The sequence below is a fragment of the Streptomyces toxytricini genome (genome assembly GCF_014649915.1).
GTDB lineage: Bacteria > Actinomycetota > Actinomycetes > Streptomycetales > Streptomycetaceae > Streptomyces > Streptomyces toxytricini.
This window is the reverse complement of sequence record NZ_BMTY01000020.1, coordinates 80,068-135,615: the sequence shown is the minus strand read 5'-3', so window position 1 is coordinate 135,615 and position 55,548 is coordinate 80,068. Positions and strand designations below refer to the sequence as shown.

The window sequence follows — 55,548 nt, the reverse complement described above, 5'->3', positions numbered from 1 at the left end:
TTGCGCTCCAGGACGATTTCCAGGCCCGGCAGCAGCACCACGGGCAGCAGGTGGGGGCCGACGTGGCGCTTCCAGCCGCCGAGTCCGACGACGGGCCGGTCGGGGAAGACGGCGTCGTCGAGGATGCAGGAGATCCCGTTGGCCAGGAAGTTGCGGGCGGCGAAGCCGCAGGTGCGGCGGGCGAGGCGGTACTGGGCCTCGGAGTGGTCGTTCCATCCGGCCTGGGGGTCGGCGAAGCCTGAGCAGACCCATTCGCGGACGTCGTCGAGGCTGATGTGCGCGGTGGGCACGGGGCGGCTGCCCGCCCAGTGCCGGGCCACGGTGGTCTTGCCGGCTCCGGCCGGGCCGATGAGGAGCACGGCGATGGTGGCCGTGCCGGTGCCCGTGCCGTTGCCGGTCCCGCTGCCGGCGGCCGGCGCGGCGGCGGCGGGCGGCAGCGGGATGTGCCCGGTGGCCTCGGGCCCGGCGGGCGGGCCCGAGGGCGGGCCGGGCTGCGGGCCCGGCGGGGGCATGTGCGGGGGCTGCGGGGAGCCCGGCCAGCCCTGGGCGGGCGGTATCGGCGGCTGCGGCGGCAGCGCCGGCCGGTGTCCCTGCGGACCCCAGCCGCCGCTGCCGCCCCCGACTCCCTGGTGCATTCCGCTGCCACTCCGTCTCGTTCCACCGACTGATGCGAGAACGTTATATGACTGCGGGCGCGGCGCCGCCCACCGGCGCCCTCCTCAGCGGGCGACTTCCTCCGCGAGGGCGCGCAGGGCGAGCCGGTAGGAGCCGATGCCGAAGCCCGCCACGGTACCGCTGGCGACCGCCGCGATGACCGAGGTGTGCCGGAACTCCTCGCGGGCGTACGGGTTCGAGATGTGCACCTCGATGAGCGGGGCGGTGCGCTGCGCGGCCGCGTCCCGCATGCCGTACGAGTAGTGCGTGAACGCGCCGGGGTTGATGACCACGGGGATCTTCCCGTCGGCGGCCTCGTGGAGCCAGCGGATCAGCTCGCCCTCGTCGTTGGTCTCGCGGACCTCGACGTCGAAGCCGAGTTCCCCGCCGAGCTCCCGGCAGGTCTCGACGAGCCCGGCGTACGAGGTGGCCCCGTACACGTCGGGCTCGCGGGAGCCGAGGCGGCCGAGGTTGGGGCCGTTGAGCACCAGCACCCGGCGGCTCATGCCGAGACCTCGCCGTAGGCGGCGATCAGGTGGGCCGGGTCGGGGCCCTCCAGGACGGTCGGCTTGGCCAGCCCGTCCAGGACGATGAACCGCAGCAGGCTGCCACGGGACTTCTTGTCGACCTGCATGGTCTGGAGCAGCTTGGGCCACTGGTCGCCGCGGTAGGTGAGCGGCAGGCCGACGGAGGCGAGGATCTCCTTGTGCCGGTCGGCGGTGGCGTCGTCGAGGCGGCCCGCGAGCCGGCCGAGCTCGGCGGCGAAGACCATGCCGACGGAGACGGCGGCGCCGTGGCGCCACTTGTAGCGCTCGTTCTTCTCGATCGCGTGGGCCAGGGTGTGGCCGTAGTTGAGGATCTCCCTCAGGCCCGACTCCTTCAGGTCGCTGGAGACGACGTCCGCCTTGACCCGGATGGAGCGGACGATGAGCTCGGCGGTGTGCGGTCCGTCCGGGGTGCGGGCGGCGGCCGGGTCGGCCTCGATCAGGTCGAGGATGGCGGGGTCGGCGATGAAGCCGGCCTTGATGACCTCGGCGAGGCCGCTGACGTAGTCGTGGACCGGCAGCGAGTCGAGGGCGGCCAGGTCGCACAGGACGCCGGCGGGCGGGTGGAAGGCGCCGACGAGGTTCTTGCCCTCGGCCGTGTTGATGCCGGTCTTGCCGCCGACGGCCGCGTCGACCATCGCGAGGACGGTGGTCGGGACGGCGATCCAGCGCACCCCGCGTAGCCAGGTGGCCGCGACGAAGCCCGCCAGGTCGGTGGTGGCGCCGCCGCCGACGCCGACGATGGCGTCGGTGCGGGTGAACCCGGACTGGCCGAGCGCCTTCCAGCAGTAGGCGGCGACCTCGGCGGTCTTGGCCTCCTCGGCGTTCGGCACCTGGATGGCGATGGCCTCGTAGCCCTGCTCGGCCAGGTCGTCGCGCAGCGCCTCGCCGGTGGAGGCGAGGGCCTCGGGGTGGATCACGGCGACCCGCTGGGCCTTCGTGCCGATCAGAGCGCCGAACTCGCCGAGCAGCTGCCGGCCGACCAGCACGTCGTACGGCTCGTGGCCGGCGCTGCCGCCGACGTGGATCCGCGTCACCTGGTCTGTCATACGTCCTTCAACTCCAGTGCGTCGAGGACCGCCTGGGCGACCTCTTCGGGGGTGCGCGCGTCGGTGGCGACCTCGATGCGCGCGACTTCGGTGTACAGGGGGCGGCGCGCCTCCATCAGCTCGCGCCACTGCCGGCGCGGGTTGACGGCGAGCAGCGGCCGGGCGGCGCCGAGGCCGACGCGCCGGACGGCCTCCTCGACGTCCATCGACAGGTAGGCGACGGGCAGGCCGGCCAGCAGGGCGCGCGTGCCCGCGTCGAGGACGGCGCCGCCGCCGAGGGCGAGCACTCCGGTGTGCTCGGCTACGGCGGCGGCGACCGCCCGCCGTTCCAGCTCGCGGAAGTGCGGCTCGCCCTCGTCGACGAAGATGTCGGCGATCGCCCGGCCCTCGGCGGCGACGATGTCGGCGTCGGTGTCCCGGTAGGGGACGCCGAGCCGGCCGGCGAGGAGCTGGCCGACGGTGGACTTGCCGGAGCCCATGGGGCCGACGAGGACGACCAGGGGTCCGCCGGTCACCGGATGTGCAGGTTGTCGAGGTACGACTGCACGTTGCGGCGGGTCTCGGCGACCGAGTCGCCGCCGAACTTCTCCACGACGGCGTCGGCCAGGACCAGGGCGACCATGGCCTCGGCCACGATGCCGGCCGCGGGGACGGCGCACACGTCGGAGCGCTGGTGGTGCGCGGCGGCCGCCTCGCCGGTGGCGACGTCGACGGTCGCGAGGGCCCGCGGGACGGTCGCGATCGGCTTCATCGCGGCGCGGACGCGGAGCAGCTCGCCGGTGGTCAGGCCGCCCTCGGTGCCGCCGGAGCGGCCGGAGGTGCGCTTGATGCCCTCGGGGGTGGCGACGATCTCGTCGTGCGCCTTGGAGCCGGGGACGCGGGCCAGGTCGAAGCCGTCACCGACCTCGACGCCCTTGATGGCCTGGATGCCCATCAGCGCGGCCGCGAGGCGGGCGTCCAGGCGGCGGTCCCAGTGGACGTGCGAGCCGAGGCCGACGGGGACGCCGTAGGCGAGGACCTCGACGACGCCGCCGAGGGTGTCGCCGTCCTTGTGGGCCTGGTCGATCTCGGCGACCATCGCCTTCGAGGCGTCCGCGTCGAGGCAGCGCACGGGGTCGGCGTCCAGCTTCTCGGTGTCGGCCGGGGTGGGGTAGACGCCGTACGGGGCCTTGGCGGCAGCGAGTTCGACGACGTGGCTGACGATCTCGATGCCGGCGGCCTCCTTCAGGAAGGAGCGGGCGACGGCGCCGAGGGCGACGCGGGCGGCGGTCTCACGGGCGCTGGCGCGCTCCAGGATCGGCCGGGCCTCCTCGAAGCCGTACTTCTGCATGCCGGCCAGGTCGGCGTGGCCCGGGCGGGGCCGGGTGAGCGGCGCGTTGCGGCCGGTCTCCTTCAGCTCCGAGGGGTCGACGGGGTCGGCCGACATGACCTTCTCCCACTTGGGCCACTCGGTGTTGCCGACCATGACGGCGACCGGGGAGCCCAGCGACAGGCCGTGGCGCACGCCGCCGAGGAAGGTGACCTCGTCCTGCTCGAACTTCATCCGCGCGCCGCGCCCGTACCCGAGCCGGCGCCGCGCCAGGTGGTCGGCGACCAGCTCCGTGGTCACCGGGACGCCGGCGGGAAGCCCCTCCAGCGTCGCCACCAGCGCCGGACCGTGCGATTCCCCGGCGGTCAGCCAACGCAACCTGCTCAACGATGCTCCTCATGCTCGCGCCTGGTACAGCGGCGGCGCGGCCGGGTGCGCGGCCCGGACCCGCCTTTACCCGATCCTCCCACGTCCGGGCCGGTGCACCGCCCCCCGGTCCAGCTGGCGGGACGGGCGGTCCACCCGGCCCACCCTGGCCGCAGCGCCCGGCGGGAGCAACACCGGGCGGCACAGTGCATCAGGTAGGGCGGGTGCGGCGGCGCGGATGCCTCAGTGGCGGGCCCGCAGGGCCGCCTCGCCGGCGGCCCGCATCGCGGCGAGCGGGCCGGGGGTGCGGCCGGTCATCTGCTCCACCTGGAGGACGGCCTGGTGGACGAGGAGGTCCAGGCCGCCCAGCAGGCGGCCGCCGCGGGCCGACCAGGCGGCGGCGAGGGCGGTCGGCCAGGGGTCGTACAGGACGTCGAAGAGGGTGCCGGGCGCGTCGGGGACGTCGGCGGCGAGCGGGTCGGCGGCGCCGGCGGGGGTGGTGGCGATGACCAGGGGGGCGGTGAGGGCGCGGGAGGCGTCCGCCCAGTCGGCGGTGCGGACGTCGACGCCGAGCCGCTCGCCCCAGCGGAGCATTTCGTCGGCGCGGGCGCGGGAGCGGACGTACGCGGTGACCTCGCCGGTGCATATCCGCCCGAGGGCGGCCAGCGCGGAGGAGGCGGTGGCTCCGGCGCCGAGGATCGCGGCGCTGTCGACCTTGTCGACGCCGCGCTCGTGGAGGGCGGCGATGATTCCGGGGATGTCGGTGTTGTCGCCGAGGCGGCGGCCGTCCGCGGTGAGGACGACGGTGTTGACGGCCTCGACGGAGGCGGCGGTGTCGCTGATCTCGTCGAGCAGCGGGATGACCGCACGCTTGAGCGGCATGGTCAGGGACAGCCCGGCCCACTCGGGTCCGAGGCCGGCCATGAAGTCCGCGAGCGCGGCCTCGCCGAGGTCGAAGCGGTCGTACGACCAGTCGGCGAGGCCGAGCTCCCGGTAGGCGGCGCGGTGCAGCACCGGCGAGAGGGAGTGCTCGATGGGGGAACCCAGCACCGCGGCCCGTATGCGTGACATCTGCTACCTACCTACCCGCCCGACTTCTTCTTCTGACGTTCGTTGAACTCCGTCACCAGTTTGTCGTGTTCCGCGAACGTCTTGGTGAAGGTCGTGGTGTTGCCGTCGATGGACACGAAGAACATCCAGCCGCCCTTGTCCGGGTCGAGCGCGGCGTTGACGGCTTCGTCGCCCGGGTTGCTGATGGGGCCGGGCGGGAGTCCGGCGTAGCGGTAGGTGTTGTACGGGTCGTCGATCTTCCGCGTCTCCTCGCGGCTGACGTTGATGTTGCTGGTGCCCTTGATGTAGTTGATCGTCGAGTCGAACTCGATCTTCTGGTTCGTGGCGGTGTTCGACGGCTTCAGGCGGTTGTAGATGACCTCGGACATCTTGCGGAAGTCGTCGTGCTTGTTGCCCTCGACCTGCACCAGGCTCGCGACGATGACGAGCTCGTACGGGTTCGCCAGGCCCAGCTCCTTGGCCTTGCCCTCCAGGCCGAGCGCCGCGTACTTGTCGTTCGCGTTCTTGACCATCTGCTTGAGCAGGGACTCGGGCGTGGTCTCCTTCGACAGGTCGTAGCGCGTCGGGTAGAGGAAGCCCTCCAGCGGGTCGCGCACCTTCCTGGTGCTCACGGCCCACGCGGGCAGGCCGAGGTTCTTCGCCTGCTGCTGCGCGACCTGGGCGGTGGTGCCCTCGGGCTTGCCGAGCTTCTTGTCGATCATCTTGTAGACCTCGACCGCGCGCTTGCCCTCGGGGATGGTGAGGACGTTGAGCTTGGAGGGGTCGATGAGGACCGCGATGGCGGACGCGCTCGACATCTTCTTCTGCAGCGTGTACGTGCCCGGCTGGATGCCGGTGCTCCGCTTGTCGGCGGTGGCGGCGTCGACGAAGGCCTGCGTGCTGGCGACGACTCCGGCCTCCTTGAGGATCGACCCCATCTGGGCGACGGTCGCGCCGTTCGGGATCTCGACCTCGACGCTCTCGCCGTTGCCGGAGCCGGCGTAGTCCTCGGCGCTGCCGAAGCGGGCCTTGAGGTAGGTGTAGCCGTAGTACCCGCCGCCGCCGACGACGCCGGCGATGACCAGGGCCGCGACGAGGCAGGCGGCGCCGCTCCGCTTCGGCTTCCCCTTGCCCTTCCCCTTGGAGCGGCCGGCGCGGCGTCCGCCGCCGGATCCGGCCTCGCGGCTGTCGTCGTCGCCGTCGCGGCCGCTGTCGGCCAGGGGCGAGTCCTCGTCCGGCTCGCCGTCCTCCGCTTCCGCATCGGGTTCCGGATCGCGGCGGCCGGGGGGCTTCGGGGGCGGGTAGGCCTCGGGGGTGCCGTAGAGGTCCGGGGCCTCCCCCGGGTAGCCGCCGACCGGCTGCTGGGCGTACGGGTCCGCGCCCGCGTAGGGGTCCGGCGCCGGGTACGGGTCGCCGGCCGGGTAGGCGTCGGTCCCGGGGTAGCCCTCGGCCGCCCCCGGGTACTGCCCGGTGTCCGGGTAGCCCTGGGCGGCCTGCGGGGCCCCGGTGTAGCCGCCGTGGGCCGTGTCCCAGGGCTGCCCGCCGCCGTCGTAGGCGGGCTGCTGCACCGGCATCTGCTGGTGGGACTGCTGCGGGTAGCCCTGCATCTGCCCCGGGTACTGCTCCTGCTGGAGGTACTGCTGGTGGTGCGGCTCCTGTGGGTACTGCTGCTGCGGGCCCCCGCCGAACGGCATCCGGCCCTGCTGGGCCTCGTGCCCGCTCCACCCGGAGTCCCCGTACAGGGGGTCCTCCGGGTGCCACGGTTCGGGGCCGGAGCCCCGGCCATATTCAGTCATGGATCCCCTAGAGCCGCGAGACGGAGTGCCCGGCAACGGCCGCCAGGCACCCGGTTCCGCCTCTGAAGTGGTGGGCGACGACTGTTCGAATGCCGCCGCATCTCGCGGAACGTTACCGTACCGCGATCAGACAACCACTTCGACGCACTCGCCGGGCGGATTACCCGATACCCGTTCGGTCTCAAGAGCGTTCTGGAGGATCACCACGGCGGCGGCCTGGTCGATCACCGACCGCCCCTTCTTGGCGTTCCGCCCGGAGGCCCGCAGCCCCTGGGCGGCGGTGACCGTGGTCATCCGCTCGTCCACGAGGCGGACGGGAACGGGCTTGACGCCCTTGGCCAGTTCGGCGGCGAAGGCGCGCACCTTGGCCGCGGCCGGCCCCTCCCGCCCGCTGAGCGAGCGGGGCAGGCCGACCACGACCTCCAGGGGTTCGTACTCCTCCACGAGCTGCCGCAGCCGCCGGTGGGCGAAGGGGATGTCCCGGCCGGGCACGGTTTCCACCGGTGTGGCCAGCACCCCGTCGGGGTCGCAGGTCGCGACCCCGATCCGGGCGTCCCCGACGTCGACGGCGAGACGGCGTCCGCGGCGCAGTGCCATCGTCAGACCGTCTCGACGACGAGGCGCTCGACCGCGGCGATGGCCTCCGGCACGGCGTCCGGGTTCTGGCCGCCGCCCTGGGCGACGTCGGGCTTGCCGCCACCGCCGCCGCCGAGGGTCTTGGCGGCCGTGCGGACCAGGTCGCCGGCCTTCAGGCCGCGCTCGCGGGCGGCCTCGTTGGTGGCGACCACGGTCAGCGGGCGGCCGCCCGCGACGGTGAACAGGGCGACGACGGCCGGGCGGTCGCCCTGGATGCGGCCGCGGACGTCGAGGACCAGCTTGCGCAGGTCGTCGGCGCCGGTGCCGTCCTGGACCTGCCCCACCACGAGCGCGACACCGCGGATGTCCTGGGCGTTCTCCGCGAGGCCGGCGGCGGCCTGGAGGACCTTCTCCGCGCGGAACTTCTCGATCTCCTTCTCGGCGTCCTTCAGCTTGCCGAGCATGGAGGCGATCTTCTCCGGCAGCTCCTCCGGGCGGCCCTTCACCAGCTCCTGGAGCTGGGCGACGACCGTGTGCTCCTTGGCGAGGAAGTTGTAGGCGTCCACACCCACGAGCGCCTCGACTCGGCGCACGCCGGAGCCGATGGAGGACTCGCCGAGCAGCTTCACCAGGCCCAGCTGGGCGGTGTTGCCGACGTGCGTGCCGCCGCACAGCTCCTTGGAGAAGTCGCCGATGGTCACGACGCGGACCCGCTCGCCGTACTTCTCGCCGAACTCGGCGATGGCGCCCTGCTTCTTCGCCTCGTCGATGCTCATGATCTCGGCGGTGACGTCCAGCTCGCGCGAGAGCACGTCGTTGATCTTCTGCTCGACGTCGGTGAGGACGGTGCCGGGGACGGCGTTCGGCGAGCCGAAGTCGAAGCGGAAGCGGCCCGGGCTGTTCTCCGAGCCGGCCTGCGCGGCCGTCGGGCCCAGGGCGTCGCGCAGCGCCTGGTGGGTCAGGTGGGTGGCCGAGTGGGCGCGGGCGATGGCCCGGCGGCGGCGGACGTCGATCGCGGCGTACGCGGAGGCGCCGACGGTCACCTCGCCGACCTGGACGGAGCCCTTGTGCACGGAGACGCCGGGCACCGGCTGCTGGACGTCGCGGACCTCGATGACCGCGCCCGAGTCGAGCTTGATGCGGCCCTGGTCGGCGAGCTGGCCGCCGCCCTCGGCGTAGAAGGGGGTGCGGTCCAGGACGACCTCGACCTCGTCGCCCTCGGAGGCCGCCGGGGAGGACACGCCGTTGACGAGGAGGCCCACGATGGTGGCCTCGCCCTGGTTGGTGGCGTAGCCGGTGAACTCCGTGCCGCCCGCCGAGTCGGCGATCTCGCGGTAGGCGGCGACGTCGGCGTGGCCCGTCTTCTTGGCCTTCGCGTCCGCCTTGGCCTTGTCCTTCTGCTCCTGCATCAGGCGGCGGAAGCCGGGCTCGTCGACGCTCAGGCCCTGCTCGGCGGCGATCTCCAGGGTCAGGTCGATCGGGAAGCCCCAGGTGTCGTGGAGCAGGAACGCCTTGTCGCCGGCCAGGACCGTGCCGCCGCCGGCCTTGGTCTCGGTGATGGCGCCTTCGAGGACGTTGGTGCCGGCGTTGAGGGTCTTCAGGAAGCGGGCCTCCTCGGCGAGCGCGACGGTCTCGATGCGCTGCCGGTCGGTGATCAGCTCCGGGTACTGCTGCCCCATCGTGTCGATGACGGTGTCCAGCAGCTCCTGGACGACCGGGCCCGTGGCGCCCATGAGGCGCATGTTGCGGATGGCGCGGCGCATGATGCGGCGCAGCACGTAGCCGCGGCCCTCGTTGCCGGGGGTGACGCCGTCGCCGATGAGCATGACGGAGGTGCGCATGTGGTCGGCGACCACGCGCATCGACACGTCGGTCTCCTGGGAGGCGCCGTAGCGGACCCCGGTCAGCTCGGTCGCCTTGTCCATGACGACGCGCAGGGTGTCGGTCTCGTACATGTTCCGGACACCCTGGAGGATCATCGCCAGGCGTTCGAGGCCGAGACCGGTGTCGATGTTCTTCGACGGCAGGTCGCCGAGGATCGGGAAGTCCTCCTTGCCGTCGCCGACACCCCGCTCGTACTGCATGAAGACGAGGTTCCAGATCTCCACGTACCGCTCGTCGTTGACGGCGGGGCCGCCCTCGACGCCGAACTCGGGGCCGCGGTCGTAGTTGATCTCGGAGCAGGGGCCGCAGGGGCCGGGGACGCCCATGGACCAGAAGTTGTCCTTCTTGCCCAGGCGCTGGATGCGCTCGGCGGGGACGCCGATCACGTCGCGCCAGATCTGCTCGGCCTCGTCGTCGTCCTGGTAGACGGTGATCCAGAGCTTCTCCGGCTCCAGCCCGTAGCCGCCGTCCGCCACCGGGGTGGTCAGCAGCTCCCAGGCCAGCTTGATGGCGCCTTCCTTGAAGTAGTCGCCGAAGGAGAAGTTGCCGCACATCTGGAAGAACGTGCCGTGGCGGGTCGTCTTGCCGACCTCTTCGATGTCCGGGGTGCGGACGCACTTCTGCACGCTGGTGGCCCGCGGGGCCGGCGGCTTGGTCTCACCGAGGAAGTACGGCTTGAACGGGACCATGCCCGCGTTGACCAGCAGCAGAGTCGGGTCGTCCGCGATGAGCGACGCCGAAGGGACAACGGCATGACCGCGCTCCTCGAAGAAGCTCAGCCAGCGGCGGCGGATTTCAGCCGACTCCATCAGTGGTCCTCATTCCGGTTGATGTGGGAGAAGTTCGGTCGGTGGGTGGTGCGTTGCGGGTTCTCGATGGCCTGCAGCCGCCGCGGCCCCGGGAGGGCGGTGACGTTGTCGGGCCGGGCTGCGCCTTCTTCGGACCGGCACAACCCCAGTGCGTCGTTCAGCTCGTCCTCGCGCTGCGACATTCCCGCTTTGACGTCGAGGGCGAAGTGCTTGAGCCGGTGGCCGGCCTCGACGGCCTTGTCGGCGGCCTGGGCGGCGAGGCTCTCCGGCGTCAGCTGCTTCAGCCGGCGGTTGACCTTGGTGGTGGCCCACACGCCGGCGGCTGCGCCTGCGGTGAACCAGAAGGCTCGGCGGAACATCGGCTCTCTCAGCCCTTCTGCTTACGGCGCCGCGCGGCCGGCACCGTGCGGCCAACGATCACGGTACGCCGTTCGGCGGTGCGCGGCGCCCCGTCCTGCGTCCTGCCCAGGGCCTTGCGGACCCCGTAGCCGAAGGCGGCGACCTTGACGAGCGGGCCTCCGAAGGTGGAGGCCACGGTCGAGGACAGGGCGGAGGCGTTGGACGTGACCTCCTGGACGTCGCTCGCGATGGCGTCGACCCGGTCGAGCTGGGTGCGCGCGGAGCGGACGGTGGTGGAGGCGTCGGCGAGCAGGGGGACTGCCTGCTCGGTCACGTCGGCCACCAGCTTGGTGGTCGCCTTGAGCACCTGCGCCAGCCTCGCCAGCGCCACGGCGAGGAAGGAGACGAGGATGGCCCAGAAGACGGCCACGAGGATCCCGGCCACCTCTCCACCGGACACGTTGCACCGCTCTCTGCATGTTGGTCGCTACGTCGAAAAGTCGTCCTCCGACCCTATCGCGCCGGAGATCCGCCGCCGTACCGGAATACCGGGTCGGCGGGGCCGCGCCCGGGCGGCAGGGGCCGGCAAGCAGGAAGCCCGCCGGCTCCCCCGAGGGGGAGCCGGCGGGCTGACCGGCTGTGAGCCTGCGTCCGCTGGATCAGCGGGCGTAGTACTCGACGACGAGCTGCTCGTCGCAGATGACCGGGATCTCCTTGCGGTTCGGGTCGCGGTCCAGGCGGAAGGCCAGGGCCTTCAGGTTGACCTGCAGGTAGCGCGGGGTCTCGCCCTCGCCTGCGTAGCCGCCCTCGCGGGCGATCTGGAACGGGACCTTCTCGCGGCTGCGCTCGCGCACGGTGATGACGTCGTCCGGGCGGACACGGAACGACGGCTTGTCGACCTTGGCGCCGTTGACCTCGATGTGGCCGTGGACGACCATCTGGCGGGCCTGGTAGATGGTGCGGGCGATGCCCGAACGCAGGACCAGGGCGTCGAGGCGACGCTCGAGCTCGACGACCAGCGCCTCGCCCGTCTTGCCCTCGGCCTTCTTGGCGCGGTCGTAGGCGCGGGCCATCTGGCGCTCGGAGATGTCGTACTGGGCGCGCAGACGCTGCTTCTCGAGCAGACGGACCTTGTAGTCCGAGTTCTGCTTGCGGCCACGGCCGTGCTCGCCCGGCGGGTAGGGGCGGGCCTCGAAGTACTTGACGGCCTTCGGCGTCAGGGCGATGCCGAGAGCACGCGACTTCTTGACCTTGGGTCGCTTCTGGTTCACGGGGAACCTACCTCCATGTAAGTTAGGTGAGGCTTACCTTATCGAGGAGGACGTAATGTCTCGACCGCATGGGATCCCCCTGCCCAGAGCGCATCGGAGTTCGGATTCCCATCAACCGGAATCCGCTTTCGACGACGATGAACAAGGTCAGCCGCGTCCCAGGGAAGGCGTTCGGCAGCTCACCGGAGCCGAACGCGTACGAACCCTCGTAGAGTCCAACGCCTCAGTATCCCTCACGCTGCCGGGTGCTCACGACCAGGGAGAGTGGTGGACAGGGGTGCCGGCCGCGCGGACCGTCACCCCGGACGGGGACGTGCTTCTCCTGGTACCAGGGGAATCCGCGGCTGCCAGGGCAGCCGCTCACGCCCAGGACGACGACCTCACCGCCGTGATCGAGATCACGGATGTGGCGCCGGTGTCCGTGCCCCATCGTATCCGAGGCCGCGCGTGGCTCGCGGGGTGGCTGACGCGGGTCCCGGCGGCCGAGCGCGCCGCCTGCGCCGCCCTCCTCGCCGAGCGCCGCCCCGTCGGCGGACTCCTCGGCCTGGACTCCCGCCCCGGATGGGTGCTGCTGCGCCTGGAGGTCGGCGAGATCTCCCTCGACGACCTGTGGGGCGCCGAGCACGTCGACCCCGACGACCTCGCCTCCGCCGAACCCGACCCCCTCCTGGACCACGAGACCGAGCTCCTCCAGCACCTCGCCGCCGCACACCGCGACCGGGTCGCCGACCTCGGCTCCCTGCTGGGCCCCCGCCGCGACGGCGCCCTCACCGCCGTCCCCCTGGCCCTGGACCGCCTCGGCCTGCGCGTCCGCTTCAGCCGACCCGGCGCCGCGGTGTCCTCCTCCTTCGACGCCCGCTTCGACTTCCCCGCCCCGGTGCGCGACGTGTGCGGCCTGCGCCGCGCGATGCACCACCTCTTCGCCGCGGCCGGCCGCTAGGAACCCCTCCGCCGGGTTCACCGGCGGCCGGTCAGGCGCCGCCCGCGCCGCGGAGCCGCTCGCGGACCTTCTCCACCACGTCCGCGTAGCGCGCCTCCGCGCCGTACCGCGTCGGCTCGTAGTACCGCTTGCCGTGCACCGCGTCCGGCGCGTACTGCTGCGCCGCGATCGCCCCCGGAACGTCGTGCGGGTACACGTACCCCACCGCGTGCCCGAGCTTCGCCGCGCCCTTGTAGTGCCCGTCCCGCAGGTGTGCGGGCACCGTCCCGGCCAGACCCGCCCGCACGTCCGCGAGGGCCGCGCCGATCGCCGTCGTCGCCGTGTTCGACTTCGGGGCGAGCGCCAGCGCGATCGTCGCGTGCGACAGGGTCAGCGCCGCCTCCGGGAAGCCGATCATCGCCACCGCCTGCGCGGCGGCCACCGCCAGCGGCAGCGCGTTCGGATCGGCCAGCCCGATGTCCTCGCTCGCCGAGATCATCAGGCGCCGCGCGATGAACCGCGGGTCCTCCCCCGCCTCGATCATCCGCGCCAGGTAGTGCAGGGCCGCGTCCACGTCGGAGCCGCGGATCGACTTGATCAGGGCGCTCGCCACGTCGTAGTGCTGGTCGCCGTCCCGGTCGTACTTCACGGCCGCCCGGTCGACGGTCTCCTCCACCGTCCCCAGCGTGATCTCGTCCTCGCCCTTGGCGAGGGCCGCCCCCGCGGCCGCCTCCAGCGCCGTCAGCGCCCGCCGGGCGTCCCCGCCCGCGATCCGCAGCAGGTGCGCCTCCGCGTCCTCCGGCAGCGACACCGCCCCGCCCAGCCCCCGCTCCTCGGCCAGCGCCCGGTGCAGCAGGCCGCTCAGGTCCCCGTCGGACAGCGGCTCCAGCGTCAGCAGAAGCGAGCGCGACAGCAGCGGGGAGATCACCGAGAAGTACGGGTTCTCGGTCGTCGCCGCGATCAGGGTCACCCAGCGGTTCTCGACGGCCGGGAGCAGGGAGTCCTGCTGCGCCTTGCTGAAGCGGTGGATCTCGTCGAGGAAGAGGACGGTCTCCTTGCCGTAGCCGCCGGCGGCGCGCCGGGCGCCCTCGATGACGGCCCGGACCTCCTTGACGCCGGCGGTGATCGCGGACAGCTCCACGAAGCGCTTCTGCGTCGCCTGGCTCACCACGTACGCCAGGGTCGTCTTGCCGGTGCCCGGCGGGCCCCACAGGATCACCGACGAGGAACCGGCCGGGCCGCCCGCGCCCTCGCCGACCAGCCGCCGCAGCGGCGAGCCCGGCTTCAGCAGGTGCTGCTGCCCGACGACCTCGTCCAGGGTGCGCGGGCGCATCCGGACGGCGAGCGGGGAGCTCGCCGGATCCTTCTCCGCGCGGTCTTCGGCTGCGGCGGTGAACAGGTCTGGTTCCACACGGGAAGCCTAAGCGCTCCCGCCGACAGGCCGGGCGGGCTCAGGAGGTCCAGAAGTCCCACCAGCGGGTCAGGATCAGCATGCCGATGATCCCGATGTGCAGCACGGGCAGCACCCAGGTGAACTCGTCGAGGAAGTTCCGCAGCCAGGCCGGTGCGGGCAGCAGCCCCTCGCGGACGTTGTGCGCGGTGACGTACCAGAACATCAGGATGGTGGCGGCCCAGGCCAGGCAGCACCACAGGCAGAGCGCGCTGATGCTGTACAGCGACTGGTACGTCAGCCAGGCGCAGAAGACGACGCCGAAGAGGGTGCCGGCGTTGAAGGTGAGCCAGTACCAGCGCCGGAAGCGGGCCCCGGCCAGGATGCTCATGCCGACGCAGACCACGATGCCGTAGGCGACGAGGCCGAGCATGGGGTTCGGGAAGCCGAACACCGCCGCCTGCTCGCTCTTCATGATGTTGCCGCAGGAGACGATGGGGTTCAGGCTGCACCCGGGCGTGAAGTTCGGGTCCTCCAGCAGCTTGAACTTGTCGATCGTGATCACCCAGGCCGCCAGCAGCCCGGCCGCGCCGGTGATCACCAGCAGCCAGGCCAGGGCCCTGCTCGCGCCGACGGTCCGCACGGTCGTGTCGCCTGTAGTCGTCGTCATGCGCTGCATTCTGCCGCACGGTCCTGTGGGGCCTGCCGGGCGGTAACCGCGTGCGGCCGCCGGTCGTTGTCCGGTCAGCTGCTCCCCGACGGTGCGGGGATGACCCGGAGATGTACGCCTTCGAGACGAACGGCGGCGCCTGCTCCCCGCACTCGCGGGGTTCGAGGCCGGACGGTGTCCGCCGTCCGGCCTCGACACATCACGCGAGCTTCGCGCGCACGCTCTCGACCAGGGCGTCCAGCGGCACGGCCGTCTGCTCGCCGGACTCCATGTCCTTGAGCTGGACGACGCCCTCGGCGAGGTCGCGGTCCCCCGCGACGACGGCGAAGCGGGCGCCCGAGCGGTTGGCGTCCTTCATGGCGCCCTTGAGGCCCTTGCCGCCGTACGACATGTCCGCGGACACACCGGCCCGGCGCAGCTCGGTGACCAGGCCGAACACGGTCGGCTTCGCGTCGCCCAGCGCGACGGCGAAGACGTCGGTGCTCCGTGCGATGTCCAGCTCGACGCCCTCGGCCTCCAGGGCCAGGACGGTGCGGTCGACGCCGAGCGCCCAGCCCACCGACGGCAGTGCCGGGCCGCCGATCATCTCGGACAGGCCGTCGTAGCGGCCGCCGCCGCCGACCGCGGACTGCGAGCCCAGGCCGCCGTGGACGAACTCGAAGGTGGTGCGGGTGTAGTAGTCCAGGCCGCGGACCAGCTTCGGGTCGTCCTCGAAGACGACGCCCGCCGCGGTGACCAGCGCGCGCACCTCCTCGTGGTACGCCTTGCACCCGTCGCAGAGGTAGTCGCGCAGCAGGGGTGCGTCGGCGAGCTGCTTCTGGACCTCGGGCCGCTTGTCGTCGAGGACCCGCAGAGGGTTGATCTCGGCGCGGCGGAGGGTCTCCTCGTCCAGGTCGAGCCCGCGCAGGAACGCCTGGAGGGTCTCGCGGTACGCGGGACGGCACTCCTTGTCGCCCAGGGAGTTCAGCAGGATCCGGAAGTTCTTAAGCCCCAGCGAGCGGTAGGCCTGGTCGGCCAGGATGATCAGCTCGGCGTCCAGGGCGGGGTCCTCGGCGCCGATCGCCTCGGCGCCGACCTGCGAGAAGTGGCGGTAGCGGCCGGCCTGGGCGCGCTCGTAGCGGTAGTACGAGCCGGAGTAGTAGAGCTTGACCGGCAGGTTGCCCTGCTTGTGGAGGTTGGCCTCCAGGGCCGCGCGCAGCACGGACGCGGTGCCCTCGGGGCGCAGCGCGAGCTTGTCGCCCCCGCGGGTCGTGAGGGTGTACATCTCCTTGGACACGATGTCCGTGGACTCGCCGACGCCACGGGAGAACAGCTCGACGTTCTCGAAGCCGGGGGTCTCCACGTACCCGTAGCCGGAGTTGCGCAGGGGCGCGGCGATGGCCTCGCGGACCGCCAGGAACTTGGCCGAGCGGGGCGGAATCAGGTCGTACGTGCCCTTGGGGGCCTTGAAGGTGCTCACGAAAGTCTCGTCACATTCCTCGTCGTGGAGCGGCCGTGGGGTCCGCTGCCAGGCCGGCGGCGACCTCCCGCAGGTACGGGTTGGTCGCGCGCTCGCGGCCGATGGTGGTCTGGGGACCGTGGCCGGACAGCACCACGGTCGAGTCGTCGAGGGGCAGGCACACGCGGGCCAGCGACTCGAGCATCTCGGCGTGGGAGCCGCCGGGCAGGTCGGTGCGTCCGATGGAGCCGGCGAAGAGGAGGTCGCCCGAGAAGAACACCGGCGGGATGTCCGCCTGCTCGGGCATCCGGAAGGTCACCGACCCCTTGGTATGGCCGGGCGCGTGCGCCACCGTGAAGTCGAGGCCGGCCAGTTTCAGCCCGGCGCCGTCGGTGAGCTCGCGGACGTCGTCCGGCTCGCCGATGGTCAGCTCGCCCATGAGCGGCATCCCGATGGAGCGGCCGAGGGCCTTCTCCGGGTCGCTCATCATGTAGCGGTCCTCGGGGTGGATCCAGGCCGGCACGTCGTGCGCTCCGCACACCGGGACGACGGAGGCCACGTGGTCGATGTGGCCGTGGGTGAGGACGACGGCCACGGGCTTGAGCCGGTGCTTGCGGAGGGTCTCCTCGACGCCCTGGGCCGCCTGGTGGCCCGGGTCGATGATCACGCACTCCTCACCGGCGGCGGGGGCGACCACGTAGCAGTTGGTCCCCCAGGCCCCGGCGGGGAACCCGGCAATCAGCACGTTCGTCCTCATTCTTCGTCCGGCGGGAGCTGCAGCTGCGGTGGTTGTCCGCCAATGCTGCTGCTCAGAGCCTACCGGCGCGGCTCGTTCCACAGCGAACCCATATACGGTACGGCCATACCGTGCCCGGACAGCGGTACCAGACACGCACAAGGAGACGACCCGGTGGTCACGAGCGATCAGCGGCGGCGACAGCTCGCCAGGGAGAAGTTCGAGCGTCAGCAGAAGCGGCGCGCCGAGGCCCGTCGCAAGGCGCGGCAGCGGGCGGTCATCGCGGGCGCGGCGGCGGCCGTGGTGGCCGCGACGCTGGTCGGCCTGGTGGTGGGCGGGGTGTTCGACTCCGGCAAGAAGGACAATGCCGCCGACCCGGCGGCGGACCCGACGGCGTCGGCGAGCCCGAAGGCCTCCCCGGCGCCCGCGATGGCGATCGACCAGAAGGCGAAGTACACCTTCGCGCTGAAGACGAGCGCGGGTGAGGTCAAGGTCGAGATGGACGCGGCCAAGACTCCGGAGACCGTCAACTCGTTCAAGGCGCTGGCGGACAAGGGCTTCTTCGACAACACGAAGTGCCACCGCCTGACCACCTCGGGGATCTACGTGCTGCAGTGCGGCGACCCGGAGGGCACCGGCATGGGCGGCCCGGGCTACACGATCGCGGACGAGAACCTGGACGCGCTGGGCAAGCCGAACGAGCAGGGCCAGGTGGTCTACCCGGCGGGCACGGTGGCGATGGCGAACACCGGTCGGCCGCACAGCGGCGGCAGCCAGTTCTTCCTGGTCTACAAGGACAGCCCGCTGGCGCCGTCGTACACCCCGTTCGGCAAGATCGACGCGGGGGGCATGAAGGCGCTGGAGGAGGTCGCCAAGGCGGGCACCGCCGACGGCGGCCAGGACGGGGCCCCGAAGACCCCCGTGACCATCGAGAAGGGCACCGTCACCCGGAACTGACGGGGGCGGCGGCGCCGCGTCCGGCCGGCCCCGCGCCCGTGCGGCGATATTGCGTCGTGCGGGATGCGGACAGCCGGCCCGGCGGTCGCCTATGTTGGCGTTGTGCAGGGCGGGTGCTGCCCGCCCGAGGAAACTGTGGACGATGCCCAGGGGGCGACCCCCTTTGCAGGCATCAGGTGGAGGAGGCGCTGTGAGCAGCGACCCGTGGGGCCGCGTCGACGAGACGGGCACCGTGTACGTGCGTACTGCCGAGGGGGAGAAGGTCGTCGGCTCGTGGCAGGCGGGCACCCCCGAGGAGGCCCTGGCCTACTTCGAGCGCAAGTACGAGGGCCTGGTGGTCGAGATCGGCCTCCTCGAGCGGCGGGTGCGGACCACCGATCTGTCCGCCAAGGACGCGCAGACGGCGATCGACCACCTGCGCACGCAGGTCGACGAGCACCACGCCGTCGGCGACCTGGACGCGCTGCGCGTCCGGCTGGACAAGCTGGTCGCGACGGTCGAGGCGCGGCGCGAGGAGCGCCGGGCGCAGAAGGCCAAGCAGGCGGACGAGGCCCGCACGGCCAAGGAGGCCCTGGTGGCCGAAGCCGAGGAGCTGGCGCAGAGCGACCAGTGGCGTTCGGCGGGCGAGCGGCTCCGCGCCCTGGTGGACACCTGGAAGGGCCTGCCGCGGCTGGACCGCAAGTCGGACGACGAGCTGTGGCACCGCTTCTCGCACGCCCGCTCCGCCTTCTCCAAGCGCCGCAAGGCGCACTTCGCCGCGCTGGACGCGCAGCGCGAGGACGCCCGCAAGGTGAAGGAGAGGCTGGTCGCCGAGGCGGAGGCGCTGTCGGGGTCGACGGACTGGGGTCCGACGGCCGCGCGGTACCGGGAGCTGATGGCCGACTGGAAGGCGGCGGGCCGGGCGCAGCGCGAGGCCGAGGACGACCTGTGGAACCGTTTCCGCGGTGCGCAGGACGTCTTCTTCGCGGCGCGCAGCGAGGTGTTCGCCGAGCGCGACGCCGAGCAGGTGGAGAACCTCAAGCTGAAGGAGGAGCTGGCCGAGGAGGCCGAGAAGCTCGTCCCGGTGACGGACCTGAAGGCGGCCCGGGCCGCGTTCCGGTCGGTCAACGAGCGCTGGGAGGCCATCGGCCACGTGCCGCGGGACGCCCGGGCCAAGGTCGAGGGCCGCATGCACGCCGTCGAGCGGGCGATCCAGGAGGCCGAGGAGGGCGAGTGGCGCCGGACGAACCCGGAGGCGCGGGCCCGTGCGGCCGGCCTGACGGGCCAGCTCCAGGCGGCGGTCGACAAGCTGCGCGCGGAGGTCGACGCGGCGCGTGCGGCGGGCAACAACGCGAAGGCCGACAAGCTTGCGCGTGAGCTGGAGGGCCGCCAGGCGCTGCTGGACCAGGCGCTGAAGGGCCTGGAGGAGTTCGGCGGCTGAGGCCTGCCGGGCCCAGGGGCCTTCGGCCCCGGCCGGAACGGCGGGAGGGCCCCGGTACGCGGCGCGTACCGGGGCCCTCCGTGTGTCCGGGGCTCTCCCGCCGGCCGGGTCTACGGCCTGCGGGCCGAGGTGACGCGGTAGACGTCGTAGACGCCCTCGACGCCGCGCACGGCCTTCAGGACGTGTCCCAGGTGCTTCGGGTCGCCCATCTCGAAGGTGAACCGGGAGGTGGCCACCCGGTCGCGGGAGGTCTGGACGGCCGCGGAGAGGATGTTCACGTGCTGGTCCGACAGGACCCGGGTGACGTCCGAGAGCAGGCGGGATCTGTCCAGGGCCTCGACCTGGATGGCGACCAGGAAGACCGAGGACTGGGTGGGCGCCCACTCGACTTCGAGGATCCGCTCGGGCTGCTGGGAGAGCGAGTCCACGTTGACGCAGTCTGCGCGGTGAACCGATACGCCACTGCCGCGGGTGACGAACCCGATGATCGGGTCGCCGGGGACGGGGGTGCAGCAGCGGGCGAGCTTGACCCACACGTCGTCGACGCCCTTGACGACCACGCCGGGGTCGGCGCTGCCGCGCCGCTTCGTGCGGGCCCGGGAGGGCGGGACGCTCTCCTCGATGTCCTCGTTGGCCGCTTCCTCGCCGCCGAGGGCCTGGACGAGCTTCTGGACGACGCCTTGCGCGGCGACGTGGCCCTCGCCGATCGCGGCGTACAGGGACGAGATGTCGGGGTAGCGCATCTCGTGCGCGAGGGTGACGAGGGAGTCGCCGGTCAGGATGCGCTGGATCGGCAGGTTCTGCTTGCGCATGGCCCGTGCGATGGCGTCCTTGCCGTGCTCGATGGCCTCGTCGCGGCGCTCCTTGGAGAACCAGGCGCGGATCTTGTTGCGGGCGCGCGGCGATTTGACGAAGCCGAGCCAGTCGCGGGACGGTCCGGCGCCTTCGGCCTTGGAGGTGAAGACCTCGACGAGATCGCCGTTGTCGAGGGTGGACTCCAGGGGGACGAGGCGGCCGTTGACGCGGGCGCCTATGGTCCGGTGGCCGACCTCGGTGTGGACGGCGTACGCGAAGTCGACGGGGGTGGCCCCGGCGGGCAGGGCGATGACGTCGCCCTTCGGGGTGAAGACGAAGACCTCGTTGCGGGAGAGGTCGAAGCGCAGCGAGTCGAGGAACTCGCCGGGGTCCTCGGTCTCCTTCTGCCAGTCGAGGAGCTGGCGCAGCCAGGCCATGTCGTTGACGGTGTCCTGTCCGGCGCTGCCCTTGGCGGCCTGCGGGACGTCCGTGCGGATCTTGGATGCTCCGGCGACGGTCTGCTGCTTGTACTTCCAGTGCGCGGCGATGCCGTACTCGGCGCGGCGGTGCATGTCGAAGGTGCGGATCTGCAGTTCGACGGGCTTGCCGCCCGGGCCGATGACCGTCGTGTGGAGCGACTGGTACATGTTGAACTTGGGCATCGCGATGTAGTCCTTGAACCGCCCCGGAACCGGGTTCCAGCGGGCGTGGACGGTGCCCAGTGCCGCGTAGCAGTCGCGGACGGTGTCGACGAGGACGCGGATGCCGACCAGGTCGTAGATCTCCGCGAAGTCGCGTCCGCGGACGATCATCTTCTGGTAGACGCTGTAGTAGTGCTTGGGGCGGCCGGTGACGGTGGCCTTGATGCGGGCCGCTCTGAGGTCGGTCTGCACCTCGTCGATGACGACGGCGAGGTACTCGTCCCGCTTGGGGGCGCGCTCGGCGACCAGCCGGACGATCTCGTCGTACATCTTGGGGTAGAGGATCGCGAAGGAGAGGTCTTCCAGCTCCCACTTGATCGTGTTCATGCCCAGGCGGTGGGCGAGCGGGGCGTAGATCTCCAGGGTCTCGCGGGCCTTCTTCTCCTGCTTCTCCCGCTTGAGGTAGCGCATGGTGCGCATGTTGTGCAGGCGGTCGGCGAGCTTGATGACGAGGACGCGCGGGTCCTTCGCCATGGCGACGACCATCTTGCGGACGGTCTCGGCCTGCGCGGCCTCGCCGAACTTGACCCGGTCCAGCTTGGTGACGCCGTCGACGAGGAGGGCGACGGCGTCGCCGAAGTCGCGCCGCAGGTCCTCCAGCCCGTAGTCGGTGTCCTCGACGGTGTCGTGGAGCAGGCCGGCCATCAGTGTGGCCGGGTCCATGCCGAGTTCGGCGAGGATCGTGGTGACGGCGAGCGGGTGGGTGATGTACGGGTCGCCGCTCTTGCGCTTCTGGCCGCGGTGCCAGCGCTCGGCGACCTGGTACGCCTGCTCGATCTGGCGCAGCGTGGCCGTCTCGATCTTCGGGTCGTTGCTGCGGACGATGCGCAGGAGGGGTTCCAGTACCGGGTTGTACGGGTTGGAACGCTGGACGCCGAGGCGGGCGAGCCGGGCCCGGACGCGGTTGGACGACCCTGCGGACTTCGCCGGCGCGGGCCTGGTGTGCGCGGGCTTGGCGGGCTTCGCGGGCGGCGCCGGCGGGGGCGTGGCGGGGGGCGCCGCGGCACGGTCGGCCTTCGGGTCGGGCTGCGCGGCGGAGAGTGGCTGGACCTCGTCTGGCAAGAGCGCTCCTCTGGGCGTCCCCCCGGGCGGAGTCCGGGGGAGGATCCGGTGCCCCGGTCAGGTCCGGATAACCAATGGTAGCGAGGGTTCCGCCGGCCCGTTCCCCGGGCCGTTCCCCGGCCCTTCCCCGGTCTGTACGGCGGACCCCCTGCCCGGGGCGGAGCCGCCCGGAAACGGCGGAGCGGCGGGTTCCCCGGGGAGGTCCGGGAAACCCGCCGCTCGGCGGGCCGGGGGCGTACTGCGCCCGTCAGACGGTGATCAGCGCGTCCAGCGGTGCGCCGGCCAGGCCCTCCGCCAGCCGCGCGCGGCCGGGCAGGAAGGACAGCTCCATGAGCACCGCCACACCGGCGACGTCGGCGCCGGCCCGGCGGATCAGCGACAGCGAGGCCTCGGCGGTGCCGCCGGTGGCCAGGACATCGTCGATGACCATGACCCGGTCGCCGGGCTTCAGGTCCTCGGCGTGCACCTCGATCTCCGCGGTGCCGTATTCCAGCTCGTACGCCTGTGCCAGCGTCGCGCCCGGCAGCTTGCCGGCCTTGCGGACCGGGACGAAGCCGACGCCCGCCTGCACGGCGACGGGGGCCGCGAGGATGAAGCCGCGCGCCTCCAGGCCGACGATCTTCGTGGCGCCGTAGCGGGCGGCGAGGCCCGCGAGGGTGTCCGTCAGCGCGGCGAACGCCTGCGGGTCGGCCAGCAGCGGCGTGATGTCCTTGAATACCACGCCCGGCTTCGGGTAGTCCGGGATGTCCTTGATCCGGGCGAGCAGCAGCTCGCGGACCTCGGGCGCCGCCGGGCTCACCGGCGCCGCTCCGCCCGGCCCTGCGCCACGATCTGCGGGGCCTCGTCGGAGCCGTACGCCTGCTCGTCCTCGGCGGAGCCGCCCTTGGCCGCGCCCGCGGCCCGCTTGGCGAGGACCCGCTTGCGCAGCGCCTTGATCGCCGGCTCGCGCTCCTTGAGGTCGACGACCAGCGGGGTCGCGATGAAGATCGAGGAGTACGCGCCGGCCGCGAGGCCGACGAACAGCGACAGCGAGATGTCGTTCAGCATGCCGGCGCCCAGGAAGCCGCCGCCGATGAACAGCAGGCCGGCGACCGGCAGCAGTGCGACGACCGTGGTGTTGATGGAGCGGACCAGGGTGCCGTTGATGCTGCGGTTGGCGACCTCGGCGTAGGTGTAGCGGGTCTGCTTGGTGATGTCCTTCGAGCTCTCCTTCAGGCCGTCGAAGACGACGACGGTGTCGTAGAGGGAGTAGCCGAGGATGGTCAGCAGGCCGATCACGGTGCCCGGGGTGACCTCGAAGCCGACGAGCGCGTAGATGCCGACGGTGATGGTGAGGTCGTGGACCAGGGCGATCAGCGCGGCGACCGCCATCCGCCACTCGAAGGCGATGGCGAGGTAGATCACCACGAGGATCATGAAGACGCCGAGGCCGGTCCAGGCCTTGTTCGCGATCTGCTCGCCCCAGCTCGGGCCGACCAGGTCCGCGTTGATGTCCTGCTCCGGCATCTTCAGGCCGGTCGCCAGCTCCTTCTTGACGTCGGCCGCGGAGTCGGTGTCCAGGCTGGCGATCTGGATGCGCAGCGTGCCGTTGCCGAGCTTCTGGACGATCGCCTCGTGGCCGGAGGCCTCCTTGGCGAGCTCACGGGCCTTGGTGTCGGAGACGGTGGTCTTGCCGGTCGTGAAGACGGCACCGCCCTTGAACTCGATGCCCATGTTGAGGCCCTGGACGGCCAGGGCCACGATCGCCGTGATGGTGATCAGGATGGAAACGCCGTACCAGACGAAGCGCTTGCCGACGAAGTCGTACCCGACCTCGCCGCGGTACAGCTTGGCGCCGAGATCTCCCAGCTTCGACATCTCTCACGCCTCCTTTGCGTCGACGGGAGCGGTGACGGGGCCGGTGCGGCGGGACCGGCGCAGCGGCGGCTTGGCGCCGAGCCGCTTCGGGTCGAGTCCGGACCAGGGGTGACCGCTGGAGAAGAACTTCGTACGGGCCAGCAGCGTCATGATCGGCTTGGTGAAGAGGAACACCACGACCACGTCGAGCAGGGTGGTCAGGCCGAGCGTGAAGGCGAAGCCCTGCACCTTGCCGACGGTGACGACGAACAGCACCGCGGCGGCCAGGAACGACACGAAGTCGGACACCAGGATGGTGCGCCGGGCGCGCGGCCAGGCCCGCTCCACGGCGGGTCGCAGGGTGCGGCCCTCGCGGATCTCGTCGCGGATGCGCTCGAAGTACACGATGAACGAGTCCGCGGTGATGCCGATCGCGACGATGGCACCGCAGACGGCCGGCAGGTTCAGCGCGAAGCCGATCGCCTTGCCGAGCAGCGCCATGAGCGTGTACGTGAGGATCGCGGAGACCAGCAGGCTGACGATGGCGATCAGGGACAGGCCCCGGTAGTACACGAGCAGGTAGACGACCACGAGGAACAGGCCGATGGCGCCGGCGATGAGGCCGGCCTTCAGCTGCTCGCCGCCGAGCGCGGCGGTGACGGTGGTGACGCTGTCCTCCTGGAAGGACAGCGGCAGGGCGCCGTAGGAGAGCATGTTGCCCAGGTCCTGCGCGGACTGCTGGGTGAAGCCGCCGGAGATCTCGGCGTTGCCGCCGGTCAGCGCCTGGCTGACGGACGGGTCGGAGATGACCTGGCCGTCGAGCACGATCGCGAACTGGTTCTGCGGTGCCTGCTTGGTGGCGAGCTCACCGGTGATCTTGGCGAACTTGTCGGCGCCCTTGTCGGTGAACTCCATCGTGACGATCCACATGCCGCGCTGCGGGTCGACGACGCCCTTGGCGTCCTTGACGTCCGTACCGGCGACACCCGCCGGGCCGAGGATCCACTTGCCCCAGGCGTCGCCGCGCTGGCCGCAGGCCACCGTCGGCTCCTCGGGCTTGGCCTCCTTGCCGGCGGTGGCGCGCTGCGCCTCGTCGGTGCAGTCCAGGGCGGCGAACTTGGCCTGGAGGCCCGCCACGGCCGCGTCCGCGCCCGACGGGGTCGGGGCGGGGGACGGGGCGGCCTTGTTGTCGTCTGCCTTCTTCGACTCGCTCGCCGAGGGCGAGGGAGAGGCCGTAGCGGCGGGGGCCTTGAGGGCCTCGCTGAGCGCACGGCCCTGGGAAGTGGCGCTGGACGACGGGGTGGCCGACGCGCTGGGCTTGGAGCTGCCCTCGGCCTTGGGGGCGCCGGAGGGGCTGGCGGACGGGCTCGGCGCGGTCTCGGGCGCCGCCGGGGCGCCGTCGGCGAACGCCAGGACCGGTCGGAAGTAGAGCTGGGCGGTGGTGCCGACCTGCTCGCGGGCCTGCTTCTCGTTCGTCCCCTTGGGGATGTTCACGATGATGTGGTCGCGGCCCTGGGTCTGGACCTCGGCCTCCGAGACGCCGAGACCGTTGACGCGGCGCTCGATGATGCCGACCGCCGTGTTCATGTTGGTCTCGTTGATCGCGTCCGGCTTGCCCGGCTCGCTCTTGGCCTTGAGCGTGATGCTCGTGCCGCCCGCGAGGTCGATGCCGAGCCGGGGCGTCGTCTGCTTCGTGAGGAACATCCCCGCGGTGAGCGCCACCATCGCGATCAGGATGACCGCCAGGGCGCGCCCCGGCCTCCCCTGCGCCCCCGTGGGCCGCCGGCCCTTCTTCGGTGCTGCCACCTTGTCGTATCTCCCTGTCCAACCGTCCCGCGCCGGGTCAGCGCGCGGACGGCCACGAAATGTGTGGTGGGGACCCCTGCCCCCCGCAGAAGTGTCACAAGCGGGACCGCGCGGCCGCCGGTCGGGCGGTCCCGCGGTCCCGGCCGCGCGTTACTTCGCGCCGCCCTCGCCGTCGCCCTTGCCGTCGGCGTCCTTCTTGCCCAGGTCGAGCTTGGGCTCCTCGGCGGCATCCTTGTCGGCCTTCTCGGCCTGGCCGGCCTCCGGGGCCTCGGCCCCGTCCCGGGTCAGGGACGAGATGTCGTCGGGGACGACGGGCGAGTCCGCGTCGGCCGGGGCCGCGGTGCCGTGGACGATGCGGTTGTACTCGTCGTCCTCCAGAACCGCCGCGATGGCCATCTTCGCGTAGATCGCGTGGACGCCGGGGGCCACCTCGAGGGTGACGGTGTCGTCGCCGAGCTCCTTGACCGTGGCGTACATGCCGCCGATGGTGCGGATGCCGGTGCCGGGCGTCATGGTGTCGCGCATCTGCGCGGCCTGCTGCTGCTTCTTCTTCGCGGAGCGCGTCATCAGGAACATCGCCCCGATGAGCACAATGAACGGGAGGAGGGTCACGAGATTCACGGGACGGAGATCCTTCGCACGACCGCTCGGGAGACGGCCTTTTTCTACGGGGGTGGGCACGCCGACCCGAAGGGTCGGCATCGGCGGAGTCTAGGCGAGTCCGCACCGATGGAACAACGCCCAGCATGGCACCGCAGTTCCCGGCCGGGCCAACCTCCGCGCCGTCACACTCCGAACAGGCCCTGCTGCCCCGCCGATCCGGTCACGCCCTGCTGCGGCGGGACAAGTCCCAGGTGAGCCCATGCGGCGGGGGTCGCGACCCGGCCGCGGGGGGTGCGCGCGAGGAGGCCCTCGCGGACGAGGAACGGCTCGGCGACCTCCTCGACGGTCTCGCGCTCCTCGCCGACGGCGACGGCGAGGGTGGACAGGCCGACGGGACCGCCGCCGAACAGCTTCAGCAGGGCCTCCAGCACGGCCCGGTCGAGCCGGTCCAGGCCGCGCCCGTCGACCTCGTACACCTGCAGGGCGGTGGCGGCCACCTCGCGCGTGATCACCCCGTCGGCCCGGACCTGGGCGTAGTCGCGGACGCGGCGCAGCAGTCGGTTCGCGATGCGGGGGGTGCCGCGGGAGCGGCCCGCGATCTCGGCGGCGCCGGCCGGGTCGATCTCGACGTCGAGGAGTCCGGCGGAGCGGCGGATGACCCTTTCGAGCTCCCCGGGGGCGTAGAACTCCATGTGCCCGGTGAAGCCGAAGCGGTCGCGCAGCGGCGGCGGGAGGAGGCCTGCCCGGGTGGTCGCCCCGACGAGGGTGAAGGGGGGCAGCTCCAGGGGGATCGCGGTGGCGCCGGGGCCCTTGCCGACGATGACGTCGACGCGGAAGTCCTCCATGGCCATGTAGAGCATCTCCTCGGCGGGCCGGGACATGCGGTGGATCTCGTCGAGGAAGAGGACCTCGCCCTCCTGGAGGGAGGAGAGGATCGCGGCGAGGTCGCCGGCATGCTGGATGGCCGGGCCGGAGGTGATCCGAATCGGGGCGCCCATCTCCGCCGCGATGATCATCGAGAGGGTGGTCTTGCCGAGGCCGGGGGCGCCCGAGAGCAGCACGTGGTCGGCGGTGGCCCCGCGCTGCCTGGCCGCCTTCAGGACGAGGTCCAGCTGCTGGCGGACCTTCTCCTGGCCCACGAACTCGCCGAGGTCCTTCGGCCGCAGGGCCGCCTCGACGGCGGTGTCCTCGCCGTCCGCAGCCGGCGCGACAATGCGGTCGGTCTCGTCGTCCCAGTTCACGGTGTCAGTCTGCCTTCTCGGTTCGTACGGGGGCTGCGGCCGGTCAGCGCGCGCGGTTGAGGGACTGCAGGGCGGCGCGCAGCAGCTGCGGGACGGGCGCGGAGCCGTTCTCGGCGATGGCGGCCTCGGCCTGCGGGGTGACGGCGGCGACCGCCTCCTCGGCCTCGCGCGGGGCGTAGCCCAGCCCCATGAGCGCGGCGGAGAGCTGCTCGGTCCAGGGGGCGGGGCCGGCGGCGGCGCGCTGGGCGCCGACGAGGGCCCCGGTGCCGGCGGGGGCGCCGAGCTTGCCCTTGAGTTCGAGGAGGAGCTTCTGGGCGCCCTTCTTGCCGATGCCGGGGACGGCCGTGAGGGCCTTCTCGTCGCCGGACTCGACCGCGCGGCGCAGCGCGTCGGGGCTGTGGACGCCGAGCATGGCCTGGGCGAGGCGCGGCCCGACGCCGCTGGCGGTCTGGAGGAGTTCGAAGACCTGCCTCTCGTCGTCGTCGGCGAAGCCGTACAGGGTGAGGGAGTCCTCGCGGACCACCAGGGAGGTGGCGAGGCGGGCGGGCTCCCCGATGCGCAGGCCGGCGATGGTGCCCGGGGTGCACTGCACGGCCATGCCCACTCCCCCGACCTCGACGACGGCGAGGGTGGGGGTGAGGGCGGCGACCGGGCCGCTGACGAAGGCGATCATCGGGTTCGGCCTTTCGGGGTGTGCAGGGCGACCGCCTGCTGGAGGCGGTTCTGGGCGGGTGCCCGCCAGATGTGGCAGATGGCGAGCGCGAGGGCGTCCGCCGCGTCGGCCGGCCTGGGCGGGGCGGCGAGCCGCAGCAGCCTGGTGACCATGGCGCCGACCTGGGCCTTGTCGGCCCGGCCGGATCCGGTGACGGCGGCCTTCACCTCGCTGGGGGTGTGCAGGGCGACCGGTATGCCGCGGCGGGCCGCGCAGAGCATGGCGACGGCGCTGGCCTGGGCGGTGCCCATGACCGTGCTGACGTTGTGCTGGCTGAAGACCCGCTCGACGGCGACGACTTCGGGCCGGTGCTCGTCGAGCCACTGCTCGATGCCGCGCTCGACGGCGACGAGCCGGTCCCCGAGCTCCGCGTCGGCCGGGGTGCGGACGACGCCCACCCCGCGCATGGTCAGGGCCCGGCCGGCGACGCCTTCGACCACGCCGACGCCGCAGCGGGTCAGTCCCGGGTCCACACCGAGTACGCGCACCGCACCCCCCTCCTCGGATCCACCTGTCGGTGCAGGCTACCGGGTGGCACCGACAACGCGGCGGGCCGACGGGGTGTGTCCCCGTCGGCCCGTCTCACCTGCGGTGGGAGGTGGACGCCGGTCAGGCGTCGACCTTCTCCATGACCTCGTCCGAGACGTCGAAGTTGGCGAAGACGTTCTGGACGTCGTCGCTGTCCTCCAGCGCGTCGATCAGCTTGAAGATCTTGCGCGCGCCCTCTTCGTCGAGCTCGACCTGCATGGTCGGGACGAAGCTGGAGTCGGCCGAGTCGTAGTCGATGCCCGCCTCCTGGAGCGCGGTGCGGACCGCGACCAGGTCGGTGGCCTCGCTGATGATCTCGAACGTCTCGCCGTTGTCGTTGACCTCTTCGGCGCCGGCGTCGAGGACCGCGCCGAGGACGTCGTCCTCGCTCAGTTCGCCCTTGGGCAGGATGATGACGCCCTTGCGGTTGAACAGGTACGAGACCGAGCCCGGGTCGGCCATGGAGCCGCCGTTGCGGGTCATGGCGACGCGGACGTCGGAGGCGGCGCGGTTGCGGTTGTCGGTGAGGCACTCGATGAGCACCGCGACGCCGTTGGGGCCGTAGCCCTCGTACATGATCGTCTCGTAGTCCACGCCGCCGGCTTCGAGGCCGCCGCCGCGCTTGACCGCGGAGTCGATGTTCTTGTTAGGGACCGACTGCTTCTTGGCCTTCTGGATGGCGTCGAAGAGCGTCGGGTTGCCCTCGGGGTCGGCGCCGCCCATGCGGGCCGCGACCTCGATGTTCTTGATCAGCTTCGCGAAGAGCTTGCCGCGCTTGGCATCGATCACGGCCTTCTTGTGCTTCGTCGTAGCCCATTTAGAGTGGCCGGACATCCGCCTGTCTCCTTCGCGTAACCAATGGTGTTCGCTCCTGATCCTACCGGGAGCCGCTCACAGCCCCGTGCGCACCATGTCGACGAAGTAGGCGTGCACGCGGTCGTCCCCAGTCAGCTCCGGGTGGAACGACGTGGCCAGTACGTTGCCCTGGCGGACGGCGACCGTGTGGCCGTCGTACGTGGCCAGGACCCGCACCTCGGCGCCGACGGACTCCACCCAGGGGGCGCGGATGAAGACTCCCTCGACGGGTCCGCCGTCGATGCCGGCGAAGTCGATCGACGCCTCGAAGGACTCGTTCTGCCGGCCGAAGGCGTTGCGGCGGACGATCATGTCGATGCCGCCGAGCGTCTCCTGGTCCTCGCGGCCGTCGAGCAGCTTGTCGGCGAGCATGATCATGCCGGCGCAGGTCCCGTACACGGGCATGCCGCCGCGGACGCGCTCGCGCAGCGGCTCCAGCATGCCGAAGAGGACGGCGAGCTTCGACATGGTCGTCGACTCGCCGCCGGGGATCACCAGGGCGTCGACCTCGGCGAGCTCCTCGGGACGCCGGACCGGCCTGGCCACGGCGTCCGCCGCGGCCAGGGCGATCAGGTGCTCCCGTACGTCGCCCTGGAGGGCCAGGACACCGATGACGGGGGTGTTGTCCATGGTCGTGGCGCCTTACCAGCCGCGGTTGGCGTAGCGCTCGGCCTCGGGCAGGGTGTCGCAGTTGATGCCGACCATGGCCTCGCCCAGGTTGCGGGAGGCGTCCGCGATGACCTTCGGGTCGTCGAAGAAGGTGGTGGCCTTCACGATGGCGGCGGCGCGCTTGGCCGGGTCGCCCGACTTGAAGATGCCGGAGCCGACGAAGACGCCCTCGGCGCCGAGCTGGCGCATCAGGGCCGCGTCGGCCGGGGTGGCGACGCCGCCGGCGCTGAACAGCACCACGGGCAGCTTGCCGAGCTCGGCGACCTCCTTGACGAGCTCGTACGGGGCGCGCAGTTCCTTGGCGGCGGCGAACAGCTCGTTGTTGTCGAAGCCGCGCAGCTTGGCGATCTCGTTCTTGATCTGGCGCAGGTGGCGGACGGCCTCGACGACGTTGCCGGTGCCGGCCTCGCCCTTGGAGCGGATCATGGCCGCGCCCTCGGCGATGCGGCGCAGGGCCTCGCCCAGGTTGGTGGCACCGCAGACGAAGGGGGTGGTGAAGGCCCACTTGTCGGAGTGGTTGACCTCGTCGGCCGGGGTGAGGACCTCGGACTCGTCGATGTAGTCGACGCCGAGGGACTGCAGGACCTGGGCCTCGACGAAGTGGCCGATGCGGGACTTGGCCATGACCGGGATCGAGACCGCGCCGATGATCTCCTCGATCATGTTCGGGTCCGACATGCGGGCGACGCCGCCGTCCTTGCGGATGTCGGCGGGGACCCGCTCCAGGGCCATGACGGCGACGGCGCCGGCGTCCTCGGCGATCTTCGCCTGCTCGGCGTTGACCACGTCCATGATCACGCCGCCCTTGAGCTGCTCGGCCATGCCGCGCTTGACGCGGGCGGTGCCGGTCTCGGGGGTCTGCGGGGTGGAGGGAAGCGTGCTCACGGATGACCTCACTGGAAGGGGAAGACGGGTGCTGCGGTGATGCTCAGCCGAGCAAACCGTCCCCGGCCAGTCCACCGCAAGGGCCAATGAGGAGCCGGTGGCCCCTTTCGACTTGGCCATTGGGTACAAGTGTCCGGGTGTCGGTGGTGCTACGGCCGGTCGGCAAGATCCACCGGGGGTTCGTCGTCCATCTCGAACGCGAGCGGGAACGGCGCGTGCCCGGCCAGCCGGAACCAGCGGACCTTGCGGTGCCGGCGCAGCGCCCGGGCCGCCCGTACGGCGTCGTTGTGGAACCGGCGGGCCATCGGCACCCGCCGCACCGCCGCTGCCAGCTCCTCCGCGGCGGCCTCCCCGCCGGGCGCCTCCCGCACCGCCTCGACCTGGGCGGCGTCGGCGAACACCGCGCGCAGCGCCTGGCTGAGCTCGCTCTCGGCGACCTCGCGGTGCTCCTCGTCGGCCTGGCGGGCGGCGTGCGCGGCCTCGTACAGCACGATCGAGGAGGCCGGGTCGAGGGCGCCGGAGGCCGCCACCTCGATGACCACGGAGGCGCGCCGCAGCAGCTGGGCGTCCAGGGCGGCGCGGGCGGCGTCCATCCGCGAGTGGAGCCGGTCCAGGCGTCCGGCGGTCCAGCTCAGGTAGACCCCGATGACGGCGAGGGCCAGGGCGGTCCAGACAAGGGTTTCGATCACGGCCCGCGACTCTACCGCCCGCGGCGGGCAGCACGGCCGGGGGCCGTGCTGCCCCGGCGGCCCGCGGGCGTCAGGCGGAGGTGTCCCGGGTCAACCCGAGGCGGGTGCGCAGCGGCGCCCGCTCGTCGGCGGCCACCGCGGACGCGCCGTCCGTGACCGTCTCGTACACGGCGAGGATGTCCGCGCCGACCGTCGACCAGTCGAAGCGCCGCACGTGCGCGGAGCCGCGCGCGCTGAGCTCCGCCCGGCGCGCCGGGTCGCGCAGCAGGGCCACGGCGGCCGCGGCGAGCGCGCCGGCGTCCTCGTTCGCGAACAGCTCGCCGGCCGCTCCCTGGTCGAGGACCTGGGCGAAGGCGTCCAGGTCGGAGGCGAGGACGGCGGCGCCCGCCGACAGGGCCTCGACGAGGATGATGCCGAAGCTCTCGCCGCCGGTGTTGGGGGCGACGTAGACGTCGACGCTGCGCAGCAGGCGGGCCTTGTCCTCGTCCGAGACCATGCCGAGGAACTCGACGCGGGAGCGGAGCTCCGGCGGCAACGAGGCGACGGCCTCCTCCTCGTCGCCGCGGCCGGCCACGAGCAGCCGGACGTCGGGGCACTCCCGGGCGATCTCCGGGAAGGCCGCCATCAGGACGGGCAGCCCCTTGCGGGGCTCGTCGATGCGGCCGATGAACCCGAGGGTCCGCCCGCCCCACTCGGCCTTGGGCTCGGCGGAGGCGAAGAAGTCGACGTCCACTCCGTTCGGGATCACCACGGCGTCGCCGCCGAGGTGCTCCACGAGCGTGCGCCGCGCGTACTCGCTGACCGCGATCCGCGCGCTGATCTTCTCCAGCGCGGGCTGGAGGATCGGGTAGGCGGCGATCATCGCCCGGGACCGGGGGTTGGAGGTGTGGAAGGTGGCCACGATCGGCCCCTGGGCGGCCCAGCAGGCCAGCAGGCCCAGGGAGGGCGAGGCCGGCTCGTGGATGTGGATGACGTCGAAGACGCCCTCGTGCAGCCATCGGCGCACCCGCGCGGCCGACAGGAACCCGAAGTTCAGCCGGGCCACCGAACCGTTGTACGGCACCGGGACGGCCCGCCCGGCCGAGACCACGTACGGCGGCAGCGGGGTGTCGTCGTCCGCCGGGGCCAGGACGGACACCTCGTGGCCGAGGCGGATGAGGTGCTCGGCGAGGTCCCGGATGTGGAACTGGACGCCGCCTGGTACGTCCCACGAGTACGGGCAGACGATGCCGATCTTCACGGGGAGCGCTCCTCCAGGTCGTCCAGCCACAGCCGCTGGAGCATGTGCCAGTCCTCCGGGTGGTCGGCGATGCCCTCCGCGAAGGCGTCGGCCACCGCCTGCGTCATCGCGGCCGTCTTCTGCACGCGGTCGCCGGATTCGGGCACCTCGACCTCGGGGTGGATCCGGATGTGCATCTGCGGGCTCTCGCCGTAGTGCAGGGTCGCGGGCAGCAGCGCGGCGCCCGTCTGCTGGGCGAGCAGGGCCGGCCCGGCCGGCATCCGCGCCGCCGCTCCGAAGAACTCCACCTCGACGCCGGACGCGGACAGGTCGCGGTCGGCGACGAGGCACACCAGGCCGCCGGAGCGCAGCCGCCGCGCGAGCACGCCGAACGCGGCCCCGCCGCTGTGCGGGAGGACCTCCATGCCGAGCCCCTCGCGGTAGGCGACGAACCGGTCGTAGAGGGACTCGGGCCGCAGCCGCTCGGCGACGGTGGTGAACGGGACGCCCAGGTGGCCGGTGACCCAGGCCCCGGCCAGGTCCCAGTTGGCCAGGTGCGGCAGCGCGACGACGACCCCGCGGCCGGAGGCGAGGGCCTCGCGCAGGATGTGCCCGTCCTTCGTCACCACGTCGGTGCCGAAGCGCCGCGGGTCCATCGCCGGCAGCCGGAACGACTCCATCCAGTACCGCATGTACGAGCGCATCCCGGCCCGCGACAGCTCGCGCAGCCGCTCCGGCCCGGCATCCGGCACCACGCGGGCCAGGTTGGACTCCAGGCGCAGCACGCTCTTGCCGCGGCGGCGCCAGACCGTGTCCGCGATCCGCCGGCCGAGCGCCGCGGCGGCCGGCTCGGGCAGCTTCTTCACTCCGGCCCAGCCGAGGCCGTACAGGCCGTCGACGAGCCGCTCCCGGTAGCCCCCCATCAGGCGGCGCCCGGCTCGGAGGCCGCGGCCGCGTCGGCCTCGGCCGCCTCGCGGCGCACGGTGACGACCCGCTGCACCAGGGTGACCAGCGAGCCCGCGGCGACCGCCCACAGCGCGACCGGCAGCAGGACGCCCAGCCACGAGGGCGCCCCGAAGACCTGCAGCCCCGACAGTCCGGCGGCCACCAGCGTCAGCACCAGGCGCTCGGCACGCTCGACGAGGCCGTTGACGGCCACGGGCAGCCCGATGGACTCGCCGCGGGCCTTGGTGTACGAGACGACCTGGCCGCTGGCCAGGCAGAAGATCGCCACCGCGCACAGCACGTTGTCGCTGCCGGAGCCCGCGTACCAGAGCGCGAGGCCGCCGAAGATCGCCGCGTCGGCCACCCGGTCCAGCGTGGAGTCGAGGAAGGCTCCCCACCGGCTGGACACCCCGGCCTGGCGGGCCATGTTCCCGTCGACGAGGTCGGAGAACACGAACAGCGTGATGGTGATCGTTCCCCAGAAGAACTCGCCCCGGGGGAAGAAGACCAGCGCGCCGGCCACGACTCCGGCGGTGCCGATCAGCGTGACCGCGTCCGGGCTCACCCCCCGCCGGAGCAGAAAAGCGGCGAATGGCGTGAGAACACGCGTGAAGAACGCACGCGCGTACTTGTTCAGCATGGCCTTCCCGGAGGGTCGCTGGGCCGCACGGCCCCTACGGCCACCGGCTGGCCCATCGTAGCCAGCGCCCCGGGGCCGCACGCCCGCGCACCCGCGGTTCGCCCCGCACAATCGGCCCGTCACCGGCCGTCCGCGCCGGAGCCGCCCCCCGGACCCGTGCGGGGTACTCCGTATGGACGCGGTGTGGCACCGGTGCAAAGCTCGGAGGAGCCCCGACCACCCTCGTCACCGTCCCACCGGGAGGCACGAGCACCATGGGAGCCACATCACACCACGCCGGAGCCGCCGGCAGGGCACCGACGGCCGACCACCCCTCCTCCGTACGGAACGTGGTGCTGGTCGGCCACACCGGAGCCGGGAAGACCACCCTGGTCGAAGCCCTCGCCCTCACCGCCGGAGCCGTCACCAGGGCCGGCCGCGTCGAGGACGGCTCCACCGTCTCCGACCACGACGAGATCGAGCACCGCCAGCAGCGGTCCGTCCAGCTCTCCCTCGTCCCCGTCGAATGGGCCGGGACCAAGGTCAACCTGTTGGACACCCCCGGGTACGCCGACTTCGTCGGGGAGCTGCGGGCAGGCCTGCGCGCCGCCGACGCGGCCCTCTTCGTCGTCTCCTCCTCCGACGGCATCGACGGCGCCACCCGCATGGTCTGGGAGGAGTGCCAGGCCGTCGGCATGCCCCGCGCCATCGTCGTCACCCACCTGGAGGCCGCCCGCGCCGACCACGCCCGGATGGCCGCCGTGTGCGCGGACGCCTTCGGCGGCGACGACCCCGACGCCGTCGTCCCCCTCCACCTGCCGCTGTACGGCCCCGCCGGCCCGGACGGCCACGCCCCCGTGACCGGACTCCTCGACCTGCTCACCCAGCGGGTCCACGACTACTCCTCCGGCGAGCGCACCGAGCGCGACCCCGAGCCGGAGGAGCTGGCGCAGATCGCCGGGGCCCGCTCCCGCCTCATCGAGGCCGTCATCGCCGAGAGCGAGGACGAGACCCTCATGGACCGCTACCTCGGCGGCGAGGACATCGACCTGAAATCGCTCGTCGCCGACCTGGAGCGGGCCGTCGCCCGCGGCACCTTCCACCCCGTCCTGATGGCGGCGCCCGCCGCCGACGGCGCCCGCCAGGGCCTCGGCACCGTCGAACTGCTGGAGCTGGTCACCCGCGGCTTCCCCACCCCCCTCGAACGGGATCCCGTGCCCGTCACCGCCCCCGACGGCGCCGACCGCCCCGCCGTCGCCTGCGACCCCGACGGCCCGCTCGTCGCCGAGGTCGTCAAGACTTCCTCCGATCCCTACGTCGGCCGCATCTCCCTCGTCCGCGTCTTCTCCGGCACCCTCCTGCCCGAGCAGACCGTCCACGTCAGCGGCCACGGCCTCACCGACCGCGGCCACGAGGACCACGACGTCGACGAGCGCATCGGCGCCCTCTCCTGCCCCTTCGGCAAACAGCAGCGCCCCGTCGCCCGCGTCGTCGCCGGCGACCTCGCCTGCGTCGCCAAGCTCACCCGCGCCGAGACCGGGGACACCCTCTCCGCCAAGGACCGGCCGCTCCTGATGGAGCCCTGGCCGATGCCCGACCCGCTGCTCCCCCTGGCCGTCGAGGCCCACAGCAAGGCCGACGAGGACAAGCTCTCCCAGGGCCTCGCCCGCCTCGCCGCCGAGGACCCCACGATGCGGCTGGAGCAGAACCCCGACACCCACCAGGTGGTCCTGTGGTGCCTCGGCGAGGCCCACCAGGACGTCGCCCTCGAACGCCTGCGCACCCGGTACGGCGTCCAGGTCGACCCCGTCCCCCACAAGGTCAGCCTCCGCGAGACCTTCGGCGCCCGCGCCGCCGGCCGCGGCCGGCACGTCAAGCAGTCCGGCGGCCACGGCCAGTTCGCGATCTGCGAGATCGAGGTGGAGCCGCTCCCGCCCGGCAGCGGCATCGAGTTCGTCGACAAGGTCGTCGGCGGCGCCGTCCCCCGCCAGTTCATCCCGTCCGTCGAGAAGGGCGTCCGCGCCCAGGCGGCGCGCGGACTCGCCGCCGGATACCCGCTGGTCGACGTCCGCGTCACCCTCCTCGACGGCAAGGCCCACTCGGTGGACTCCTCCGACGCCGCCTTCCAGACCGCGGGCGCGCTGGCCCTGCGCGAGGCCGCCGCCGCATCCGCCATCCACCTCCTGGAGCCCGTCGCCGAACTCGCCGTCCTCGTCCCCGACGACTACGTCGGCCCCGTCATGAGCGACCTCGCGGGCCGCCGCGGCCGCGTCGTCGGCACCGAGCAGTCCGGATCGGGCCGCACCCTGGTCCGCGCGGAGATCCCCGAGATCGAGATCAGCCGGTACGCGGTCGAGCTCCGCTCCGTCTCCCACGGCACCGGCCGCTTCTCCCGCTCGTACGCCCGCCACGAGCCGATGCCCCCGAACATCGCCGAGAAGGTGCGCGAACGCCTGGAGAAGGGAAGTCCTCTGACGTGACGCCAGGAAGCCGCCCGCACGGCCCGGTTGCCGCGGGCGGCTTTCCCCGTCCCGCGACCGCGGGAGCGGATACGCCGATAGGCTCGTCCGCGCGGCATGTGGGCACGACGCACAGCGATGGGGGTTGGGGGCAGCGGTGGCGGACGACGGATTCGACTTCAGGCCCGGGGCGCAGGTACCCCTCCAGGGGGGCGGGGGCCAGACCGCGGCGACGCACGCGCTGGCCTCGGCGGCCTACCGGGACGGCGGGAAGGACACCAAGCTCTCCGCCATACTCGGCGCCAACAACGAATACCACTCCTCCACCGTCAAGCCGCCGAAGATCTCCCTCTTCGAGCCCAACCTGGGCGAGGCCTTCTGCCGCGCCGTGGAGGCCCGCACCCTCTCCGCCGGCCGCAAGCCGGTCATCCAGTCCTTCGGCGCCGACCCGCAGACCGTCGTCGAGCACTGCCTGGCCGCCTCGCACATCCGCAAGCAGCGCGACCGCAAGCTCCGCCTGATCATGCTGGTCGCGGGGGTGCTCTTCCTGCCGGGCCTGCTGCTGTGGCTGGCCCTGTTCCAACTGCGCCGGACCCTGACCGGAAACGAGAAGTACGCCTCCTGGCTGAGCACGCTCCTCCTCGTCGGCGTCGGCGTCGTCGTCGCCGTGATGATGTTCCGGCTCCCGTTCGACGGCTTCCTCGGCCTCTACCTGCGCGGCATGGTCATCGCCCCCGTGGCCGGCTGGTTCCTCGCCCGCCGGATCTGCGAGTCCACCGCCGCCGACCTGCGCTCCCGCTGGGACGGCCTCCTCTCGGGCGGCGGCGTCGGCGCGAAGATCCCCGAGGCGGTCCCCGGCAACCCGGACGAGAAGGCCCGCGAGGACCTGCGCCACTCCCTGGCCAAGCTGACCGCCGAGAACCGCAGCAACTCCGTCTTCTACGCCGGCCCCAAGGGCATCCTCGGCATGGGCACCCGCTGGGGCAGCTGGCAGCTCGCCGAGGAGCTCGTCCCCAAGCCCGGCGCCGCGGAGATCCACCCCTTCCGCAGCTGGGACGTCATACGCGCGGTCGACAGCGAGCTGCGCAAGCTGGAGCGCGGCCCCCTGCACACCGGCGGCCTCCCGCCCGCGAGCATCCAGCACTGGATCGTCACCCCCGTCGGCGAGGGCGCCGCCGAGGTGGCCCGGCCGTCCGGCGCGGACGTCGACACCTTCCTCGTCAAACCGCACGAGGTCACCCGCATCTGCAACGAGCAGCAGTTCAGCGGCGGCAACCGGCACTACCTCGGCATCCAGTACCCGCTGTGGGACGGACAGCTCGTGATCACGATGCTGGTCACGGTGACGGTCCTCTACAAGACCCTCCGCATCGAGGTCACCGGGCACGCCCTCGGCCCCGTCCACGGCCTCTTCACGACCAAGTCCGCGGCACCCAAGGTCGAGGTCCCCAAGTCCGTCCGCTTCTGGGAGACCGTCGAGCGCCCGCTGCCGCTGGTCGACGCGGCGGAGGTGGTGCGGCTCGCGGTCCGAGCCCCCCTCACCTGGTACCCGCCGCTGCTGGAGTTCTTCGGCGGCAAGCTCGTCCTGCCCGAGCCGTTCGGCGTCCGGCACGTCTGGGCCGGACAGCCCTGGCGCCACCGCTTCATGGCGGACGACGCCCTGCGCGCGGCGACGCCCGTCCTGCGGGCGGTGCACGCCGCCGCGATGCGCGTCCTCGACGAGAACGGCGTCGACATCGAGCGCTTCACCAACCGCTCGCTCATCGTCAGCGGCATCGTCCAGGACGCCGCCCCGCGCAAGGCCGACGTCTACGACGCGTAAGGCGCACGCGGGCGGGGCGGGAGGCGTTGGGCGCCTCCCGCCCCGCTGCGCACCCTGCGACTACTCGGCCGGCCAGGCGTCCGCGAGCATCTGGCGGGTGTCGGCCAGGAGCTGCGGCAGCACCTTGGTGTGCCCGACGACCGGCATGAAGTTGGTGTCCCCGCCCCACCGCGGCACGATGTGCTGGTGCAGGTGGGCGGCGATCCCCGCGCCGGCCGCGGCGCCCTGGTTCATGCCGATGTTGAAGCCGTGCGCGCCGGACGCCTTGCGCAGCGCCACCATGGCCCGCTTGGTCAGGTCGGCCAGCTCGGCCGTCTCGTCCGCGTCCAGCTCGGTGTAGTCGGCGACGTGCCGGTAGGGCACCACCATCAGGTGGCCGCCGTTGTACGGGTACAGGTTCAGCACCGCGTAGACGTGCTTGCCGCGGGCCACGACCAGCCCGTCCGCATCCGACATCGCCGGGATCCCGCAGAAGGGACAGCCGTCCCCGGCCGCGGGGCCGGTGGGCTTGTTCTCGCCCTGGATGTACGCCATCCGGTGCGGGGTCCACAGACGCTGGAAGGCGTCCTGCGTACCCACGCCGTTCTGCTGCTCCGGCTCAGTCGTCATGCCATGCAGCATATGACCTTGCCGCCGGGCGGCGTGTCGCCGGGGCGGAGATCCCCCGGCGGGCGGCCATCCTGGCCGGATGAGACACCGCACGCCGAAAGCCACGGTGCCCCCGGACCCCCGGCTGGAACGCTGGGAGGCCGGGGCGGAGCTGCCGCTGCTCGCAGCGTCCCTGGTCTTCCTCGCGGGCTACGCGCTCCACGTCCTGGTACCGGAAGGCAACCCTTTCGTCCGCGACACGGGCCTGGTCGCCGTCGGCGTCACCTGGCTGATGTTCCTCGTGGACTACGCCGTGCGCTACCGGCTCAGCCGGCAGCGGCTCGTCCGCTTCGTCCGCACCCACTGGCTGGACACCGTCGTCCTCCTGCTGCCGCTGCTGCGCCCCCTGCGGGTGGTGAAGGTGTACACCGCGATCCGGCGCCGCGGCAGCCGCGCCCGCCTCGGCCTCCATGCGCGCGTGATCACGTACGCCGGGCTGTCCGCGCTGCTGCTCGGCTTCGCCGGGGCGCTGAACGTGTACCAGGCGGAGCGCCACGCACCGGACGCGACGATCACGACCTTCGGGGACTCGGTGTGGTGGGTGGCCGCCACCCTCACCACGGTCGGGTACGGGGACGTCGTCCCGGTGACGGCCCGGGGCCGCGCCGTGGCGGTGGGGATGATGATCGGGGGTCTGGCCCTGCTGGGCGCAGTGACCGGCTCGTTCTCCTCGTGGCTGCTGTCGGTCTTCGCCCAGGAGGGCGACGACGAAGCCCCCGGGAAGTGATCACTTCCCGGGGGCTCGATCCCCGCCGGTGCGGGGAGCCGGTCACACCTGGACGCGGCGCTCCACGACGTCGGCGAGCTTCGCCAGCGCCTCGTCGCGGGGGATGCCGTTCTCCTGCGAGCCGTCGCGGTAGCGGAAGGAGACCGTGCCCGCGGCCATGTCCTCGTCACCGACGATGATCATGAACGGGACCTTCTGCTTCTGCCAGGTCCGGATCTTCTTCTGCATGCGGTCGGAGGAGGCGTCCACCTCGACCCGCAGTCCCTTCTTCTTCGCCTCGCCGGCGAAGTCCTTCAGGTAGTCCACGTGCGCGTCGCCGATCGGGATGCCGACGGCCTGGACCGGGGCGAGCCACGGCGGCATGGCACCGGCGTAGTGCTCCAGCAGGACGGCGAAGAACCGCTCGATGCTGCCGAACAGCGCACGGTGGATCATGACCGGCCGCTGGCGGGAGCCGTCTCCGGCGGTGTACTCCAGGTCGAAGCGCTCGGGCAGGTTGAAGTCGAGCTGGACGGTCGACATCTGCCAGGTGCGGCCGATGGCGTCACGGCACTGGACGGAGATCTTCGGGCCGTAGAAGGCGGCGCCGCCCGGGTCCGGGACCAGCGGGAGGCCCTGCTTCTCGGCGACCTGCTGGAGGGTGGCCGTGGCCTCCTCCCAGACCTCGTCCGAGCCGACGAACTTCTCCGGGTCCTTGGTGGACAGCTCCAGGTAGAAGTCGGTCAGGCCGTAGTCGCGGAGCAGGTTCAGGACGAAGGTGAGGGTGCGGTCCAGCTCCTCCGCCATCTGCTCGCGGGTGCAGTAGATGTGCGCGTCGTCCTGGGTGAACCCGCGGGCGCGGGTCAGGCCGTGGACCACGCCGGACTTCTCGTACCGGTAGACGGTGCCGAACTCGAAGAGCCGCAGCGGCAGTTCCCTGTAGGAGCGCCCGCGGGCGTCGAAGATCAGGTTGTGCATGGGGCAGTTCATCGGCTTGAGGTAGTAGTCGGTACCGCCGTCGAGCTGCATGGGGGGGTACATGCCCTCCGCGTACCAGTCGAGGTGGCCGCTCTTCTCGAAGAGGGCGCCCTTGGTGGCGTGCGGCGAGTAGACGAACTCGTAGCCCTCCTCCTCGTGCCGCTTGCGGCTGTAGTCCTCCATGACCCGGCGGATGATGCCGCCCTTGGGGTGGAAGACGGCGAGCCCGGAGCCGATCTCGTCCGGGATGGAGAAGAGGTCCAGTTCGGTGCCGAGGCGGCGGTGGTCGCGCTTCTCGGCCTCGGCGAGGAAGTCGAGGTGGGCCTTCAGCTCGTCCTTCGACGGCCAGGCGGTGCCGTAGATGCGCTGGAGCATCGGGTTCTTCTCGCTGCCGCGCCAGTAGGCGGCCGCGTTCCGCATCAGCTTGAACGCCGGGATGTTGCGGGTGCTCGGCAGGTGGGGGCCTCGGCAGAGGTCCTTCCAGCACAGCTCGCCGGTCTTGGCGTCGAGGTTGTCGTAGATGGTCAGCTCGCCGGCGCCCACCTCGACGTTCGCGCCGTCGTCGGTGGAGGCCGAGCCCTTGATGCCGATGAGCTCCAGCTTGTACGGCTCGTCGGCGAGCTCCTCGCGGGCGGCCTCGTCGGTGACGACGCGGCGGGAGAACTTCTGCCCCCGCTTCTGGATCTCCTGCATCTTCTTCTCGATGGCCTTCAGGTCATCGGGGGTGAAGGGCCTCGCGACGTCGAAGTCGTAGTAGAAGCCGTCCCGCACCGGCGGGCCGATGCCCAGCTTGGCCTCGGGGAAGAGCTCCTGCACGGCCTGGGCCATGACGTGCGCGGTGGAGTGGCGCAGGATGTCGAGGCCGTCCGGGGAGGAGATCTCCACGGGCTCGACGGTCTCGCCGTCCTGGACGGCGTAGGAGAGGTCCTTCAGCTCGCCCGCGACGCGCGCGGCGATGACGGTGCGGTCGTCGGCGAAGAGGTCGGCGGCCGTAGTGCCCGTGGCCACCACGCGCTCGTCCCGCTCGGAATCGCGTTGGATGATCACACGGACGTCTGACACGGTCTCTCCTGACTCTGGTGGCGCCTCCCGGCGGTCGGCCCGGGGAGGCGTGCGGCGGTGGACGCCGCGCGTGTGAATCGTACCGAGCGGAGCGGGTCCGCCGCGAAGCGGTTGTGCCCGACCCGCTGCTCCGGCGGCCCGCGCCGTCGATAGCGTGTGCCCATGAATACGACATGGCCGGTGCGGCCGCTGGACCTGGCCGACGAGGAGGTCGCCGCCGCCGTCCACCGGATCGGGCGGGCGGCGTACGCGGTGGAGGCGGAGCTGATCGGCTTCGACGGCATCCCCGCCCTGCACGAGAGCCTTGCCGACCTGCGCGCCAGGCCCCTCCAGTGGCGGGGCGCCGTCGGCGCGGACGGGGAGATCGGCGGGTTCGTCGCCTGGGAGCGGGAGGCGGACGGCTCGGTCTGCGTGGACCGGCTGTGCGTCGACCCGGCCCGCTTCCGCCTCGGCATCGCCTCGCTGCTGCTGCGCCACCTGCTGGCCGAGGTCCCGCCCCGGGTGCCGGTCACGGTGACGACGGGCGCGGCGAACGCGCCGGCGGTCGCCCTGTACGAGCGGCTGGGCTTCGTCCGCGGTGCGGACTTCTCCCCCGCTCCGGGCCTGGTGATGGCCTCGTTCGCGCTGGCCCCGCGCGCGTCCTAGTCGTCGCCCGGCAGGAAGTCCGCCGGGCCCGAGGGGTCGTCCAGGGACTTCATCAGCCGGTCGCGCTGCACCTCGTCCAGGGGGACGGGCGCCACGTCCTCGGCGTCGGTCAGCCGGCGGAAGCCGCCGCGCCGCTGGAGGCGGCCGGCGAGCCGGATCGGGACGCCGGCGAGGTGGGCGCGGCCGGCCACCCGGTAGGCGTCCTCGTCCAGGGCGACGCGGGCGTACGCGATCTCCGCGCCGGACAGCACCCGCAGCCGTACGGTGCCCCCGCCGCCGGGGGCCGATCTGCGCATCCGGACGACCGTGCCGGAGAGCCGTACGGGGACGGCCGGCTCGGCCCGGGTGTAGCGGGCCGCGGCCTCGCGGAGCGCGGGCAGGTCCCCGGGGGAGAACTCGACGGGCTCCGGGCGGGCCGCGCACCCGGGGGGCGGCCCGGCGGCCGGCGCCCAGGCCAGCGCGATCCGGGCCCCTTCGGAGCCGCGGACGAGGGCGATGAGCGCGTCGGCGAGCTCCCGGCTGACGCCGGCGGGGACCGCGGCGTCGAAGGCCTCCATGCGGCCGGTGGCGCGCCGGTAGTCGACGGCCTCCCGGGCGGCGTGCAGGGCGTGGTGCAGGCGGGCGACCGTGCCGCGGCCGCCGGCGACGGGCACGTACGCGGTCAGCGCCCGCCCGGCGGGGGCCGGGCCGACGAGGACCCCGTCGAGGGCGCGTTCGGCGCGGGCGCGGTGCCGGGCCCCGTGGTAGCCGACGCGGGCCCGGTCGGCGAGGGCTCCGGCGAGGAGGAGCCGGCGGGCGGCCGAGCGGAGCTGCTCCTGCACGTTCCAGGCGGCCTCGCCCGGAAGCCCGTACGCCGCTGCCGGCCCTTGGGGGACGCGGCGTTCCCAGCGGACCTCGTCGCTGGGCACGCCGAGGCCGTACAGCACCTCGCGGGCGGCGGGCAGGGCGCTGCGGGCGAGCGCGGCGAGGGCCTCTTCGAGGAGGTCGGTGCAGTCGGGGAAGGCGCGGCTCTCCGGGACGAGGATGCTGGCCGGGGCGTTGCCCGGGCCGGCTGCGGGCGGGGTCCAGCGGCCGAAGCGTCCGGCGGCGCCGCCGCGCCGCTGCCAGCCGTGCCGGCGCAGCAGGGCGCCGAGGACGGCGGGGTCGACGCGGGCGGGGTCGGGCGCCGCCGGGTCCGCGGGGTCGCCGTGCCCGGGGAGGCCGGGGCGGGCCGGGTGGGCGGCGTACGCGGGCGGCGCCGCCGGCAGCGGCGGCGGTTGGCGGCGGTCGCGGTCCGGCGGGTTGCGGTGCATCAGGGTGTCCCTCCCGACCCGACCCGGGTCATGATCTCGCACAGGGCCCGGTCGTCGAAGATCCGCGTGGTGGGGATCCGGACGGTGGTGCGCCGGCGGCCGGTCACGGGGTGCCCGGCGAGGTTGGTCCAGTAGCAGCAGTGGCGCAGGTCGAGCCGGTCGTGCCCGGCGGCGAGCCACTGGTCGCGCTCCCGCGGGACGAGCATGACGACGAGGATCTTGTGGACGGCGACGGGGGTGCGGGCGAGTTTGACGAGGTGTTCGTTGTCGAGGGTGAAGCCGAACGTGGGCCCGGGCGGTGCGGGCGCGACCTGGTAGGTGGCCTTCAGCTGGACCTTGATGGTGACTTCGTCGTCGACGGTGTGCTCGGGTGCGCCGTGGTTGACCTGCCAGTCGATGCCGTTGTCGGGGAACGGCTGGGAGAGCGAGCAGCCGGCGGCCGCCGCGACGGCGTGCAGGTATCCCACCTGGAGGGTCTCCATGCAGGCGGTGGTGGCGAGCGTGCCGCGCAGCGGGGCCGGGCGCGCGCCGTCCTGCGCGCCGGTCTGCCCCGGCAGCACCCCGCCCGGTTCGGGTCGGGTGAGTGCCATGGCCGGCTCCCCCTGCCTCGCGGGCAATGCCGGGTGGTTGCGGTCGGGGTGACGGCCGTTCATGTGTGCGTCCCCCCGGGGAAGTTGTCTCCGTACCGGACCGGTCGCAAACGGCGTACGGCGCAAACGGGCCGGGTATCACGGAATCGGGCGAGGGGGGCGGCGGCGCGGTGCGCCCCATCCGCCGATCGGGAACGAGGAGTTCGCCATGACGCGCTGGTACGAGGGGCCGCTGGCCGCATTCGACACGGAGACGACCGGGGTGGACGTGGAGCGGGACCGGATCGTGTCCGCCGCTCTCGTCGTGCAGGAGTGTGCGGGCGGCCGGGTCCGCCAGACCCGCTGGCTGGTCAATCCCGGCATCCCGGTGCCGCGGGAGGCGACGGAGGTGCACGGTCTGACGGACGAGCACCTCCAGCACCACGGGCGGTGGCCGGCGCCGGTGATGGAGGAGATAGCGAGGGCGCTGGCGGAACAGCAGGTGGCGGGCCGGCCGGTGGTGGTGATGAACGCGCCGTTCGACCTGACGCTGCTGGACCGGGAGTTGCGCCGGCACCGGGCGTCGTCGCTGGCGCGGTACCTGGACAACCGGCCGCTGACGGTGCTGGACCCGCGGGTGCTGGACAAGCACCTGGACCGGTACCGCAAGGGGCGGCGGACGCTGGCGGACCTGTGTGCGCACTACGGGATAGAGCTGGAGGGGGCGCACGACGCGGGGGCGGACGCGCTGGCGTCGCTGGAGGTGGTGCGGGCGGTGGGCCGGCGGTTCGCGGCCCGGCTGGAGCGGCTGAGTCCGGCGGAGCTGCACACGCTCCAGGCGGTGTGGTTCGCGGCGCAGGCGCGCGGGCTGCAGGCGTGGTTCGCGCGGCAGGGGACGCCGGAGGCGGTGGACCCGCACTGGCCGCTGCGGCCGGAGGTGTCGACGGCGGCGTGAAGCGCCGTGCGCGGCGGGGGCGGTGGCTGCGCGCGGGGGCCGGGAATGCGGAAGGCCGGTCCGTCGTCTGACGGACCGGCCTGTCCCGGCGGTGGGCGATACTGGGATCGAACCAGTGACCCCTTCGGTGTGAACGAAGTGCTCTCCCGCTGAGCTAATCGCCCGGGAACGCACTGAACAATACAAGAGGCACGGGCCCGGGTTCAAACCGCTTCGGGCGGGCCCGCCAGGAGGCGCGCGAGACCGCGCCGTCCGGAGCGCATCATCAGCGCGTGGTTGAGGTGCAGCAGGGGCCGGGCGGGGGCGGAGAGCCGGCGCAGCAGCGGGCGGCGGACCTCGACCTCCTGCTCGTACAGGGCCCGCGTCCCGGTGGTGCCGCCGGGGCCGCGGCGGGGGCGGACGGTCCAGCGGGCCCAGCCCTCCATGTCGCCGCCGAGGGCCGCTTCGAGGATGCCGCCGCGGGGGTCGCTCAGGAGTTCGGCGGTGGTGACGCGGAGCGTGTACGGCAGGGCGGCGCGGATGTACGCGGTGCCGGTGTGCCCGCCGGTGCGTTCGGCCCGGCGGACCTGGGGCCACCAGCGGGGGTAGTCCTCGGCGTGTGCGAGGACGGCGTACACGCGGTCGGGCGGGGCGTCGAAGTCCCAGGCGGTGCGGAAGCGGAACCGGTGTACCGACGGTCGGCGGCGGGGGTCGGGGCTGCGGTCTGCGCAGGGGGTGCGGCGGGGGCCCATGCGACCAGTGTCGGTACTCAGGACGGATCTGAGTAGGGGCCCCCATGTTCCCGGGCGGTGGCGGGCGCCACACTGCGGAGCATGGAAACACCCCTCCCGCCGGCCCAGGAGCTGGCGCTCATCGACCGCGAGCTGGCGCAGCTGGATGCGCGCCGCGGCTACCTGCTGGCCCGCCGGGAGTGGCTGCTGCGGTCGGCGGCGCCGGCCGGGTGGACGGCCCCGGCCGGATGGGGTGCCGGGGCGGCCGCGGCGCCGGGGGCGGGGCGGGGCCCCGAGGCATCGGCTCCGAGTGCGCAGAACGTGCTGCTGACGCTGGGTGCGGTGCTGCTGGCGGTGGCGGCGCTGGCGTTCACGCTGGTCAGCTGGGGCTCTCTGGGCATCGGCGGGCGGGCGGCCGTCCTGGCCGCGGTGACGGCGGGGGCGCTGGCCGCGCCGGCGCTGCTGGTGCGGCGCGGGCTGCGGTCGACGGCCGAGTCGGTGGCGGCGCTGGGGCTGCTGCTGACGGTGCTGGACGCGTACGCGCTTTACGCGGTCGCGCTCGCGGGCGCGGACGGGGCGGCGTACGCGGCGGGGGCCGCGGCGGCGCTGGCCGCACTGTGGGCGGCGTACGGTGCGGTGCTGCCCCGGCTGGCCGTGCCCGCTCCGGCCGCGGTGCTCGCGGTGCAGCTGCCGCTGCCGCTGGCGGCGCTGGCGGCGGATGCGGGCCCGGTGGGGTTCGGGTGGGCGCTGCTGGCGACGGCGGCGCTGGACGGTGCGCTCGCGGCGGTCCCGGCGGGCGCGGGGTGGCTGCGGGCGCGGGCCGCGTGGACGGCCGCGGCGGTGTGGGTGCCGGCGGGGCTGCTGTGGGCGGGCGCGCTGTCGGCGGCGGTGGTGCGGCTGGCCGCGGCGGGGAGCGCGGGGGTGGCGGCGTCCCCGGCGCTGCTGGCGGCGGGGTGCGCGGTGCTGGGTGTGGCGGTGGCCTGGCGCTTCCCGTCGGCCGCGGTATCGGCGTCGGCGGGTGGCCTGGCGGCGGTGGCGGCGCTCGCCGGGCCGGTGCTGCCGGAGGCGTCCGGAGGCTGGGCGGCGGTCGCGGTGCTGGCGGCGGCGCTGCCGCTGCTGGGGGCGGCCGCGGCCGGCGGCGTCCCGGAGGCGGTGCGGCGCGGTCTGGGCGCGGCGGGGGCCGCGGTGGCCGCCCTGGTCGCGCTGTGGGGGCTGGCGGCGGCCGGCCGGGCCGTCGCCGGGCGGCTCTCGGTGGTGCGCGACGCGTGGGCGGTGACGGCCCCTGCCGATGTGCACGGGCCCGGTGCCGCGGCCGTGGTGGCCCTGCTGCTGGCGGCGGGCGCGGCGTGGTGGGCGGGGCGGGTGCCGTCCCACTGGCCGGCCCCGCGGCCGGCCGGCCCCGCGGCCGGTCCGATGCCCGCGGGGCCCCCGCCGGTCGCCCCGCCGGTCGCCCCGGCGGCCGGGCCGGCCGCCGCGGGCGCGGTCGCGGTGGTGTGCGCCTGGGCCGCGCTGTTCGCGGCGCCGCTGGGGTACGGGCTGCCGGTCGCGGCGGTGCTCGGCGTCCAGCTGGGGGTGACGGCGGTGGCCGCGCTCCTCGCGGTGCGCCCGGCGGCGGCCTCGGCGGACGGCCCGGCGCGGGCCGCGGCGGCGCTGTGCGCGGCGGCCGGTGCGGTGGCCGTGTCCCTGGCGGCCCTGGACGGGCGCGCGGCGACCTTCACGGTCCTGGGCGCCGTCGGCGCGGGCAGCGCGGCCGTGGCGGCCCGGCGTACCGCTGCGGCGGCCGTGCGGGCGGGCGGGGCGGTGCTCGCGGTGGGCGCGGCCGCGGGCCTGGTGGCGGCGGCCGCCGCGCTGGCCGGGCTGCCGGCGCCCCGCTGGTCGCTGCCGCTGCTCGCGGTGCCGGCCGCGGCGGCGGCCGCGGGCCCGCGCCTGGGCCGCGTACGGGTGCCCGCCGAGGCGGCGGCCGCGGCGGTCGGCGTGGTGGCGGTGCTGCTCCCGGCCGGCCGGCCCGGAGTGTGGTCGGCGGCGTGCGCACTGGCCGGGGTCGTCTGCGCGGGCGCCGCGGTGCGGCCCGAGCGGCGCCGGCTCGGCTGGGCCGCGGCGGTGCTCGGCGTGGCCGCGGCCTGGCTGCGGCTGTGGGAGTCCGGGGTGACGGCGGTGGAGGCGTACACGCTGCCGGTGACGGCGGCCGCGCTCGCGGTGGGCTTCCTGCGCCGCCGCCGGGACCCGCTGGCCTCCTCCTGGACGGCGTACGGCCCGGGCCTGGCCGCGACGCTGCTGCCGAGCCTGGTGGCGGCCTGGGGGGACGCGCACTGGCTGCGGCCGCTGCTGCTCGGCGCGGGGGCCCTGGCGGTGACCCTGGCGGGCGCCCGCCGGCGGCTCCAGGCACCGCTGCTGCTGGGCGGGGCCTGCCTGGCGGCCGTCGCGGTGCACGAGCTGGCCCCGTACGTGGTGCAGGTGGCCGGGCTGCTGCCGCGCTGGGTGCTCCCGGCGCTGGCGGGGCTGCTGCTCCTCGCGGTCGGGGCGACGTACGAGAAGCGGCTGCGCGACGCGCGGCGCCTGAGGGAGGCGCTGGGCCGGCTTCACTGAGGGGCCCGGCCCCGGCGGAAACGCCGAGGGCCCGGAGACGGTCGACGTCTCCGGGCCCTCGGTCCGGGTGGGCGATACTGGGTTCGAACCAGTGACCTCTTCGGTGTGAACGAAGCGCTCTCCCACTGAGCTAATCGCCCGGGCACACCGCAAACATTACCGCATGTCAGCGGCGCTCCCGACCATCACTGGTCCTTCAGGTTCCAGGGCAGGGTGAACCCGTACTTCCACAGGTAGAAGCCGATCAGCGCGCCCGCGATCACGAGCCCCGTGCCGGTCAGGATCAGGTTGCGGCGGCGGACCTTCGGGTCGAGGGCCCTCTGGGCGGCCTCGGTGACCTTGCGCTTGGTCCAGCGCAGGACGAGGTGCGCCCAGGCGAACTCGGTCGCCCAGATCGCCAGGCCGGCGAAGATCGCGACCCACCCGGGGCCGGGCAGGACGAGCATCGCCGCGCCTGCCCCGATCACGGCGAGGCCGACGATGAAGACGCCGACCTGCCAGCTCAGGTGCAGGGTGCGGCGCCTCTTGATGAATTCCGGCGCCTTCGAAACGTGCGGCGCTTCCTGTTCGGTCTCTCCGGTGCTGCCGTCGGCGGTACCGCCGACGGCGTGCCCGGCGGTCTCCTCGGCGTTGGACGCCCCGGCCTCGCGGTCACTCCCCGTGTTCATGGGCTCGAATCTACCGGAGCCGGAAGCACACGTGAATGGAGGTTTGGATCCGCCGTTCGAGGGACCCAGAGAGCCGCAAAACGGTCAGAGGGGTTTACAACGGCACCGTAGGTGGCATGTCGATTTCGCCGACGTGCGAATCCCCGAGCGCACACTGAGCGAAAGGCCCTGGCGCTTATGAACACCACGGTCAGCTGCGAGCTGCACCTGCGCCTCGTTGTGTCGAGCGAGTCCTCACTGCCTGTTCCCGCGGGCCTGCGGTATGACACGGCCGACCCCTACGCCGTGCACGCCACCTTCCACACCGGCGCCGAGGAGACGGTCGAGTGGGTGTTCGCCCGCGACCTGCTCGCGGAGGGCCTGCACCGGCCCACCGGAACCGGGGACGTCCGTGTCTGGCCGTCCCGCAGCCACGGTCAGGGCGTCGTCTGCATCGCCCTGAGCTCACCGGAGGGAGAAGCTTTGCTCGAGGCGCCCGCCCGGGCACTCGAGTCATTCCTCAAGCGGACTGACGCCGCGGTCCCGCCCGGGACCGAGCACCGGCACTTCGACCTCGACAAGGAGCTCTCACACATCCTGGCCGAGAGCTGAGCCGGCCCCCCGGGGAAGAACCTCCCGGCTGACGCCGGGGCCGCCCGGCACCGTCCGACTCGGGGCGACGGTGCGGGCCGGCTGGAGAACCACATACGGCAGTGCCGGCGCTGTTCCCGCGGAGGCCGTCCGCGGGGGCGGCGCCGGTGTGCTTGTTCGCACAAGAGACACCTCCCGGCCGGGGCCCCGGGCGGCTAGAGTCGGCCCCCGGCGGCGACACCGGCCCGTCGCCGCAGGCCCGGCCACAGGGAGCGACTTCCGTGCAGATTCCCCACGACACCCGTCGAGCGCTCGACGTCGTCGTCGCTCTGGTGAACACGGCCGCCGAGGCGGACCAGCCCGACGGCCTCGCGGACCTGGGCTCGCTGCGCGCCTTCGTCCGGGAGTACGACATCAGCGACGTCGGCGAGCTCGGCGCGCGGGACCTGGCCGGCGTGCGGACGGTCCGGGGCAAGTTCGCGCAGGTCTTCGCGGCGCCCACCGCCCGGGTCGCGGCCTCGCTGATCAACGAGCTGGTGGCGACGGCGGGGACCACGCCCCAGCTCACCGACCACGACGGCTACGACTGGCACGTGCACTACTTCGCCCCCGGCGCCTCCCTCGGCGACCACCTGGCCGCCGACGGCGGCATGGCGCTCGCGTTCATCGTGGTCGCCGGCGAGCAGGAGCGGCTGCGCCGCTGCGAGGCCCCGGACTGCCGGCGGGCCTTCGTGGACCTCTCGCGCAACCGCTCCCGGCGCTACTGTGACAGCCGCACCTGCGGGAACCGGCTGCACGTGGCGGCGTACCGGGCGCGGCGCAAGGAGGCCGACGCGGGGCCGGCGGACCACTCAGAGCAGGAACAGGTCGTGCACGCCGGCCAGCAGCAGCAGGGTGCCGACCACCCCTAAGAAGATCATCAGCGGGGGCTGGGAGAGCGCGAAGAGGCAGCCGCGCTGCTCCTCGGCGGCGGGAGCGGGGACCGTGGCGGGCGTCCGGGCCGGTGCCGCCGGCGCCCTGTGCGATGTGTCCGGCATGTCGGGGCGATGATGGCCCACGGCGCCCCCGGGCCGGCCCCAACACGCCCGTGCGGCGGCCGCGTTCACCCCTTCTCGTCACGGCGCGGGCGCGGGCGCGCGCCCGCGGCGCCGCTCAGATGCCGTGCTTCTTCAGGATGGCCTCGATGTCGGAGAAGTCCTCCTCGGGAGCGGCCGCACGGCCCGGTGCGGGCTGCGGACGGCTCCCCCGGCCGACCTGGGGCGCGGCGGCGGAGGGGGCGACGGCCTGCGGGCCCGAGGCCTCGGCGGCCTTGCGGGCCCTGCCCGCGCCGCGCCGCTCGACGGCCCGGGTGGCGGCCAGCAGGAGCCAGGACAGGCCCAGCAGGCCGAAGCCGACCCACACGGCGGGCTGGAAGACGATCCCGGCCGCCCACTCGACGACGCCCGTCAGCACCAGGCCCGCCGGCACCAGGGCGTACGCGGCGATCCGGGTGGCCGTGAGGTAGCGCCTGCGGAACGCGGTCACCGCGGCGATGCCCAGGCCTGCCGCGGCCAGCGCGGAACATACGGTCTCGGCGAGCATGCGGTCCTCCAGGGCGGCCGTCGGGGCCCTCTTCGTTCCCCGCTCCCTCCATCCTGCACCGCCGGACGCCGGCCCGGCCACGCCCCCCGGGGCTCCGGCGCCGATCTCGGGGACATCTCCGGGTCGGCCTCCTCCGCAGGGGGTGCGCGGCCCGGCAGCGGCCGGGCGGCTGGGAGACTGGGGGCATGACCGATTCCGTGATCCTCGACGTCTGGTGCGAACTCCAGTGCCCGGACTGCCACAGCGCCCTGGACGACGTACGGGCCCTGCGCGCCCGCTACGGCGACCGGCTGGACATCCGGCTGCGCCACTTCCCCCTGGAGAAGCACAAGCACGCCTTCGCCGCTGCGCAGGCCGCCGAGGAGGCGGCCGTGCAGGGGCAGGGCTGGGCGTACGCGGAGGCCGTGCTGGCCCGCACCGCCGAGCTCGGCGAGCGCGGCGAGGCGGTCCTGCTGGACGTGGCGCGTGAACTCGGCCTGGACGTCGAGGAGTTCGACACGGCCCTGATCGACGGCCGGCACATCCTGATCGTGGACGCCGACCAGGCCGAGGGGAAGGCGATCGGGGTGTCCGGCACCCCGACGTACGTGATCGGCGGCGAGCGCCTCGACGGCGGCAAGAGCCAGGAGGGGCTGCGCGCCCGCATCGAGGAGATCGCGGACCGGCTGCTGGCCGGCCGGGCGTAGCCGCGGCCGGTCCGGCGGGTCAGAGCAGGTCCTTGCCGTAGGTGAACCGGAGCGTGCGGTAGCCCAGCGACTCGTAGAGCCGCAGGGCGGGCGTGTTCCCGGCGAAGACCTGGAGGCCGAGCGCGCGGTGGCCGCGGGCGAGCGCGGCCCGTTCGGCGAGGAGCATCAGGGAGCGGCCGTGCCCGCGCCCCCGGTGCGCCTCGGCGACCGCGACGTCGTAGACGTACGCGCCGGCTGCGGAGGGCCCGATCCAGATGTGCCCGACCGCTTCTCCGGCGGCCTCCAGGACGAGGAGGTCGTTGCCGGGCGTGTCGGGTCCCTGCGGCAACTGGCGGTGGTGGTCGTCCTCCGCCTTCCGCCGTGCCGCGGCGGCGGGCATGCCACGGCCCGCCATGTCCTCGGCGTAGCCGTCGACGGCGGCGGGCAGCCACCGCGCGTACTCCTGTGCGGTCATCGGCCGGCCCGTGGTCCCGTCGGGCAGGGCGGGCGGGGCGGCGGGGAGCTCCTTGGACATGGCGCGGCTGTACTCGGTGTAGCCGAGGGAGGCGGCCATGCGCAGGCCGCCCGGGGAGTCGGCGGGCACGGACGCCTGGACGCGCCGGCAGCCCCAGCCGCGCAGGACCTCCTCGGCGGCGAGCGCGCCGACGGTGGCGCGCCCGCGCCGCCGGTCGGGCTCGTCGACGGCGAGGTCGCGGATCTCACCGACGGCCGGCCCGAAGGCGCTGTCGCAGGCGAGGAGCAGGGCGCCGACGCGCCGGCTGTTGACCCGGATCTCGTACGGGCGCGAGCGGGCGCCGGCGGCGCCCTCCTGGAGCGGCCCGCTCGGCCGCAGCGTGGTGGTCATCAGGGATGTGTACCCGCCACCGGCCCCCGTACGACAGCGATTTCCGGTGCGGGCGCCCCGCGTGACGGCAGCGGCCTACGGGTCGAGGTCGTCTGCGGCACGCTCCTCGAAGATCCGCGCGGCGCGGGCCGTGACCGGTCCCGGGGCGGCCGGGGTGGTGCGGCCGTCGATGCGGTGGACGGCTTGGACGTCGCGGAGGGTGGAGGTGAGGAAGACCTCCTCGGCCCGCTCCAGGGCGGCGAAGGGCAGGTCGGCCTCCTTGGCGCCCACCCATTCGACGACGAGGGCGCGGGTGATGCCGGCGAGGCAGCCGGAGGAGACGGGCGGGGTGTACAGCTCGCCGTCGAGGACGACGAACACGTTGGAGCCGGTGCCCTCGCACAGCTGGCCGACGGTGTTGGCGAAGAGGGCCTCGGAGGCGCCGGCCTTGTTCGCGGCGGCGAGGGCGACGACGTTCTCGGCGTACGAGGTGGTCTTGAGGCCGGCCACGGCGGAGCGCTCGTTGCGCACCCACGGCACGGTGATCACGGCGGTGGTGTCGGGCCGCCGGGTGGTGGCGCCGAGGGCGACGAGGAGCGTGGGGCCGCTGTCGCCGCGGTCGGAGCCGAGGGGGGAGATGCCGCCGGTGTAGGTGATGCGCAGGCGGCCCAGCGGTACGGGGTTGTCGTCGAGGACTGCCGTGCAGGCGCGGCGCACCTCGTCCAGGTCGGGCTCGGGCAGTCCGAGGCCGCGGGCGGAGCGGGCGAGCCGCTCCAGGTGGCGGGTGAGCGCGAAGGCCTGCCCGTGCTCCGCCTTCACCGTCTCGAACACGCCGTCGCCGACCGTCAGGCCGTGGTCGAACACGGACACGTGCGCGTGGTCGGCGTCCCGCAGTGCGCCGTCGAGCCAGATCCTCACCGTACGATCCCTCCGCTCACCCGGGGGCACCTGTCACCGCCCGGGAGCCCGACGCTACCTCCAGCAGGCGGGCGGCCTTCAGCTCGGTCTCGGCCCATTCGCGCTCCGGGTCTGATCCCCAGGTGATGCCGGCGCCGGTGCCGAAGAGCAGGCGGGCGCCGCCGGGGGCCTGGCGGTCGATCCAGAAGGTCCGGATGCCGACGGCGAGCTCGGCGAGGCCGCGGTCGGCGTCGACCCACCCGATGCCGCCGCAGTAGGGGCCGCGCGGGGCTGTCTCCAGGGCCTCGATGATCCGCAGGGCGGAGGACTTGGGGGCGCCGGTGACGGAGCCGGGCGGGAAGGTCGCGGCGAGCAGCTCGGGCCAGCCGGCGCCTTCGGCGAGTTCCCCGCTGACGGTGGAGACGAGGTGGACGAGGCCGGGGTGCTCCTCGACGGCGCACAGTTCGGGTACGGCGACGGATCCGGTGGCGCAGACGCGGCCGAGGTCGTTGCGGACCAGGTCCACGATCATCACGTTCTCGGCGTGGTCCTTGGGCAGGAGGTCGGCGGCGGTGCGGCCGGTGCCCTTGATGGGGCCGGACTCGACGTGGCGGCCGGAGCGGCGCAGGTAGAGCTCCGGGGAGGCGGTGGCGATCTCGACGCCGTGCGCCGGGAGGCGGATCGTTCCTGCATAGGGGGCCGGGTTGCCGCGGGCCAGCAGCGCGGTCAGGGCGTCGACGTCGGCGCGCTCCGGGTCGGGCAGGGGCGCGGACATCACGCGGCACAGGTTGGCCTGGTAGACCTCGCCGGCGGCGATGTGCTCGCGGATGCGGCGGACGCCCGCCGTGTAGGCGGCGCGGTCCAGGGAGGAGGACCACCGGTCGGCGGCGGGGCCGCGCCAGGCGCCGGGGACGGGCTCCGGGACGGGGTCGGGGCGTATGTCGCCGAAGCGCGCGCAGACCAGGCGCCCCTCGAAGTCGGCGGCCACCGCCCAGAAGCCCGAGGAGTCCAGGGCCGCCGGGTCGCTGGTGACGTCGCGGAGGTCGGTCGCGAGGAGGCCGCCGAAGCGGGCCAGGGGAGGCAGGTCGTGCACGGCTGCGAGTCTATGGCCGGTGGCCGAAAGGCGCCGGGGAGGTGACCGGTGGGTGACCGGTGGTGATCGCGCGGCAGCACGCTGCGGAAACGCGTTTTTGAGCTGGCCGGGGAATCCGCTAGAGTTCAACACGTCGCCAGGGAGCGAAGGGGGAAAACCCCGGAGCGAACAGGGTGACGGTGCGGACGTAGCTCAGTTGGTAGAGCACCACCTTGCCAAGGTGGATGTCGCGAGTTCGAGTCTCGTCGTCCGCTCTGAGTGGGGGATCTTCCCGAGATACCCCGCAACTCCGAGGTGGAGTGGCCGAGAGGCGAGGCAACGGCCTGCAAAGCCGTCTACACGGGTTCAAATCCCGTCTCCACCTCCAAGGACGATTAGCTCAGCGGGAGAGCGCTTCCCTGACACGGAAGAGGTCACTGGTTCAATCCCAGTATCGTCCACAGGATCTTCGGATC

Annotated in this window: 54 protein-coding genes and 5 tRNA genes (1 of these 59 only partly in view); 15 read left to right on the top strand and 44 right to left on the bottom strand. The window is 73.3% G+C overall.

Annotated elements, in window-relative coordinates:
* The 12 genes from IE170_RS24365 to rpsD all read right to left on the bottom strand — a co-directional run.
* Positions 1-635, bottom strand: the 5' portion of a protein-coding gene (locus IE170_RS24365) for an AAA family ATPase (protein ID WP_189811589.1). Its footprint begins 181 nt before the window's first position; the window shows 635 of its 816 coding nt (coding positions 1-635); the start codon lies at positions 633-635; its stop codon lies off the left edge, out of view.
* An 84-nt stretch (positions 636-719) separates the two neighbouring features.
* Complete coding sequence (gene aroQ, locus IE170_RS24360) at positions 720-1,160, bottom strand: type II 3-dehydroquinate dehydratase (RefSeq protein ID WP_189811588.1); 441 nt, start codon at positions 1,158-1,160, stop codon at positions 720-722.
* Positions 1,157-2,248, bottom strand: a complete 1,092-nt coding sequence (gene aroB, locus IE170_RS24355) for a 3-dehydroquinate synthase (RefSeq protein WP_189811587.1) — start codon at positions 2,246-2,248, stop codon at positions 1,157-1,159. The genes aroQ and aroB overlap by 4 nt, the downstream gene beginning before the upstream one ends.
* Positions 2,245-2,763: a shikimate kinase gene (locus IE170_RS24350; protein WP_308428427.1), complete on the bottom strand. Its 519-nt coding sequence runs from the start codon at positions 2,761-2,763 to the stop codon at positions 2,245-2,247. The genes aroB and IE170_RS24350 overlap by 4 nt, the downstream gene beginning before the upstream one ends.
* Positions 2,760-3,944: a chorismate synthase gene (gene aroC, locus IE170_RS24345; RefSeq protein ID WP_189811586.1), complete on the bottom strand. Its 1,185-nt coding sequence runs from the start codon at positions 3,942-3,944 to the stop codon at positions 2,760-2,762. The genes IE170_RS24350 and aroC overlap by 4 nt, the downstream gene beginning before the upstream one ends.
* A gap of 222 nt (positions 3,945-4,166) precedes the next feature.
* Positions 4,167-4,994, bottom strand: coding sequence for a shikimate dehydrogenase (locus IE170_RS24340; protein ID WP_189811585.1), 828 nt, complete (start codon positions 4,992-4,994; stop codon positions 4,167-4,169).
* An 11-nt stretch (positions 4,995-5,005) separates the two neighbouring features.
* Positions 5,006-6,769 (bottom strand): endolytic transglycosylase MltG, encoded by a 1,764-nt coding sequence (mltG, locus tag IE170_RS24335; protein ID WP_189811584.1) that lies wholly within the window; start codon positions 6,767-6,769, stop codon positions 5,006-5,008.
* 126 nt (positions 6,770-6,895) lie between these two features.
* Complete coding sequence (gene ruvX / locus IE170_RS24330) at positions 6,896-7,366, bottom strand: Holliday junction resolvase RuvX (protein WP_189811583.1); 471 nt, start codon at positions 7,364-7,366, stop codon at positions 6,896-6,898.
* A 2-nt stretch (positions 7,367-7,368) separates the two neighbouring features.
* The gene (gene alaS / locus IE170_RS24325) at positions 7,369-10,038 is read right to left on the bottom strand and encodes an alanine--tRNA ligase (protein ID WP_189811582.1); all 2,670 of its coding nucleotides are present in this window, start codon (positions 10,036-10,038) and stop codon (positions 7,369-7,371) included.
* The gene (locus IE170_RS24320; protein ID WP_189811581.1) at positions 10,038-10,397 is read right to left on the bottom strand and encodes a DUF6167 family protein; all 360 of its coding nucleotides are present in this window, start codon (positions 10,395-10,397) and stop codon (positions 10,038-10,040) included. Before IE170_RS24320 ends, alaS begins: the two co-directional genes overlap by 1 nt.
* Positions 10,398-10,405: 8 nt before the next feature.
* Positions 10,406-10,837 (bottom strand): DUF948 domain-containing protein, encoded by a 432-nt coding sequence (locus tag IE170_RS24315; protein WP_189811580.1) that lies wholly within the window; start codon positions 10,835-10,837, stop codon positions 10,406-10,408.
* Positions 10,838-11,036: 199 nt separating this feature from the next.
* Positions 11,037-11,648 carry a 30S ribosomal protein S4 gene (gene rpsD / locus IE170_RS24310; RefSeq protein WP_114056761.1) on the bottom strand — a complete coding sequence of 204 codons (612 nt, stop codon included), beginning with the start codon at positions 11,646-11,648 and terminating at the stop codon, positions 11,037-11,039.
* Between the two features lie 55 nt (positions 11,649-11,703).
* On the opposite strand from rpsD, the gene IE170_RS24305 reads away from it, so the two are divergent.
* Positions 11,704-12,588: a DUF2470 domain-containing protein gene (locus tag IE170_RS24305; protein ID WP_223856900.1), complete on the top strand. Its 885-nt coding sequence runs from the start codon at positions 11,704-11,706 to the stop codon at positions 12,586-12,588.
* Between the two features lie 31 nt (positions 12,589-12,619).
* Here the strand turns inward: IE170_RS24305 and IE170_RS24300 are convergent, their stop codons facing one another.
* From IE170_RS24300 to IE170_RS24285, 4 genes are all read right to left on the bottom strand, one after another.
* Positions 12,620-13,978 carry a replication-associated recombination protein A gene (locus IE170_RS24300; protein ID WP_189811578.1) on the bottom strand — a complete coding sequence of 453 codons (1,359 nt, stop codon included), beginning with the start codon at positions 13,976-13,978 and terminating at the stop codon, positions 12,620-12,622.
* 40 nt (positions 13,979-14,018) lie between these two features.
* Positions 14,019-14,627, bottom strand: a complete 609-nt coding sequence (locus tag IE170_RS24295) for a vitamin K epoxide reductase family protein (RefSeq protein WP_189811577.1) — start codon at positions 14,625-14,627, stop codon at positions 14,019-14,021.
* Between the two features lie 199 nt (positions 14,628-14,826).
* Positions 14,827-16,086 (bottom strand): histidine--tRNA ligase, encoded by a 1,260-nt coding sequence (gene hisS, locus IE170_RS24290; protein WP_189811576.1) that lies wholly within the window; start codon positions 16,084-16,086, stop codon positions 14,827-14,829.
* A gap of 10 nt (positions 16,087-16,096) precedes the next feature.
* Positions 16,097-16,810 carry an MBL fold metallo-hydrolase gene (locus IE170_RS24285; RefSeq protein WP_189811575.1) on the bottom strand — a complete coding sequence of 238 codons (714 nt, stop codon included), beginning with the start codon at positions 16,808-16,810 and terminating at the stop codon, positions 16,097-16,099.
* A gap of 165 nt (positions 16,811-16,975) precedes the next feature.
* Between IE170_RS24285 and IE170_RS24280 the strand changes: the two genes are divergently transcribed.
* Positions 16,976-17,758, top strand: a complete 783-nt coding sequence (locus IE170_RS24280) for a peptidylprolyl isomerase (RefSeq protein ID WP_189811574.1) — start codon at positions 16,976-16,978, stop codon at positions 17,756-17,758.
* A 190-nt stretch (positions 17,759-17,948) separates the two neighbouring features.
* The gene (locus IE170_RS24275; RefSeq protein ID WP_189811573.1) at positions 17,949-19,178 is read left to right on the top strand and encodes a DUF349 domain-containing protein; all 1,230 of its coding nucleotides are present in this window, start codon (positions 17,949-17,951) and stop codon (positions 19,176-19,178) included.
* A 110-nt stretch (positions 19,179-19,288) separates the two neighbouring features.
* Here IE170_RS24275 and IE170_RS24270 read toward each other — a convergent pair whose 3' ends face one another.
* The 15 genes from IE170_RS24270 to pgsA all read right to left on the bottom strand — a co-directional run bounded on the left by IE170_RS24270 (position 19,289) and on the right by pgsA (position 34,364).
* Positions 19,289-21,736, bottom strand: coding sequence for a RelA/SpoT family protein (locus tag IE170_RS24270; RefSeq protein WP_189811572.1), 2,448 nt, complete (start codon positions 21,734-21,736; stop codon positions 19,289-19,291).
* A 247-nt stretch (positions 21,737-21,983) separates the two neighbouring features.
* Positions 21,984-22,535 (bottom strand): adenine phosphoribosyltransferase, encoded by a 552-nt coding sequence (locus tag IE170_RS24265; protein WP_189811571.1) that lies wholly within the window; start codon positions 22,533-22,535, stop codon positions 21,984-21,986.
* Positions 22,532-23,593 carry a protein translocase subunit SecF gene (gene secF / locus IE170_RS24260; RefSeq protein ID WP_189811570.1) on the bottom strand — a complete coding sequence of 354 codons (1,062 nt, stop codon included), beginning with the start codon at positions 23,591-23,593 and terminating at the stop codon, positions 22,532-22,534. Before secF ends, IE170_RS24265 begins: the two co-directional genes overlap by 4 nt.
* A 3-nt stretch (positions 23,594-23,596) precedes the next feature.
* Positions 23,597-25,378, bottom strand: coding sequence for a protein translocase subunit SecD (secD, locus tag IE170_RS24255; protein ID WP_189811569.1), 1,782 nt, complete (start codon positions 25,376-25,378; stop codon positions 23,597-23,599).
* Positions 25,379-25,528: 150 nt separating this feature from the next.
* Positions 25,529-25,999 carry a preprotein translocase subunit YajC gene (gene yajC, locus IE170_RS24250; RefSeq protein ID WP_189811568.1) on the bottom strand — a complete coding sequence of 157 codons (471 nt, stop codon included), beginning with the start codon at positions 25,997-25,999 and terminating at the stop codon, positions 25,529-25,531.
* A gap of 164 nt (positions 26,000-26,163) precedes the next feature.
* The gene (ruvB, locus tag IE170_RS24245) at positions 26,164-27,222 is read right to left on the bottom strand and encodes a Holliday junction branch migration DNA helicase RuvB (protein WP_189811567.1); all 1,059 of its coding nucleotides are present in this window, start codon (positions 27,220-27,222) and stop codon (positions 26,164-26,166) included.
* Positions 27,223-27,265: 43 nt separating this feature from the next.
* Positions 27,266-27,895, bottom strand: coding sequence for a Holliday junction branch migration protein RuvA (gene ruvA / locus IE170_RS24240; protein WP_189811566.1), 630 nt, complete (start codon positions 27,893-27,895; stop codon positions 27,266-27,268).
* A complete protein-coding gene (ruvC, locus tag IE170_RS24235; RefSeq protein WP_189811565.1) occupies positions 27,892-28,422 on the bottom strand; it encodes a crossover junction endodeoxyribonuclease RuvC in 531 nt (176 codons plus the stop codon). The genes ruvA and ruvC overlap by 4 nt, the downstream gene beginning before the upstream one ends.
* A gap of 121 nt (positions 28,423-28,543) precedes the next feature.
* Positions 28,544-29,296 carry a YebC/PmpR family DNA-binding transcriptional regulator gene (locus IE170_RS24230; protein ID WP_189811564.1) on the bottom strand — a complete coding sequence of 251 codons (753 nt, stop codon included), beginning with the start codon at positions 29,294-29,296 and terminating at the stop codon, positions 28,544-28,546.
* Positions 29,297-29,353: 57 nt separating this feature from the next.
* Positions 29,354-29,947, bottom strand: a complete 594-nt coding sequence (gene pdxT, locus IE170_RS24225) for a pyridoxal 5'-phosphate synthase glutaminase subunit PdxT (protein ID WP_189811563.1) — start codon at positions 29,945-29,947, stop codon at positions 29,354-29,356.
* 12 nt (positions 29,948-29,959) lie between these two features.
* Positions 29,960-30,871 carry a pyridoxal 5'-phosphate synthase lyase subunit PdxS gene (gene pdxS, locus IE170_RS24220; protein ID WP_189811562.1) on the bottom strand — a complete coding sequence of 304 codons (912 nt, stop codon included), beginning with the start codon at positions 30,869-30,871 and terminating at the stop codon, positions 29,960-29,962.
* A 149-nt stretch (positions 30,872-31,020) separates the two neighbouring features.
* Positions 31,021-31,560 (bottom strand): LemA family protein, encoded by a 540-nt coding sequence (locus tag IE170_RS24215; RefSeq protein WP_189811561.1) that lies wholly within the window; start codon positions 31,558-31,560, stop codon positions 31,021-31,023.
* Positions 31,561-31,630: 70 nt separating this feature from the next.
* Entirely contained in the window at positions 31,631-32,800 is a 1,170-nt protein-coding gene (locus tag IE170_RS24210; protein ID WP_189811560.1) for a glycosyltransferase family 4 protein, read from the bottom strand.
* Positions 32,797-33,702: a phosphatidylinositol mannoside acyltransferase gene (locus IE170_RS24205; protein WP_189811559.1), complete on the bottom strand. Its 906-nt coding sequence runs from the start codon at positions 33,700-33,702 to the stop codon at positions 32,797-32,799. The genes IE170_RS24210 and IE170_RS24205 overlap by 4 nt, the downstream gene beginning before the upstream one ends.
* Positions 33,702-34,364 carry a phosphatidylinositol phosphate synthase gene (pgsA, locus tag IE170_RS24200; RefSeq protein ID WP_189811558.1) on the bottom strand — a complete coding sequence of 221 codons (663 nt, stop codon included), beginning with the start codon at positions 34,362-34,364 and terminating at the stop codon, positions 33,702-33,704. The genes IE170_RS24205 and pgsA overlap by 1 nt, the downstream gene beginning before the upstream one ends.
* Positions 34,365-34,618: 254 nt before the next feature.
* Between pgsA and IE170_RS24195 the strand changes: the two genes are divergently transcribed.
* Entirely contained in the window at positions 34,619-36,823 is a 2,205-nt protein-coding gene (locus IE170_RS24195; protein ID WP_189811557.1) for an elongation factor G-like protein EF-G2, read from the top strand.
* Positions 36,824-36,959: 136 nt separating this feature from the next.
* Positions 36,960-38,624 (top strand): AbeC-like domain-containing protein, encoded by a 1,665-nt coding sequence (locus IE170_RS24190; protein ID WP_189811556.1) that lies wholly within the window; start codon positions 36,960-36,962, stop codon positions 38,622-38,624.
* Positions 38,625-38,684: 60 nt separating this feature from the next.
* Here IE170_RS24190 and IE170_RS24185 read toward each other — a convergent pair whose 3' ends face one another.
* Complete coding sequence (locus IE170_RS24185) at positions 38,685-39,245, bottom strand: HIT family protein (protein WP_189811555.1); 561 nt, start codon at positions 39,243-39,245, stop codon at positions 38,685-38,687.
* A 67-nt stretch (positions 39,246-39,312) separates the two neighbouring features.
* On the opposite strand from IE170_RS24185, the gene IE170_RS24180 reads away from it, so the two are divergent.
* A complete protein-coding gene (locus IE170_RS24180; RefSeq protein WP_189811554.1) occupies positions 39,313-39,999 on the top strand; it encodes a potassium channel family protein in 687 nt (228 codons plus the stop codon).
* Between the two features lie 42 nt (positions 40,000-40,041).
* On the opposite strand, the gene thrS is transcribed toward IE170_RS24180, so the two are convergent.
* Complete coding sequence (gene thrS / locus IE170_RS24175) at positions 40,042-42,018, bottom strand: threonine--tRNA ligase (RefSeq protein WP_189811553.1); 1,977 nt, start codon at positions 42,016-42,018, stop codon at positions 40,042-40,044.
* A 162-nt stretch (positions 42,019-42,180) separates the two neighbouring features.
* Here thrS and IE170_RS24170 point away from each other — a divergent pair, with 162 nt between their 5' ends.
* On the top strand, positions 42,181-42,663 hold the full coding sequence (locus IE170_RS24170; protein ID WP_189811552.1) for a GNAT family N-acetyltransferase: 483 nt from the start codon (positions 42,181-42,183) through the stop codon (positions 42,661-42,663).
* On the opposite strand, the gene IE170_RS24165 is transcribed toward IE170_RS24170, so the two are convergent.
* Together IE170_RS24165 and IE170_RS24160 are read right to left on the bottom strand one after the other, a co-directional pair.
* Positions 42,660-43,955 carry a hypothetical protein gene (locus IE170_RS24165; protein ID WP_189811551.1) on the bottom strand — a complete coding sequence of 432 codons (1,296 nt, stop codon included), beginning with the start codon at positions 43,953-43,955 and terminating at the stop codon, positions 42,660-42,662. The two genes, IE170_RS24170 and IE170_RS24165, sit on opposite strands and share 4 nt — an antisense overlap.
* Positions 43,955-44,545: a DUF4365 domain-containing protein gene (locus tag IE170_RS24160; RefSeq protein ID WP_189811550.1), complete on the bottom strand. Its 591-nt coding sequence runs from the start codon at positions 44,543-44,545 to the stop codon at positions 43,955-43,957. The genes IE170_RS24165 and IE170_RS24160 overlap by 1 nt, the downstream gene beginning before the upstream one ends.
* A 208-nt stretch (positions 44,546-44,753) precedes the next feature.
* On the opposite strand from IE170_RS24160, the gene IE170_RS24155 reads away from it, so the two are divergent.
* Positions 44,754-45,479 carry a 3'-5' exonuclease gene (locus IE170_RS24155; protein WP_189811549.1) on the top strand — a complete coding sequence of 242 codons (726 nt, stop codon included), beginning with the start codon at positions 44,754-44,756 and terminating at the stop codon, positions 45,477-45,479.
* 92 nt (positions 45,480-45,571) lie between these two features.
* Here IE170_RS24155 and IE170_RS24150 read toward each other — a convergent pair.
* Positions 45,572-45,643: transfer RNA gene (locus tag IE170_RS24150), tRNA-Val, on the bottom strand.
* 39 nt (positions 45,644-45,682) lie between these two features.
* Complete coding sequence (locus IE170_RS24145; protein ID WP_189811548.1) at positions 45,683-46,210, bottom strand: SRPBCC family protein; 528 nt, start codon at positions 46,208-46,210, stop codon at positions 45,683-45,685.
* Between the two features lie 81 nt (positions 46,211-46,291).
* Between IE170_RS24145 and IE170_RS24140 the strand changes: the two genes are divergently transcribed.
* Complete coding sequence (locus IE170_RS24140; RefSeq protein WP_189811547.1) at positions 46,292-48,775, top strand: SCO7613 C-terminal domain-containing membrane protein; 2,484 nt, start codon at positions 46,292-46,294, stop codon at positions 48,773-48,775.
* 68 nt (positions 48,776-48,843) lie between these two features.
* Here the strand turns inward: IE170_RS24140 and IE170_RS24135 are convergent.
* Positions 48,844-48,915 (bottom strand) — tRNA-Val (locus tag IE170_RS24135).
* Between the two features lie 45 nt (positions 48,916-48,960).
* Entirely contained in the window at positions 48,961-49,443 is a 483-nt protein-coding gene (locus tag IE170_RS24130) for a TIGR02611 family protein (protein WP_189811546.1), read from the bottom strand.
* A 177-nt stretch (positions 49,444-49,620) separates the two neighbouring features.
* On the opposite strand from IE170_RS24130, the gene IE170_RS24125 reads away from it, so the two are divergent.
* Positions 49,621-50,034 carry an SsgA family sporulation/cell division regulator gene (locus tag IE170_RS24125; protein ID WP_030011909.1) on the top strand — a complete coding sequence of 138 codons (414 nt, stop codon included), beginning with the start codon at positions 49,621-49,623 and terminating at the stop codon, positions 50,032-50,034.
* 260 nt (positions 50,035-50,294) lie between these two features.
* Positions 50,295-50,924 (top strand): CGNR zinc finger domain-containing protein, encoded by a 630-nt coding sequence (locus tag IE170_RS24120; protein WP_189811545.1) that lies wholly within the window; start codon positions 50,295-50,297, stop codon positions 50,922-50,924.
* Here IE170_RS24120 and IE170_RS24115 read toward each other — a convergent pair.
* Both IE170_RS24115 and IE170_RS24110 read right to left on the bottom strand, forming a co-directional pair.
* Positions 50,865-51,050: a hypothetical protein gene (locus IE170_RS24115; protein ID WP_189811544.1), complete on the bottom strand. Its 186-nt coding sequence runs from the start codon at positions 51,048-51,050 to the stop codon at positions 50,865-50,867. The genes IE170_RS24120 and IE170_RS24115 overlap by 60 nt on opposite strands.
* A 115-nt stretch (positions 51,051-51,165) precedes the next feature.
* Positions 51,166-51,594, bottom strand: coding sequence for a hypothetical protein (locus IE170_RS24110; RefSeq protein WP_189811543.1), 429 nt, complete (start codon positions 51,592-51,594; stop codon positions 51,166-51,168).
* Between the two features lie 185 nt (positions 51,595-51,779).
* Here IE170_RS24110 and IE170_RS24105 point away from each other — a divergent pair, with 185 nt between their 5' ends.
* Complete coding sequence (locus IE170_RS24105) at positions 51,780-52,280, top strand: DsbA family protein (protein WP_189811542.1); 501 nt, start codon at positions 51,780-51,782, stop codon at positions 52,278-52,280.
* Between the two features lie 19 nt (positions 52,281-52,299).
* Here IE170_RS24105 and IE170_RS24100 read toward each other — a convergent pair whose 3' ends face one another.
* From IE170_RS24100 to IE170_RS24090, 3 genes are all read right to left on the bottom strand, one after another.
* On the bottom strand, positions 52,300-53,124 hold the full coding sequence (locus IE170_RS24100) for a GNAT family N-acetyltransferase (protein WP_189811541.1): 825 nt from the start codon (positions 53,122-53,124) through the stop codon (positions 52,300-52,302).
* A gap of 75 nt (positions 53,125-53,199) precedes the next feature.
* Positions 53,200-54,021, bottom strand: coding sequence for an aminotransferase class IV (locus IE170_RS24095; RefSeq protein ID WP_189811540.1), 822 nt, complete (start codon positions 54,019-54,021; stop codon positions 53,200-53,202).
* A gap of 16 nt (positions 54,022-54,037) precedes the next feature.
* Positions 54,038-55,093: a chorismate-binding protein gene (locus IE170_RS24090; protein ID WP_189811539.1), complete on the bottom strand. Its 1,056-nt coding sequence runs from the start codon at positions 55,091-55,093 to the stop codon at positions 54,038-54,040.
* Between the two features lie 181 nt (positions 55,094-55,274).
* Here IE170_RS24090 and IE170_RS24085 point away from each other — a divergent pair.
* The 3 genes from IE170_RS24085 (at position 55,275) to IE170_RS24075 (ending at position 55,533) form a co-directional block, all read left to right on the top strand.
* Positions 55,275-55,347: transfer RNA gene (locus tag IE170_RS24085), tRNA-Gly, on the top strand.
* A gap of 39 nt (positions 55,348-55,386) precedes the next feature.
* Positions 55,387-55,460 (top strand) — tRNA-Cys (locus tag IE170_RS24080).
* Position 55,461: 1 nt separating this feature from the next.
* A tRNA-Val gene (locus IE170_RS24075) sits at positions 55,462-55,533 on the top strand.
* Positions 55,534-55,548: the final 15 nt, after the last annotated feature.

Excerpts from the sequence above, each read along its gene's own strand:
- aroQ (WP_189811588.1), bottom strand. The coding sequence starts at position 1,160 with ATGAGCCGCCGGGTGCTGGTGCTCAACGGCCCCAACCTCGGCCGCCTC.
- aroB (WP_189811587.1), bottom strand. The coding sequence starts at position 2,248 with ATGACAGACCAGGTGACGCGGATCCACGTCGGCGGCAGCGCCGGCCAC.
- IE170_RS24340 (WP_189811585.1), bottom strand. The coding sequence starts at position 4,994 with ATGTCACGCATACGGGCCGCGGTGCTGGGTTCCCCCATCGAGCACTCC.
- mltG (WP_189811584.1), bottom strand. The coding sequence starts at position 6,769 with ATGACTGAATATGGCCGGGGCTCCGGCCCCGAACCGTGGCACCCGGAG.
- ruvX (WP_189811583.1), bottom strand. The coding sequence starts at position 7,366 with ATGGCACTGCGCCGCGGACGCCGTCTCGCCGTCGACGTCGGGGACGCC.
- alaS (WP_189811582.1), bottom strand. The coding sequence starts at position 10,038 with ATGGAGTCGGCTGAAATCCGCCGCCGCTGGCTGAGCTTCTTCGAGGAG.
- IE170_RS24320 (WP_189811581.1), bottom strand. The coding sequence starts at position 10,397 with ATGTTCCGCCGAGCCTTCTGGTTCACCGCAGGCGCAGCCGCCGGCGTG.
- IE170_RS24305 (WP_223856900.1), top strand. The coding sequence starts at position 11,704 with ATGTCTCGACCGCATGGGATCCCCCTGCCCAGAGCGCATCGGAGTTCG.
- IE170_RS24295 (WP_189811577.1), bottom strand. The coding sequence starts at position 14,627 with ATGACGACGACTACAGGCGACACGACCGTGCGGACCGTCGGCGCGAGC.
- secF (WP_189811570.1), bottom strand. The coding sequence starts at position 23,593 with ATGTCGAAGCTGGGAGATCTCGGCGCCAAGCTGTACCGCGGCGAGGTC.
- ruvA (WP_189811566.1), bottom strand. The coding sequence starts at position 27,895 with ATGATCGCCTTCGTCAGCGGCCCGGTCGCCGCCCTCACCCCCACCCTC.
- IE170_RS24230 (WP_189811564.1), bottom strand. The coding sequence starts at position 29,296 with ATGTCCGGCCACTCTAAATGGGCTACGACGAAGCACAAGAAGGCCGTG.
- pdxT (WP_189811563.1), bottom strand. The coding sequence starts at position 29,947 with ATGGACAACACCCCCGTCATCGGTGTCCTGGCCCTCCAGGGCGACGTA.
- IE170_RS24205 (WP_189811559.1), bottom strand. The coding sequence starts at position 33,702 with ATGGGGGGCTACCGGGAGCGGCTCGTCGACGGCCTGTACGGCCTCGGC.
- pgsA (WP_189811558.1), bottom strand. The coding sequence starts at position 34,364 with ATGCTGAACAAGTACGCGCGTGCGTTCTTCACGCGTGTTCTCACGCCA.
- IE170_RS24195 (WP_189811557.1), top strand. The coding sequence starts at position 34,619 with ATGGGAGCCACATCACACCACGCCGGAGCCGCCGGCAGGGCACCGACG.
- IE170_RS24185 (WP_189811555.1), bottom strand. The coding sequence starts at position 39,245 with ATGCTGCATGGCATGACGACTGAGCCGGAGCAGCAGAACGGCGTGGGT.
- IE170_RS24180 (WP_189811554.1), top strand. The coding sequence starts at position 39,313 with ATGAGACACCGCACGCCGAAAGCCACGGTGCCCCCGGACCCCCGGCTG.
- IE170_RS24170 (WP_189811552.1), top strand. The coding sequence starts at position 42,181 with ATGAATACGACATGGCCGGTGCGGCCGCTGGACCTGGCCGACGAGGAG.
- IE170_RS24165 (WP_189811551.1), bottom strand. The coding sequence starts at position 43,955 with ATGCACCGCAACCCGCCGGACCGCGACCGCCGCCAACCGCCGCCGCTG.
- IE170_RS24160 (WP_189811550.1), bottom strand. The coding sequence starts at position 44,545 with ATGGCACTCACCCGACCCGAACCGGGCGGGGTGCTGCCGGGGCAGACC.
- IE170_RS24155 (WP_189811549.1), top strand. The coding sequence starts at position 44,754 with ATGACGCGCTGGTACGAGGGGCCGCTGGCCGCATTCGACACGGAGACG.
- IE170_RS24145 (WP_189811548.1), bottom strand. The coding sequence starts at position 46,210 with ATGGGCCCCCGCCGCACCCCCTGCGCAGACCGCAGCCCCGACCCCCGC.
- IE170_RS24140 (WP_189811547.1), top strand. The coding sequence starts at position 46,292 with ATGGAAACACCCCTCCCGCCGGCCCAGGAGCTGGCGCTCATCGACCGC.
- IE170_RS24130 (WP_189811546.1), bottom strand. The coding sequence starts at position 49,443 with ATGAACACGGGGAGTGACCGCGAGGCCGGGGCGTCCAACGCCGAGGAG.
- IE170_RS24125 (WP_030011909.1), top strand. The coding sequence starts at position 49,621 with ATGAACACCACGGTCAGCTGCGAGCTGCACCTGCGCCTCGTTGTGTCG.
- IE170_RS24115 (WP_189811544.1), bottom strand. The coding sequence starts at position 51,050 with ATGCCGGACACATCGCACAGGGCGCCGGCGGCACCGGCCCGGACGCCC.
- IE170_RS24110 (WP_189811543.1), bottom strand. The coding sequence starts at position 51,594 with ATGCTCGCCGAGACCGTATGTTCCGCGCTGGCCGCGGCAGGCCTGGGC.
- IE170_RS24105 (WP_189811542.1), top strand. The coding sequence starts at position 51,780 with ATGACCGATTCCGTGATCCTCGACGTCTGGTGCGAACTCCAGTGCCCG.
- IE170_RS24100 (WP_189811541.1), bottom strand. The coding sequence starts at position 53,124 with ATGACCACCACGCTGCGGCCGAGCGGGCCGCTCCAGGAGGGCGCCGCC.